This is a genomic window from Winogradskyella sp. SYSU M77433 (assembly GCF_029911945.1).
Taxonomy (GTDB): domain Bacteria; phylum Bacteroidota; class Bacteroidia; order Flavobacteriales; family Flavobacteriaceae; genus Winogradskyella.
The window spans coordinates 533,417-591,087 of sequence record NZ_JARYTG010000003.1 but is presented as its reverse complement, the minus strand read 5'-3'; the positions used below and the strand labels follow the sequence as shown (position 1 = coordinate 591,087).

At 34.0% G+C, this 57,671-nt stretch carries 49 protein-coding genes and 1 CRISPR repeat array (2 of these 50 running past the window's edge); of the genes, 27 read left to right on the top strand and 22 right to left on the bottom strand.

Annotated features, from left to right (window positions below; genetic code table 11):
- The 6 genes from cas9 to QGM60_RS08675 all read left to right on the top strand — a co-directional run.
- Nucleotides 1-475 carry the 3' end of a type II CRISPR RNA-guided endonuclease Cas9 gene (gene cas9 / locus QGM60_RS08700; RefSeq protein WP_281139850.1) on the top strand. It extends 3,842 nt beyond the left edge of the window, so only the last 475 of its 4,317 coding nucleotides appear in the window; its start codon lies beyond the left edge, outside the window; its stop codon occupies nucleotides 473-475.
- A complete protein-coding gene (gene cas1 / locus QGM60_RS08695) occupies nucleotides 472-1,392 on the top strand; it encodes a type II CRISPR-associated endonuclease Cas1 (protein WP_281139849.1) in 921 nt (306 codons plus the stop codon). The genes cas9 and cas1 overlap by 4 nt, the downstream gene beginning before the upstream one ends.
- 53 nt (nucleotides 1,393-1,445) lie before the next feature.
- Nucleotides 1,446-1,751 carry a CRISPR-associated endonuclease Cas2 gene (gene cas2, locus QGM60_RS08690; protein ID WP_281139848.1) on the top strand — a complete coding sequence of 102 codons (306 nt, stop codon included), beginning with the start codon at nucleotides 1,446-1,448 and terminating at the stop codon, nucleotides 1,749-1,751.
- Between the two features lie 96 nt (nucleotides 1,752-1,847).
- Nucleotides 1,848-3,789: a CRISPR direct-repeat array (repeat unit 46 nt; unit sequence CCTGTGAATCATCCATAAAATTAAGGAACTGAAAGCAATTCACAAC).
- 752 nt (nucleotides 3,790-4,541) lie between these two features.
- Nucleotides 4,542-4,871 (top strand): YegP family protein, encoded by a 330-nt coding sequence (locus QGM60_RS08685; protein WP_281139847.1) that lies wholly within the window; start codon nucleotides 4,542-4,544, stop codon nucleotides 4,869-4,871.
- A gap of 281 nt (nucleotides 4,872-5,152) precedes the next feature.
- Complete coding sequence (locus tag QGM60_RS08680) at nucleotides 5,153-5,299, top strand: hypothetical protein (RefSeq protein WP_281139846.1); 147 nt, start codon at nucleotides 5,153-5,155, stop codon at nucleotides 5,297-5,299.
- A 202-nt stretch (nucleotides 5,300-5,501) separates the two neighbouring features.
- Nucleotides 5,502-5,873, top strand: a complete 372-nt coding sequence (locus QGM60_RS08675) for a hypothetical protein (RefSeq protein ID WP_281139845.1) — start codon at nucleotides 5,502-5,504, stop codon at nucleotides 5,871-5,873.
- A gap of 713 nt (nucleotides 5,874-6,586) precedes the next feature.
- Here QGM60_RS08675 and QGM60_RS08670 read toward each other — a convergent pair.
- From QGM60_RS08670 to QGM60_RS08660, 3 genes are read right to left on the bottom strand one after another with little or no spacing between them, the layout of a single operon-like run.
- Nucleotides 6,587-6,763, bottom strand: a complete 177-nt coding sequence (locus QGM60_RS08670) for a hypothetical protein (protein ID WP_281139844.1) — start codon at nucleotides 6,761-6,763, stop codon at nucleotides 6,587-6,589.
- Between the two features lie 59 nt (nucleotides 6,764-6,822).
- Nucleotides 6,823-7,026, bottom strand: coding sequence for a hypothetical protein (locus QGM60_RS08665; RefSeq protein WP_281139843.1), 204 nt, complete (start codon nucleotides 7,024-7,026; stop codon nucleotides 6,823-6,825).
- Between the two features lie 52 nt (nucleotides 7,027-7,078).
- Nucleotides 7,079-7,495, bottom strand: a complete 417-nt coding sequence (locus QGM60_RS08660) for a hypothetical protein (RefSeq protein WP_281139842.1) — start codon at nucleotides 7,493-7,495, stop codon at nucleotides 7,079-7,081.
- Nucleotides 7,496-7,987: 492 nt separating this feature from the next.
- On the opposite strand from QGM60_RS08660, the gene QGM60_RS08655 reads away from it, so the two are divergent.
- Both QGM60_RS08655 and QGM60_RS08650 read left to right on the top strand, forming a co-directional pair.
- On the top strand, nucleotides 7,988-8,788 hold the full coding sequence (locus QGM60_RS08655; protein ID WP_281139841.1) for a hypothetical protein: 801 nt from the start codon (nucleotides 7,988-7,990) through the stop codon (nucleotides 8,786-8,788).
- A gap of 363 nt (nucleotides 8,789-9,151) precedes the next feature.
- Nucleotides 9,152-9,679: a hypothetical protein gene (locus QGM60_RS08650; protein ID WP_281139840.1), complete on the top strand. Its 528-nt coding sequence runs from the start codon at nucleotides 9,152-9,154 to the stop codon at nucleotides 9,677-9,679.
- 3 nt (nucleotides 9,680-9,682) lie between these two features.
- Here QGM60_RS08650 and QGM60_RS08645 read toward each other — a convergent pair whose 3' ends face one another.
- The 4 genes from QGM60_RS08645 to QGM60_RS08630 all read right to left on the bottom strand — a co-directional run bounded on the left by QGM60_RS08645 (nucleotide 9,683) and on the right by QGM60_RS08630 (nucleotide 16,161).
- Nucleotides 9,683-10,414 (bottom strand): hypothetical protein, encoded by a 732-nt coding sequence (locus tag QGM60_RS08645; protein WP_281139839.1) that lies wholly within the window; start codon nucleotides 10,412-10,414, stop codon nucleotides 9,683-9,685.
- Nucleotides 10,415-10,518: 104 nt separating this feature from the next.
- Nucleotides 10,519-13,779, bottom strand: a complete 3,261-nt coding sequence (locus QGM60_RS08640; RefSeq protein ID WP_281139838.1) for a S41 family peptidase — start codon at nucleotides 13,777-13,779, stop codon at nucleotides 10,519-10,521.
- 85 nt (nucleotides 13,780-13,864) lie between these two features.
- Nucleotides 13,865-15,562, bottom strand: coding sequence for a gamma-glutamyltransferase (gene ggt, locus QGM60_RS08635; protein WP_281139837.1), 1,698 nt, complete (start codon nucleotides 15,560-15,562; stop codon nucleotides 13,865-13,867).
- Nucleotides 15,559-16,161 (bottom strand): ACP phosphodiesterase, encoded by a 603-nt coding sequence (locus QGM60_RS08630; RefSeq protein ID WP_281139836.1) that lies wholly within the window; start codon nucleotides 16,159-16,161, stop codon nucleotides 15,559-15,561. The genes ggt and QGM60_RS08630 overlap by 4 nt, the downstream gene beginning before the upstream one ends.
- 74 nt (nucleotides 16,162-16,235) lie before the next feature.
- On the opposite strand from QGM60_RS08630, the gene glmM reads away from it, so the two are divergent.
- Both glmM and QGM60_RS08620 read left to right on the top strand, forming a co-directional pair.
- On the top strand, nucleotides 16,236-17,624 hold the full coding sequence (glmM, locus tag QGM60_RS08625) for a phosphoglucosamine mutase (RefSeq protein ID WP_281139835.1): 1,389 nt from the start codon (nucleotides 16,236-16,238) through the stop codon (nucleotides 17,622-17,624).
- A gap of 29 nt (nucleotides 17,625-17,653) precedes the next feature.
- Nucleotides 17,654-19,162 carry an aminotransferase class V-fold PLP-dependent enzyme gene (locus QGM60_RS08620; protein ID WP_281139861.1) on the top strand — a complete coding sequence of 503 codons (1,509 nt, stop codon included), beginning with the start codon at nucleotides 17,654-17,656 and terminating at the stop codon, nucleotides 19,160-19,162.
- Between the two features lie 12 nt (nucleotides 19,163-19,174).
- Here QGM60_RS08620 and QGM60_RS08615 read toward each other — a convergent pair whose 3' ends face one another.
- The gene (locus QGM60_RS08615; RefSeq protein WP_281139834.1) at nucleotides 19,175-20,065 is read right to left on the bottom strand and encodes a lysophospholipid acyltransferase family protein; all 891 of its coding nucleotides are present in this window, start codon (nucleotides 20,063-20,065) and stop codon (nucleotides 19,175-19,177) included.
- Between the two features lie 62 nt (nucleotides 20,066-20,127).
- Between QGM60_RS08615 and QGM60_RS08610 the strand changes: the two genes are divergently transcribed.
- On the top strand, nucleotides 20,128-20,781 hold the full coding sequence (locus QGM60_RS08610; protein WP_281139833.1) for a rhomboid family intramembrane serine protease: 654 nt from the start codon (nucleotides 20,128-20,130) through the stop codon (nucleotides 20,779-20,781).
- 3 nt (nucleotides 20,782-20,784) lie between these two features.
- Here the strand turns inward: QGM60_RS08610 and QGM60_RS08605 are convergent, their stop codons facing one another.
- The gene (locus tag QGM60_RS08605) at nucleotides 20,785-21,942 is read right to left on the bottom strand and encodes a TlpA disulfide reductase family protein (protein ID WP_281139832.1); all 1,158 of its coding nucleotides are present in this window, start codon (nucleotides 21,940-21,942) and stop codon (nucleotides 20,785-20,787) included.
- 165 nt (nucleotides 21,943-22,107) lie between these two features.
- Between QGM60_RS08605 and mnmE the strand changes: the two genes are divergently transcribed.
- The 9 genes from mnmE to QGM60_RS08560 all read left to right on the top strand — a co-directional run bounded on the left by mnmE (nucleotide 22,108) and on the right by QGM60_RS08560 (nucleotide 30,715).
- Nucleotides 22,108-23,493: a tRNA uridine-5-carboxymethylaminomethyl(34) synthesis GTPase MnmE gene (gene mnmE, locus QGM60_RS08600; protein ID WP_281139831.1), complete on the top strand. Its 1,386-nt coding sequence runs from the start codon at nucleotides 22,108-22,110 to the stop codon at nucleotides 23,491-23,493.
- 163 nt (nucleotides 23,494-23,656) lie between these two features.
- Nucleotides 23,657-24,076, top strand: a complete 420-nt coding sequence (locus QGM60_RS08595; RefSeq protein WP_281139830.1) for a helix-turn-helix domain-containing protein — start codon at nucleotides 23,657-23,659, stop codon at nucleotides 24,074-24,076.
- A gap of 6 nt (nucleotides 24,077-24,082) precedes the next feature.
- Entirely contained in the window at nucleotides 24,083-25,177 is a 1,095-nt protein-coding gene (locus QGM60_RS08590) for a site-specific integrase (RefSeq protein ID WP_281139829.1), read from the top strand.
- Nucleotides 25,177-26,124, top strand: coding sequence for a DUF6617 family protein (locus tag QGM60_RS08585; RefSeq protein ID WP_281139828.1), 948 nt, complete (start codon nucleotides 25,177-25,179; stop codon nucleotides 26,122-26,124). Before QGM60_RS08590 ends, QGM60_RS08585 begins: the two co-directional genes overlap by 1 nt.
- Before the next feature lie 160 nt (nucleotides 26,125-26,284).
- Nucleotides 26,285-26,584: a helix-turn-helix domain-containing protein gene (locus QGM60_RS08580; RefSeq protein WP_281139827.1), complete on the top strand. Its 300-nt coding sequence runs from the start codon at nucleotides 26,285-26,287 to the stop codon at nucleotides 26,582-26,584.
- On the top strand, nucleotides 26,581-26,877 hold the full coding sequence (locus tag QGM60_RS08575; RefSeq protein WP_281139826.1) for a helix-turn-helix domain-containing protein: 297 nt from the start codon (nucleotides 26,581-26,583) through the stop codon (nucleotides 26,875-26,877). Before QGM60_RS08580 ends, QGM60_RS08575 begins: the two co-directional genes overlap by 4 nt.
- Nucleotides 26,864-27,772, top strand: a complete 909-nt coding sequence (locus QGM60_RS08570; protein ID WP_281139825.1) for a BT4734/BF3469 family protein — start codon at nucleotides 26,864-26,866, stop codon at nucleotides 27,770-27,772. Before QGM60_RS08575 ends, QGM60_RS08570 begins: the two co-directional genes overlap by 14 nt.
- An 82-nt stretch (nucleotides 27,773-27,854) precedes the next feature.
- Nucleotides 27,855-29,612: a DUF3987 domain-containing protein gene (locus QGM60_RS08565; RefSeq protein ID WP_281139824.1), complete on the top strand. Its 1,758-nt coding sequence runs from the start codon at nucleotides 27,855-27,857 to the stop codon at nucleotides 29,610-29,612.
- Between the two features lie 335 nt (nucleotides 29,613-29,947).
- Complete coding sequence (locus QGM60_RS08560) at nucleotides 29,948-30,715, top strand: sulfite exporter TauE/SafE family protein (RefSeq protein WP_281139823.1); 768 nt, start codon at nucleotides 29,948-29,950, stop codon at nucleotides 30,713-30,715.
- Here QGM60_RS08560 and QGM60_RS08555 read toward each other — a convergent pair.
- From QGM60_RS08555 to QGM60_RS08495, 13 genes are all read right to left on the bottom strand, one after another.
- Nucleotides 30,710-31,798 (bottom strand): hypothetical protein, encoded by a 1,089-nt coding sequence (locus QGM60_RS08555; RefSeq protein WP_281139822.1) that lies wholly within the window; start codon nucleotides 31,796-31,798, stop codon nucleotides 30,710-30,712. The two genes, QGM60_RS08560 and QGM60_RS08555, sit on opposite strands and share 6 nt — an antisense overlap.
- A 3-nt stretch (nucleotides 31,799-31,801) precedes the next feature.
- Complete coding sequence (hypE, locus tag QGM60_RS08550) at nucleotides 31,802-32,863, bottom strand: hydrogenase expression/formation protein HypE (protein WP_281139821.1); 1,062 nt, start codon at nucleotides 32,861-32,863, stop codon at nucleotides 31,802-31,804.
- Nucleotides 32,864-32,883: 20 nt separating this feature from the next.
- Nucleotides 32,884-33,978, bottom strand: a complete 1,095-nt coding sequence (gene hypD / locus QGM60_RS08545; protein ID WP_281139820.1) for a hydrogenase formation protein HypD — start codon at nucleotides 33,976-33,978, stop codon at nucleotides 32,884-32,886.
- Nucleotides 33,975-34,256, bottom strand: a complete 282-nt coding sequence (locus QGM60_RS08540; RefSeq protein WP_281139819.1) for a HypC/HybG/HupF family hydrogenase formation chaperone — start codon at nucleotides 34,254-34,256, stop codon at nucleotides 33,975-33,977. The genes hypD and QGM60_RS08540 overlap by 4 nt, the downstream gene beginning before the upstream one ends.
- Nucleotides 34,257-34,260: 4 nt before the next feature.
- Entirely contained in the window at nucleotides 34,261-36,519 is a 2,259-nt protein-coding gene (gene hypF, locus QGM60_RS08535) for a carbamoyltransferase HypF (protein WP_281139818.1), read from the bottom strand.
- 13 nt (nucleotides 36,520-36,532) lie between these two features.
- Nucleotides 36,533-37,234 (bottom strand): hydrogenase nickel incorporation protein HypB, encoded by a 702-nt coding sequence (gene hypB / locus QGM60_RS08530; protein WP_281139817.1) that lies wholly within the window; start codon nucleotides 37,232-37,234, stop codon nucleotides 36,533-36,535.
- A gap of 6 nt (nucleotides 37,235-37,240) precedes the next feature.
- The gene (locus QGM60_RS08525) at nucleotides 37,241-37,588 is read right to left on the bottom strand and encodes a hydrogenase maturation nickel metallochaperone HypA (RefSeq protein WP_281139816.1); all 348 of its coding nucleotides are present in this window, start codon (nucleotides 37,586-37,588) and stop codon (nucleotides 37,241-37,243) included.
- A 1-nt stretch (nucleotide 37,589) separates the two neighbouring features.
- Nucleotides 37,590-39,068 (bottom strand): hypothetical protein, encoded by a 1,479-nt coding sequence (locus tag QGM60_RS08520; RefSeq protein ID WP_281139815.1) that lies wholly within the window; start codon nucleotides 39,066-39,068, stop codon nucleotides 37,590-37,592.
- Entirely contained in the window at nucleotides 39,043-39,303 is a 261-nt protein-coding gene (locus QGM60_RS08515; protein ID WP_281139814.1) for a hypothetical protein, read from the bottom strand. The genes QGM60_RS08520 and QGM60_RS08515 overlap by 26 nt, the downstream gene beginning before the upstream one ends.
- On the bottom strand, nucleotides 39,300-39,611 hold the full coding sequence (locus QGM60_RS08510; protein WP_281139813.1) for a hypothetical protein: 312 nt from the start codon (nucleotides 39,609-39,611) through the stop codon (nucleotides 39,300-39,302). Before QGM60_RS08510 ends, QGM60_RS08515 begins: the two co-directional genes overlap by 4 nt.
- Nucleotides 39,611-40,087 carry a hydrogenase maturation protease gene (locus QGM60_RS08505; RefSeq protein ID WP_281139812.1) on the bottom strand — a complete coding sequence of 159 codons (477 nt, stop codon included), beginning with the start codon at nucleotides 40,085-40,087 and terminating at the stop codon, nucleotides 39,611-39,613. Before QGM60_RS08505 ends, QGM60_RS08510 begins: the two co-directional genes overlap by 1 nt.
- 85 nt (nucleotides 40,088-40,172) lie before the next feature.
- Complete coding sequence (locus QGM60_RS08500; protein WP_281139811.1) at nucleotides 40,173-41,768, bottom strand: nickel-dependent hydrogenase large subunit; 1,596 nt, start codon at nucleotides 41,766-41,768, stop codon at nucleotides 40,173-40,175.
- A 15-nt stretch (nucleotides 41,769-41,783) separates the two neighbouring features.
- Nucleotides 41,784-42,743: a hypothetical protein gene (locus tag QGM60_RS08495; protein ID WP_281139810.1), complete on the bottom strand. Its 960-nt coding sequence runs from the start codon at nucleotides 42,741-42,743 to the stop codon at nucleotides 41,784-41,786.
- Between the two features lie 328 nt (nucleotides 42,744-43,071).
- Between QGM60_RS08495 and QGM60_RS08490 the strand changes: the two genes are divergently transcribed.
- The 7 genes in view from QGM60_RS08490 to QGM60_RS08460 are tightly spaced (at most 45 nt apart) and all read left to right on the top strand, a layout consistent with a single transcriptional unit that may run on beyond the window.
- The gene (locus QGM60_RS08490) at nucleotides 43,072-43,779 is read left to right on the top strand and encodes a hypothetical protein (RefSeq protein WP_281139809.1); all 708 of its coding nucleotides are present in this window, start codon (nucleotides 43,072-43,074) and stop codon (nucleotides 43,777-43,779) included.
- 45 nt (nucleotides 43,780-43,824) lie between these two features.
- Nucleotides 43,825-45,936 (top strand): Piwi domain-containing protein, encoded by a 2,112-nt coding sequence (locus tag QGM60_RS08485; RefSeq protein WP_281139808.1) that lies wholly within the window; start codon nucleotides 43,825-43,827, stop codon nucleotides 45,934-45,936.
- Nucleotides 45,937-45,942: 6 nt separating this feature from the next.
- Nucleotides 45,943-48,165, top strand: coding sequence for a hypothetical protein (locus QGM60_RS08480; protein WP_281139807.1), 2,223 nt, complete (start codon nucleotides 45,943-45,945; stop codon nucleotides 48,163-48,165).
- Between the two features lie 24 nt (nucleotides 48,166-48,189).
- On the top strand, nucleotides 48,190-48,336 hold the full coding sequence (locus tag QGM60_RS08475) for a hypothetical protein (protein WP_281139806.1): 147 nt from the start codon (nucleotides 48,190-48,192) through the stop codon (nucleotides 48,334-48,336).
- The gene (locus QGM60_RS08470; protein ID WP_281139805.1) at nucleotides 48,320-52,021 is read left to right on the top strand and encodes a helicase-related protein; all 3,702 of its coding nucleotides are present in this window, start codon (nucleotides 48,320-48,322) and stop codon (nucleotides 52,019-52,021) included. Before QGM60_RS08475 ends, QGM60_RS08470 begins: the two co-directional genes overlap by 17 nt.
- Nucleotides 52,022-54,016, top strand: a complete 1,995-nt coding sequence (locus QGM60_RS08465) for a DUF1998 domain-containing protein (RefSeq protein WP_281139804.1) — start codon at nucleotides 52,022-52,024, stop codon at nucleotides 54,014-54,016.
- 3 nt (nucleotides 54,017-54,019) lie between these two features.
- On the top strand, nucleotides 54,020-57,671 hold the 5' portion of the coding sequence (locus tag QGM60_RS08460; protein ID WP_281139803.1) for an AAA domain-containing protein. It continues 599 nt past the right edge of the window; only the first 3,652 of its 4,251 coding nucleotides appear in the window; it begins with the start codon at nucleotides 54,020-54,022; the stop codon falls past the right edge of the window.

Here is a 57,671-nt window from a genome sequence, read left to right as displayed (position 1 = left end):
ACAAAGGGAAGATGTGGAGTTTCAAAAGAACAGACTCTATCGTATAACCCAATTTGCAAATGATGGAAAAAGGATTATGCTTCAATATCATTTAGAGGCTCAAGCTATAACAGATGTAAGAAAAAATGTTAATGAACAAAAACACAAAATATTAACAAGTGAAGAGGTGAAAATGGGCATATCTAAAATACTGGAAAACACCACTATAACGAATTTAGCTGATAGAAAGAAAGATTTTGAAAAACGAAAATACAATTTTAACGATAGGTTAAATAAGATCGAGAGTGTTTCTGACAAGTTGATAAAAGAGCAAGTAAAAAAGATGATTAATAATTATCAAACAGAATATTCATCATTTCCAGAAAACATAATTCCATCTTTTTTAAAAATCTCAAATAATAATTGGAACTTTCTTTATGAAAATTATGATTTTGAGGTTTCGATATTAGGTAATTTAATTTGGCTTAGTAAATGATAAAACGCACCCTCTTTTTCGGCAATCCCGCCTATCTCAGTACCAAAAATGAACAATTGGTGGTTAATTTTCCTGAAGCGGATAAAAAAGAGGTGATCCTACCTATTGAAGATTTGGGTTATGTGGTATTGGAAGATCCACAAATTACCATTACCAATGGGTTGCTTATGAAGTTGGTACAAAATAAAACAGCCGTTATTACTTGCGATAAGCAGCATTTGCCTTGTGGTTTTTTGCAGCCTTTAGTGGGACATAGTGAGCAGACCGAACGTATGCGTCATCAGCTTAATGCTAGCGTACCTTTAAAAAAGAATCTGTGGCAACAAACTGTTACGGCCAAGATAGATAACCAAGCTCAACATTTTTTGGCACGAGGGAAAAATGCGCTGCGTTTAAAGCGCTATGCTAAAGATGTTAAAACAGGGGATTGGAACAATCAAGAAGCCTTAGCTGCTGCATATTATTTTCAGAATTTATTTGATATTGATGGGTTTAGTCGTAACCAAAAAGGTGTACCACCCAATAACCTGCTCAATTATGGCTATGCCATTTTACGTGCGGTTACGGCAAGGGCATTGGTGAGTAGTGGCTTGCTGCCATCGGTTGGTATTTTTCACCATAATAAATATAATGCGTTTTGTTTGGCAGATGATGTTATGGAGCCTTATAGGCCCTTTGTAGATGTTTTGGTTTACGATATTGTAGAAACAGGGTGTAATTTAGAGGGTCTTAATACCAATATAAAGTCTGATTTGTTGATGATCCCAGCTATGGATGTGGTCATAGATGGTAAGCAAAGTCCATTAATGAATGCCATGAGCCGTACCACAGCGAGCCTTTACGAATGTTTTGAGGGGAGTCGTAGAAAAATACTATATCCAGAACTTAAATCGTCTCTAGAAACTTTTGCCAATTAATATGAATATCAATTATGGATTCTTATTTAACCCGACTCAACCAATATAGATGTATGTGGGTATTGGTGTTTTTTGATTTGCCTACCGAGACCATTACAGAACGTAAGACAGCTACACGTTTTCGCAAAAATTTGCTCAATGATGGGTTTGGAATGTTTCAATTTAGCATCTACACAAGGTTTTGCCCTAGTAGAGAAAATGCAGCAGTACACATTAAGCGCACTAAGAACGCTCTTCCTAAAAAGGGCAAGGTCTGTATAATGCAAATAACCGACAAACAGTTTGGGATGATGGAACTATTTCATGGCCAAAATGAAGCCGATTTAGAACCCCCAAGCCAACAATTAGAATTGTTTTAAACGAGTGACTGTCCCCTCGAGGGGACTTTAGGGGTGTTTTTGCTAATTTCTATAAGCTTCGTAAAAAACAGGATACCAGCTTTTTATAGAAAGTATCCTGTGAATCATCCATAAAATTAAGGAACTGAAAGCAATTCACAACAAGCTAACGTACCATCAGGTGAAGATCATCCTGTGAATCATCCATAAAATTAAGGAACTGAAAGCAATTCACAACTTAAGAACTACTTTCTTAGATAACCCTTTCCTGTGAATCATCCATAAAATTAAGGAACTGAAAGCAATTCACAACGATGGTTCTAGTTTTGTTATAGAACAAGATCCTGTGAATCATCCATAAAATTAAGGAACTGAAAGCAATTCACAACAAAAAAAAGAATTAGACAGAACTAAAGCACCTGTGAATCATCCATAAAATTAAGGAACTGAAAGCAATTCACAACCTTATGTTTCAGACGATGAAGAACAACAAACCTGTGAATCATCCATAAAATTAAGGAACTGAAAGCAATTCACAACTATGTAACAAGCAATCCATTTGCTAAGGTTCCTGTGAATCATCCATAAAATTAAGGAACTGAAAGCAATTCACAACCCTTTACCATCACAAGTAGTACATGTTGCGCCTGTGAATCATCCATAAAATTAAGGAACTGAAAGCAATTCACAACTGTTGTTTAAAGGTTCAGTTGATGGTAGATCCTGTGAATCATCCATAAAATTAAGGAACTGAAAGCAATTCACAACGTTAGTTCTTTTCGTCCGAAACTACCTTCGCCTGTGAATCATCCATAAAATTAAGGAACTGAAAGCAATTCACAACTAGTTTTCAGCATTAACCAAATAACCATTGCCTGTGAATCATCCATAAAATTAAGGAACTGAAAGCAATTCACAACGACTTAGGTACATAAACCTTCTGTTTAAACCTGTGAATCATCCATAAAATTAAGGAACTGAAAGCAATTCACAACTGGTGGGGTGAAGAAGCTAACCAAAAAAAGCCTGTGAATCATCCATAAAATTAAGGAACTGAAAGCAATTCACAACTGTATACAAGTCTTTGGGCTACGTCTAACACCTGTGAATCATCCATAAAATTAAGGAACTGAAAGCAATTCACAACCCGCTTGGTGTTATTGGTGAATTTAAAAGACCTGTGAATCATCCATAAAATTAAGGAACTGAAAGCAATTCACAACCCAGACATAGCAGATGGTGACTATGCTTATCCTGTGAATCATCCATAAAATTAAGGAACTGAAAGCAATTCACAACGACAGCTCAAAGTTAACTACGAGGTTTTCGCCTGTGAATCATCCATAAAATTAAGGAACTGAAAGCAATTCACAACCTAATATATGATTACCTGCTCTCTATGATACCTGTGAATCATCCATAAAATTAAGGAACTGAAAGCAATTCACAACTGTGTCCTTTTTGACATACCCACTTTACGGCCTGTGAATCATCCATAAAATTAAGGAACTGAAAGCAATTCACAACTGAAACTTACAAATCCGCATTGTTGTAATGCCTGTGAATCATCCATAAAATTAAGGAACTGAAAGCAATTCACAACCCAATCTTTGACAATGCTTTTTTAATGATCCCTGTGAATCATCCATAAAATTAAGGAACTGAAAGCAATTCACAACCATTACATCGTGTCTAAATTCATCTACAAACCTGTGAATCATCCATAAAATTAAGGAACTGAAAGCAATTCACAACATGAATGGCGTACAGTTTGAAGTGCCAGTTCCTGTGAATCATCCATAAAATTAAGGAACTGAAAGCAATTCACAACCTATAATCGACCTTTGGCAAGAAACGGCTTCCTGTGAATCATCCATAAAATTAAGGAACTGAAAGCAATTCACAACGAGTTTCAGGAGGTGTGTTGTATTTAGAGTCCTGTGAATCATCCATAAAATTAAGGAACTGAAAGCAATTCACAACGTTAATGCTATCTTTAGATATTTCGGTTTTCCTGTGAATCATCCATAAAATTAAGGAACTGAAAGCAATTCACAACCAACAGTTGCTATAAACTATTATTCGCACCCCTGTGAATCATCCATAAAATTAAGGAACTGAAAGCAATTCACAACGTACCAGAATAACGGAACCGTTTTCCTTTCCTGTGAATCATCCATAAAATTAAGGAACTGAAAGCAATTCACAACAGAGTTTATGCAGCTTCAACACAACATTCACCTGTGAATCATCCATAAAATTAAGGAACTGAAAGCAATTCACAACACCGATGGTGAAGCTCCTAGCGGTGGAGAACCTGTGAATCATCCATAAAATTAAGGAACTGAAAGCAATTCACAACAGCCACAAGCATAATCCAAAGCTCTGCACCCCTGTGAATCATCCATAAAATTAAGGAACTGAAAGGGATAAAAAAAACATAGCAACATCACATAAATAAAATAGATTCCGTGTTAAGCATAGAATGACAAAGGAATAATTTTAAAACAACAGAAAGATTGCCACGCTCGTTCCTCACTCGCAATGACATTAGCCTTGTCATTCTGAACTAGTTTCAGAATCTCATAGTGTATAAAAAAACAGGTTGACACTCTTTTTTCCACACTTTCAATGACTTTATGGTGTGCTCGCCATGACAGTATCGAGAACAAGCAAAACAACTTAGTATACTATTTGTAGTACTAACTATCCTATACTGAATTTGCTTTAGTAAGTTGACATCTCATTTAAGTACAATGATTTACCAATAAAAATAACTATCTTAGGACATCTTATAAAATAATAAACAGCATGGGAAAATTTGAAATGTACACAGACAAAAGAGGGGAATTCCGCTTCCGATTAAAAGCATCAAATGGGCAAAATATTTTAGCTAGTGAAGGTTATAAAGCTAAAAGCAGTTGTGAAAACGGTATCAAATCAGTAAAAACTAATGCTACAGACGATAGTAAATATGAGCGCCTAGTATCAAAATCTGGCGCCCCTTACTTTAACCTTAAAGCATCTAATGGGCAAGTTATAGGTACAAGTGAAACATACTCATCAAACAGCGCTATGGAAAATGGTATTACATCAGTAAAGAACAATGCACCATCTGCCACAATAGACGATTTAACGTAGTCTTGTTGTATTAAAAAAATAGAAAATAAAATACGTCTTCGACAAGCTCAGACTGACAGTAAGGTGAGATGAGATGCTGAAACAAGTTCAGCATGACAGTCGCTAATTTGAGATTGCTTCACTGTGTTCGTAATGACGTTATGGTGTCTCGCAATGCCGGTTAACCACTCCTTAATGTTAACACAATGCTAAATCTTTGATTTTAAGTGAAATTAAACCACAATTAGGCATCCAAACCGATAGGAATTTCGTAACTATAGTATTAACGAAAAAACAAGACTATGAAATTTCCACAATTCTTTCAGAACAGATGGCAAAAGTCCAAGACTAGACCACAACCAGATGCTACAAAAGCAGATCAAAAAAACGCAACGACTAGAATCTCTAAAGGATTTTCTAAAGAAGAGTTAGCATTTTTATTTATCTAGCCGCTGGCTATCAGTATGTATATAAAGCCTATGTGATGTTTACAGAACGCTCTGTAACAAAATAGCATAATAGGCTACCTATAGTTATAAGAACAGTATTATAACTATGGTCTTTATAGAGATTACACATCAAGCAGCGCAAAACCCTAATCCTAAGTTTAAGGACAAGCTTAGTACACTAAAAGCTTTGTTACAAGAACTAGTGCAACGGGACCTGCCAGATACGGCCATAACTTATATAAATACTCAGCTTGAGGAACTGAATGCTAAAGCTACTACAGATCCTAAGCTGTACAAAACGGTTTGGGCTAAACAGAACTGTATCCTTAAATATTTAGAAAAACATTTAAAGCTTGTACCCCAAGGCTATTATCAAAAGCTTTGGACAGTATTGGGCATGTCTACCTTTGGTTTGCCGTTAGGGGTTGTTTTTGGTACGACCATGGGTAACATGGCCTTTTTAGGTATTGGCTTACCTATAGGCATGGCTATTGGTATGGTTGTGGGTTCTAATATGGATAAAAAAGCAGCTAAGGAAGGGCGTCAGTTAGACTTTAAGGGTAATGTGATGTAGTGTTTGGTGTTTGGTGTTTGGTTGTTGGTGTTTAGTATACAGGGTTTCGTTACTTCGAGTGATTTGTGAGTTTCGAGCAAATTGTATCGAGAAGCCTTCCGTGCTTATCGTCATTGCGAGCGAGGCACGACCGAAGCAATCTTTAACTTGCTACTGTCATGCTGAACTTTATTCAGCATCTCACTTTCATTCATGTAACAGATTCTGAAATAAATTCAGAATGACAAATCATCAAAAGCAATATGGCTCAAATTTAATTCCGACACGGTCGGAACCAACGATTTTAAGAAGTAATGAGCACACATCAATCTTAGGAACTCAAATCTAGGATTGAAGAACAGTCACCTATTTTAATACCATATAAGCAGTTATTAGCGAATGGTGCTTTGCAACTTCCTATAAATCGTTTTGATTTTTTGGTTCGTTTTGTATCAAGACAAAATGAACATTAAAGAAGGACTTTGACAGGCTCAGTGTGACAGCGCGAATAAATAATAGTTTAATAAATAAAGAAGTAAAGTTTTATCGAGATCACCTAAAAGATCTCAAACACATAGCCGAGTAGCCAGTACAGGATAAAAAACACTACAATAGTGCCTATGCAGCCGCATTTGCCACCGCCAATTTTCTTGGCACCCCAAGCGGCACCTATGATACGTAATAGTTTTTCCAAAATAATGTATTAAAAAAAATCACGCCTTTTAAGTCTGTAGTTACAAACTTAAGTAGGTGTGATATAATAAACTTGCTCCCAAGTATAGGAAGCCTGCTAATAGGACAAGGCCTGTTATAAAATAAAATTGTTTCTTTTTTTCTTCTTTTGACTTCGCTTTTCTTAAAGTTCTGTCGTTTACTGCTTGTTGGTTAAGACTTGTTGCATGTGTTGCCATTGTAATACATTTTTAAGATTAACACCGATTTGTTGCTTAGTTGTTGTTGTCTATATATATTAATCTAAAATGTTCTTAGGGGGTAATGGGTCAACTTGTGATTCTAATTTTAATACGTGTTTATGGTTTAACGTTTCTATTAATATGGCTCTCTGGTGTTTAAGCGCATATTCCTTAGATACAAATTTATAATAATCTTTGACAATTCCAACATCAGGGGACTCTTTTCTACCCCATTTTACTGTGGTTCCTATAGCAATCATATGTTATTGTTTTTAAAATTTATATCTATTTTACGCGCTCTACCACATGGTGTTACACCGCTTTTTTATTGATTTTTGTTCGCGCTGTACCTAAAAGCCCATTATAGAATTGTAAAACCTCTTCTTCAGACTTAATCTGTTTTACTACAGTACCATCAATTGCAATAGGGTATTGTAGTATATAAGGCTTTTGGTTAATTAGCCTAAGCCAATCGCCTACCGTATTGTGTTCTGTACCTAGGTGTTGTAATGCTGGTGATACCTCAGGGTTTAAAAGCCCTCCTAAATCTACATTCATCATCGTGGTAATCTCTAGCCATATCATATCCGATAGCGTTTCACTATCAATATCTATACACCGTATTGGGGTGTCCATTGATGCTATGAGGGTCTCACAAGCTTTACCTACGTTAGAGCTTTCAGAATAGATGAGAATGGATTGTTTGTTTTCTTTTGATAAAAAAGCCATAATACGATATTGTTTTTTCCAAAACTACTTCCAATACACCTAACCTGTTAACTCTAAAACTTATAAAGTTGACTCATACAAATTTACCTCTAAGTCTTGTGTAAAGTGTAATTTACTGGTTAATAAAGTGTTATTTGCATATAAATTTAGTGTTAAGGCATTTTTATGATATTCTTAACAGGGATTCGGGTTGAAAAGTGAATCTGTTAAAATTGTAAGATAATTAATACTTCAAATTATGTAATTCTCTGAAAACAAGGGGTTTTTGTGATGATGTGACTTTTGGATCGACTTTTCTATTAAAAATTATTTTATATGTTTGACGCACAGTGGTTTAGCAAAACGATCGATTGCTAAGGATAATAACTAGTGTTATCAGCTACTGTATCATCCCCTTAATTTATTAACTGTCCCAAAACGAGTTTGGAACAACTTAACCAGACATGGTATGGCTACAAAATGCCAGCTATACATGTCACAAAACCATTAAACATGGCAAAGAATAATTCCTTTATTCAATTAGAAGGAACGTTAGACGGATTAACGTTCTACAGAAGCAACGGTGAAAACTTGGTAAAAAAGAAAAGTCAAGTTAATCGTAACCGTATGAGAAATGACCCTGCTTACCAACGTACACGAGAAAACAATCAAGAATTTGCTGGTGCCACACAAAGTGGTAAGGCGTTCAGAGAGTGCTTTCCTAATATTATACGTTTGGTAAGCGAACCTAACATCAGTGGTAAAATTGCAGGTGTTATGCGTAGAATTATTAATAATGGTGCTGGTCTACGTGGTCAGCGAACTATTAACCTTGTTGATAACCGTGAGCCTTTTGTTGGTTTTAATTTCAATAAAGCCAAAATGTTTGATAGTCAGTTTATGGCAGCTTCAGCTTTACCTGCTATCAATGCTAACCGTGACACAGTCACGTGGAGTATACCAGACTTTAATACTAGCAATGCGGTAAAAAAGCCCGAAGGAGCTACGCATTTTAAGTTGGCTTTAGCGGCTGGATATGTAAGCAATTATGAATGGGTTTCTGCTGTTCATGCTTATGAGCCTGTTGAAGATACACCAAATGGTGTAGGAAGTATTACATATAGTGATGCTATTGAGATAGGCGGAATGGTTGGTAGTGCTACAGACATTGTAGTAGACCTTACAGCTTACGCACCGATACCTGTAACAACAGCATTGTATGCTGCAACCGCTATTGTGTTTTATCAAATGGTTAACGGTGAGCTTTACGAACTTGCCCAAGGTCATTGCATGAAAATAGCAACAGTAGGGTAGTAGGTATTTAGTGTTTGGCTTTTGGTCAAAGGCTATTGCTAACTACTTTATTGTATTAAGTTTTATATCCCGTATGGTTTTGCTGTACGGGATTTTTTTTTGCTTTTATAAGTCGAACACATTAGCTATTATAAACCGTCTATTAACCAATGATCTTAGCCGAGGCTAAGCCGAGGTTAAGCCGACGTTGTGCCGAGGGAAACCCAAGGGGCTACAGAGGAGAAGTCAAGATAATTTTGAAGGGCTATTGCTCCTCATCACAAAGAAATAATAAAGAGTAACATTGTATAGACCACATTCTAAGCAATAATTATTATAATTGTAATAGAGATTAAACAAACAAATTAAAGCATATATACAACGATGAAATTACTAGGAATAGGCTCTAGAATTGAACATTCAGAATACGGAAAAGGTGTGGTAACAAACGTAACGTCCAAACACTATTGGGTAACCTTTATAGATCAAGGATTAGAAACCATAGATATTGATAGTGAGTACGAGGTTATAGAAGCCACAGAAGATGATGTCGATACAGTAAGTTTTTACGAAGTAGAACGCAGCCTAAAAGCAATACTAAAGCAATGGTCAGATGTGTCTGAGGTAGTTGCCATAGCCGACAAATGGAAAGGTGGAAAAATTATCATGGAACCAGGTGATCCTAACCTACAAAGTAAAGAATTACCTATTGACACTTTCTTTCATAAAATCACTATGGTGCGCGATCGCTTAAGAGTAATGGAACAGAAAATAAACTCTAGCAATAACCTTGACGAGCAAGAAAAAATAGACTTACAGCAATACATCACCAGAAGTTATGGAAGTCTTACAAGCTTCAATGTGTTATTTAAGCTGAAGAGTCAGCAGTTTGTAGGCCAGAAATCTAAATAGTTTTTATAGCTCTGTTCCTTTGATATCCTCAAGTTCTAATCCAAATATCAAGAACTTGTGAAAGGTAGGGAGTAGTGCTCCTGTGTCTGTAGTTGTCCAATTTTCCCATGTGGCCTCAAGGCCGTCAATAGGAAGGATGTCTACCCACATCTGAAAGCTTTTGGGTTTACCATCCTTATCTAAGTGCCACAAATAAGAATCACCAGGTGTTGATCCACCAGTAGTATAAGTCACTAAGAGTGCCTCCTCATTGGAGTCTGTAGTGACTAGGCGTCTTTCAACACCTTTATCAAACACTTTATAAGGGGCAACCAACCAAAAGGAATCATTATTAAAAAAGTTGATGGCTTTGTCTATATACTTTTGTTGTTCCACACCATTGTATTCCTGTTGCGCTACAAATACTTTAGATTGACTATAGTCCTTAAGGTCTAAGATGACTGTGAAATCATCCCAATAGACTTCACATTTTCCGTCACGCTTATACCATTTGTAATGATGCCTCCCTTTGAAAGTCCACTCTAAATAATCTGTATTCAAATAGGCGTCTTCGTTTAAGGCATCGAGCATTTTTGTAGCAAGTGCATCTGCTTTGGCTCCTTGTTGCCCTGTTGGTAAATCTTCATCATATTTTAAGTACATAAAACCAAACAGTAGGAGAGACGGTAGGGTAAAGAAAATGATAATGCCTCCTATTATTTTTAATGCTTTTTTGAATATGCTTTTTTTTGCCAATGCTATGTTGATTAAGCTTTACAGTACTTCAACTAATAAAGCGGTTATTATTTTAAAATTTTATGATCTCTACATGATGTGATATCAAAACTAAAGCGATACTCTTAGTTATCTGATTTATAGCCTTGAGGACGTTTCCATCTTACAGGTGCTTTTGGTTCTGGTTTCAACTCAAATTCATTGTTTTCTAACAATTTCATAGCTTCCTTTACAGCACGCTCCAATTGTGGATCGATGCCTTGTGTTGTCAACTTTGGGTCTTGTATAACTTCAATATCTGGAGCAACTCCTTCACCTTCAACAGCCCAATTACCATCTACATCATAGAATCCACCACGTGGCGCCACCATGTGTCCACCATCAATAAAATAGGGTGTATCCCAGGTACCTACTAAGCCTCCCCAAGTTCTGGTTCCTATTAAAGGGCCAATATTTTTCATCTTGAACATGTATGGTAATAAGTCACCACCAGAGCCAGCACGTTCGTTTATAAGCATTACTTTTGGTCCCCAAATACCAGCAATTGGTGTGGTCCAAGGTCTGTTGTCGTTAGCCTTACTATTAAAATAGCCAAGCAGTTCACGAGACATCACATCTATCATATAATCTGCTGCGGAACCACCACCATTATTTCTTTCGTCAATAATTACACCTTTCTTATCTTGTTGCGAGAAATAGTATCTGTTGAAAGCTGTAAAACCAGGGCCACCAGTATTTGGAACATAGACATAGGCTAGCTTTCCATTAGATAATTCGTCAACTTTTCTGCGATTGCTTTCCATCCAGTCGATAGTTCTTAAGCCTCGCTCGTTATTTACAGGCTTAACTAAAATAGTTCTAGCATCCGTTTCTGAAGGTTTATTATTTACAGTAATGTTTATTTCTCTCCAAGCGGTTTGCTCTAGTAATTTATATGGATTGGTTTCAGATGTCAATTTTTGACCATTAATTTCAAGAATGTAATCCCCTTCTTTAACGTTGATTCCTGGTTGTGCTAATGGTGATACAATATTAGGGTTCCAGCGTTCGCCTGTATAAATTTTCGCAATTCTGTATGTACCGTTTTCCGCTTTTAGGTCACAGCCCAAAAGACCAACTGGCACACGATCAATATCAGGGAAATCACCACCAGAAACATACGAGTGTCCTACGGCAACTTCACCACTCATAATATCTACAACATAATTAAGGTCGGTTCGGTGACGCACATGATCTATCCAAGGCGCATACCATTTGTAAATATCATCCCAAGGTGCTCCGTGCACATTATCTACATATAAGAAGTCTCTCATAAACCTCCAGCCTTCTTTGAAAATTTGATGCGCTTCAGCTTTAGGATCTATTTTTACTTTTATATCGAGCTTTAAATTGTCTTTTCCTGGTTTTGGTGGTGCGGAAGCATCTGTTAACACCCAGCTCCCTTTTTGAAATAGTAAAATTGAGTTTCTATCTTCGGACGCTACCATTTGAAATACTCCATCTGTAAAATCAGATGCTTCATTTTTTTCCACATCATAGGTGTGTACTTTTAGTCCTGTTGCGTTAGGTATAGCTTCAGCAACAAATACTTTGTTTTTTGGACCTTTCAGTAAGCCTACATAGTTTCTGTCTGGCATGTCTAAAGCCACAGCACGGTCAAAAATGCCATCTTCATCTATGGTTACAGTGATACCATTATCTTTTTTCTCTTCTTCTTTTTTGTCTTTGTCTTTTGAATTTTCTTCCTCTTTTTTAACGTCTTCCATATCATTTTTTGGAAGGTTAGGAGCTTTATCATTTTTGCTCAGTACTACAGCATAAAGACTACGTGTTAAGTTAGCTGCAGGATCGTAATTACTCATATCTAACCAACCTGACTGTAAACCGTAATTGGTACTAGCCAAAGTATATAGGTATTTTCCTGAAGCATCCCAAACCGTTGTAATGGCATCGGCAATTGGATCTGTAATCTGAATCGTTTTTTTGGAATCTACATTGCAAGCAAATATAGCTTTGAAGTGACTTTCTAATTGTTTAGGGAATGCAATCCATTTACTGTCTGGTGACCAAACAGGATTCATAGTACGGTTTGGATGTGCATAACGGTCTGTGGCAACGATACTCGTTTTTTTTGTATCTAGATTCAATATCCAAATATTATAATCTGTATCTGAGTAAGCAATATATTTTCCGTCTGGTGACCAATCAGGTTGAAAATAAAATGTAGGGTTGGGTAGCTTAATGGTTTCAACATTTTCACCATTTTGATCTGCTAACATTAATTGATATTCTCCACTTTCATCAGAAAACCAAGCAATTTTATCTCCTTTTGGAGACCAAATAGGGTTTCTGTCAGCTACACCTGGCGAATTGGTAATGTTTATCCAGCTTCCGTTTTCTTTTGGTACCGTAAATATTTCCCCACGATATTCAAACAAGGCACGCTTACCTGTTGGAGAAAGATTAGGATTAGAAAGTTGTCTGGCAGACACATCTTCCCATTTTGTTCTGTAGAAGTTTAAATCTGCTTTTACATCAATATTTAATTGTTCAGTTTTTTCTGTTGAGGGATTGTATACATGCAAATAACCTCCTTGTTCGTATACGATTTTATCATCACTAGCATCAAGACTTTTGACATCAAACTTTTTATGAAACGTAATTTGCTTTTCTTCTTTTGTTGAAGGGTTGAAAGACCAAATATTCATAGTAAAATCACGTTCAGACATGAAATACACTGAACCATTTAACCAAACAGGATCTAAGTGACGTTCTTTAGTTGGTTGAGACGTTCGTACAAGTGCTTTCGTTTTCAAATCTACAACCCAAATTGGCATAGCTTGTCCACCACGATAGTTCCTCCATTCTGCATCCCAGCCTGTGATAGGAGTGTAGGCAACGTATTTTCCATCTTTGGACATTTCACCATAGGCAGCTCTTGGTATTTCTAGGGCTTCTGGTAAACCTCCGTTGGTGGCAACCGTAAAAAACTTATTGGTCATTGTTGGTTGACTTTCTCTATTAGATCGAAAAAGTACTTTACCATCGGGAGTCCAGCCCTGTACATAATCACCACTTGGGTGGTATGTTAATCGTTTAGGTTCTCCACCTTCAGCAGGCATTACAAACACATCAACATTACCATCATATTCTGCAGTAAAAGCAATTTGTTTACCATCATTAGAAAAGTGAGGGCTAGATTCGTAACCATCATCGCTAGTTAAACGTACGGCTGTTCCTCCTTTTGTTGAAGCTTTCCAAAGGTCGTTTGCATAAACGAAAACAACATCATCACCGTGAAGGGTTGGTTGTCTTAGTAATTGTGTGCCTTGAGAAAAAGAAAATAGCGAAAGGCATAACGCCGTAATGGCAGTGAAATTTTTCATTGTGGTTGATTTAATGAGGTAAGTCTTTTGATGATTGGCGAAGTTAAATATACAAAGAAGTACTGTTGAATTTTGTAAAAGGGTGTTAAAAACCTACGGCAATATCATCTCCTCTTGGATCTGCACCTCCTTCAAGCATGCCGTTGTCTAATACCAAAATGCCATCTACAATACCAATAATAGGCGATTTGGTTTCGTTGATGGTATATCCTAATTCCTGAAGTTCTTTTATTAGGGACCTGCTAAATCTGTTGGGTTCCATTCGGATTTCGTCTGGTAACCATTGGTTATGAAAACGTGGAGCTTCAACAGCTTGCTGCATGGTCATCTCAAACTCATGAACGTTAAGGATAGTTTGAAATACAGAAGTAATTATTGTAGAACCTCCAGGTGTTCCGACGGACATATAAAGTTCACCGTTTTTTTCAACTATAGTTGGTGTCATAGCACTTAACATTCGTTTTTCTGGAGCAATGCTATTCGCTTCTGCTCCAATAAGGCCGTAGTAATTTGGTTCGCCTGGTTTACTACTGAAATCGTCCATTTCGTTATTAAGAAAAAAGCCGAGTTCATCAATATATACTTTTGAACCATAACCTCCATTTAGTGTTGTGGTTACCGCAATAGCATTTCCAAATTGATCAACAATAGAGTAGTGGGTCGTTTGATCACTTTCATAACCTGTAATTTTTCCACGTGCTATAGAATCCACAGGAGTTGGCTTTTCAAACGAAAAATTTGCCATACGTTTTGAGAGGTACCTTTTGCTTGTAAGGGTATCAATTGGCATATCCACAAAGTCTGGATCTCCAAGATAATGACTGCGATCTGCATAAGAACGTTTTTCAGCTTCTACCAAAACTTGAGTATATTTTACACTATTATGACCAAGTTCTTTTAAGTCAAAAGGTTCTACCATGGTCATGATTTGGTTGAGGCAAACACCACCAGAAGAAGGAGGTGACATAGATGTAATAGTTAAATCATCATATTGAAATGAAATAGGATCTCGCCATTTGGCTTCATATTTAGCTAAATCTTCCATCGTAATAATGCTTCCTCTAGCTTGGAGTCTTTTAACCAAAATTTCGGCAATCTTTCCTTTGTAAAACTCATCTCTACCATTATCTGCAATACGTTGAAGGGTTTCAGCTAAAGCACTATTTTTTATGGTGTCGCCTGACTTTAGCTTATTGTTGTAAAGAATTTCTTTTCCGTTTACGGCTCTGATTAAACTATCGTAATGAGCAATACGTAATTCTTGCTTTTCTGTAATTACATAACCGTTTTGAGCAAGTTCTATTACAGGTTTTAAGATGATAGAAGGCTCTAGTTTACCAAATCGCTTTTGAGCTTCAAAAACACCAGCAATAGTTCCAGGAATACCAATAGCCATACTACCAACCGTACTTTTATTTGGGATGATATTTTCATCATCATCTAAGTACATGTTTTTTGTTGCTGCTAAAGGTGCTTTTTCTCTGTAGTCCAACGCTCCTTTTGAACCATCAGCCAGTCTGTAAACTAAAAATCCACCACCACCAAGATTCCCAGCATATGGATAAGTTACAGCAAGTGCCATTTCGGTAGCCATCATAGCATCAAAAGCATTACCACCTTGTTTCAAAATTTCAACACCAATTTTAGAAGCCTCTTCTCTTGCACTAACTACCATGGCATTTTTTGAAGTAACACCTCGTAAGTTTTGCTCTTTAGATTCAACATTGCTTTTACAGTTAACAAGACATAGTGCTGCAATGCAAAAGGAAAGAAAGTGCTTCATAAATTATATTGTTTCTCGATTTCTAGACGTTTGTCTTCACTGAATTTTATTAAATCATCAAAGAAAATTGTGAATTCTTTTTCGAATAAATCATAATATTTCTCAAGTTCATAAGTCGCGTTATTCATTTTAGAACGCCCTTTAGTTCGGTGATTCATCCCATTTAAGATTCCCTGAATACCTTCAATAGAAGCATAGCTTAATAGCCAATTGCTTTCAATCATTATAGGTGTCAGTTTTTTGAAACGTTCGGGTAAAACATCTAAATGTCTCACCAACATTTCGTAAAAATCATTCACATATTCAGCTAAAGGAATGTTGCAATAGTTTTTCCAGTTTTTGGCCAAAAAATGATCGTAAAATATATCAACGATTACACCACTGTAATGCCCATAATTTTCATGAAGGCGCTTCTTACTTTGCTTAACCACCAAATGGCTATCCGTAAATGTGTCAATTTCACGATGTAGCTGTATACCAGCTTGCATAGGTACAGGAAATCGGGTATAATCTTTACCTCTAACGCCATCTCCGGCAAAATTTCCGATGGTTAAAAGTTGGTTGTCGCTAGAGAGATAAATGTGGGCCAAGAAGTTCATAATTCGAATTTACAAATTCATAATAACATTATTTACTATAACCCTTATATTTGTTGAAAATCTAAAAACAAACTATGACTTTAATAAAATCTATATCAGGAATACGTGGCACCATTGGTGGTGCTGTTGAAGATAATTTAACGCCAATTGATGCGGTAAAGTTTGCAGCAGCTTATGGGACTTGGATTAAACAACAACGTGATAAGGAAAACTATAGGGTTGTAGTAGGGAGAGATGCACGTATTTCTGGAGAAATGATTCAGAGTTTAGTAATGAATACCTTGGTTGGTCTAGGAATACATGTTATAGATTTAGGATTATCAACAACACCAACCGTTGAGGTGGCTGTGCCAATGGAACATGCCGATGGTGGCATTATTCTTACCGCAAGTCATAACCCAAAACAATGGAATGCTTTAAAATTATTAAATGCTAAAGGGGAATTTTTGAATGGTGAAGAAGGCAAAAAAATTCTTGATATCGCAGCATCAAATGAGATGATATTTTCTGAAGTTGATGATTTAGGAAAAATCACAAAAAATGATGCCTACATCGATTTACATATCGATGAGGTTTTAGCATTGCCTTTAGTCAACAAAAAAGCAATTGAGGCTGCAAATTTTAAAGTTGTTGTCGATGGAGTAAATTCTACAGGAGGTATTGCTATTCCTTTACTATTAGAACGTTTAGGAGTTGAAGCGGTAAAATTATATTGTGATCCTACAGGCCACTTTCCTCATAATCCAGAACCACTTAAAGAGCATTTAGGTGATTTGGCAAAAGCTGTTGTTAACGAACATGCCGATTTTGGTATTGTGGTAGATCCAGATGTAGATCGTTTAGCTTTTATGGATGAAACAGGAGAAATGTTTGGTGAAGAATATACTTTGGTTGCTTGTGCGGATTATGTTTTGAGTAAAAATCCAGGAAATACGGTCAGTAATATGAGTTCTACAAGAGCTTTAAGAGATGTTACAGAGAAACATGGCGGCATGTATGAAGCTAGTGCTGTAGGAGAAGTGAATGTAGTGGAGTTGATGAAAAAGAATAATGTAGTTATTGGAGGAGAAGGTAATGGAGGTATCATTTATCCTGAATTACATTACGGTCGTGATGCTTTGGTTGGTGTGGCTTTGTTTTTAAGTCTTTTAGCCGAAAAGCAAATGAAAGTTAGTGAGTTAAGAGCTACGTATCCTAATTACTTTATGAGTAAGAAAAAGATTGAATTAATTCCAGGATTAGATGTTGATGGTATTTTGAGCACAATGGAAACAAACTACAGTCACGAAAAATTAACCACAATAGATGGTGTAAAAATTGACTTTGCAAATAGTTGGGTACATCTTAGAAAGAGTAATACAGAACCTATTATTAGAATATATACCGAAGCCCAATCTCAAACTGAAGCAGATGAGTTAGCCGATCGTTTTATTGCTGAAATAAAAGCTGTCGCTAATATTTAGTATCTTTATAATTATAGAATATAATGTCGATGATTTCTGAAAACTTAACAAAAAAAGTCAGTGAATTAGAAGTTTACTTTAACCAATTTAGACGACATATTATTGGTGAAGGGCAGACTTTTGAATCTCCTTTTGGAAAGCAAAAAATCATTTATACAGATTGGACAGCCTCTGGACGTTTATACCGACCAATTGAGGAAAAGTTATGCAATGAGTTTGGACCTTTTGTTGCCAATACACATACCGAAACTACAGTTTCAGGCACTGCAATGACCAAGGCTTACCATAAAGCTAAAAAGATTATAAAAGACCACGTTAACAGCAATGACGATGATGTTTTGATAGTTGCTGGAAATGGAATGACAGGTGTCGTTAACAAGTTTCAGCGTATTTTAGGACTTAAAATTCCAGAGAATTTAAAGAGTTTTACGACAGTTCCAGAGGAAATGCGACCTGTGGTTTTTGTATCGCATATGGAGCACCATTCTAACCAAACCTCATGGTTAGAAACGATGGCCAAAGTAGAGGTCGTACCACCAGATGAAGATGGACTATTCAGTATTGAAAACTTAGAAAAGCTTTTAGAAGATTATAAAGACTATACTATAAAAATTGCGTCCATAGTTGGCGGCTCTAATGTTACAGGACTTCAAACACCTTATCATGATGTAGCTAAATTAATGCATCAAAATGGAGGAGTTTGTTTTGTAGACTTTGCGTGCTCTGCACCTTATGTTGATATTGATATGCATCCTGAAGATGAAGAAGCTTACTTGGATGCTATTTTCTTTTCGCCACATAAATTTTTAGGTGGTCCAGGAACTTCTGGAGTTTTAGTTTTTAATAAAAAACTGTACAAAAATATGGTGCCTGATTGTCCTGGAGGTGGAACCGTAAGTTGGACTAATCCTTGGGGCGAACATAAATATATTGATAGTATTGAAGATCGTGAAGATGGTGGTACGCCAGGATTTCTTCAAACCATAAAAACAGCTCTGTCCATTAAGCTCAAAGAGCAAATGGGAGTAAAAAATATGCTTAAGCGTGAACATGAATTACTGGATATTGTTTTTTCTAAATTAGGTTCGGTTTCTAACATTAACATCTTAGCTGGTCAACATAAAGATAGGTTGGGAGTTGTTTCGTTTTACATAGATGATTTGCATTATAATCTTGGTGTAAAATTATTAAATGACCGTTTTGGTATTCAGACCAGAGGAGGTTGTAGTTGCGCAGGAACTTATGGGCACTTTTTACTTCATGTGGATCAACAAATGTCTCATGAACTTACCGATGAGATTTCGATTGGAGAATTAGTAAGAAAGCCAGGTTGGATAAGGATGTCTATTCATCCAACAACAACTAATGACGAAATTAATTATGTGTGCGACAGTATTATAGAATTAGCTAAAAACCATGAAGCATGGTCACTAGACTATGAGTATTCTAAAAGCAATAATGAATTTATACATAAATCTTTAACTGCTGGAGAAAGCTCAAGTAAAGAGGCTGTAGATTCTTGGTTTAGTTTAGATTAAAAGCTATTACTATTACTGAAATTGAGTAGGAACTTTGTTTCTGTGTTTCCAACGTTTATGTGTCCATAAATAATATTGTGGAGCTTCTAAGATTTGTTCTTCAACCAGTCTGAAAAACATATCTGTAATTTCATAGTCTTTATAATCATTCGGATTTTCTGTAATGGTCTTAAATGAGGTTTCGTAATAACCGCGTTTAATTCGTTTCACACCAAAAAATACTACTGCCATATCCAGTTTTTTGGCTAAGGTTTCAGCACCAGTGTACATTGGTACTTTTATGCCCATAAATTCATTCCAATGAAATGCTTTTGTGGCTTTTGGTGATTGATCGGAAGCAAAACCATTTATGGTGAGTTCTCCACGTTTCTTACATTCACTCAGTATATTGAATGTTTCTTTGGTTGTGATAAGATGTGTATCAAACTTTGCTCTTATGCGTTTTACAAGCTTATCGAAGTGTTTGTTTGCTAATCTTTTATAAATAGCATAACCTTTGTAATTTATATACTTTTGCATTATAAAAATCCACTCCCAACTTCCATAATGTCCACACATTAAAATGATGCTACGTTGTTTCTCTTCGAGATTATTTATAAGTTCAATATTTGTAAACTTATAGCGTTTTCTCAATTCTTTTTCAGAAATAGTCATTGATTTTACAGCTTCTAAAATCATATCACATAAGTGATGGTAAAATTGACTTGTAATCTTAGAAATCTCTTTTTCTGACTTTTCAGGGAAAACCAACCTCAAATTTTCTTTCACAGTAGATTTTCGGTATCCAAAGATTTTATAAAGAAATAGCCACAATACATCGGATAAGCCGTAAAGTAATCTGAATGGCAAAATAGAAATCAACCAAAGAATAGGATAAATAAGAATATAGGCAATAAGTTGCATGAAAGTATGTTAATTTTGCAACAGCAAATATATGCTATATTTGATTTATAAGATTAGAGTTTATGTACAATTTAGATATCGTAACAATTGTCATTATTGCAGCAAATGTTATTATTTCCTTTAAAGGTTTTGAAGATCGCTTGTTTTTTGAAAAATATAAGTTTAATGTTGGTAGTATAAGACGAGGCGAACAAATACGTATGTTTAGTTCAGGTTTTTTACATGCCGATGTTACGCATTTATTGTTCAATATGATAACGCTTTACTTTTTTGCTGACGCCGTAATTTTTGAGCTAGGTAGAGTCAATTTTATGATTATTTATTTTGCCAGTTTAGTGTTTGGAAATTTACTATCTCTATATTTTCATAAAGATGAATATTGGTACAGTGCAATAGGAGCAAGTGGTGCCGTTACAGGAATTTTATATTCAGCAATTTTGTTACAGCCAGAAATGAGTTTGTATATGTTTTTTGTTCCTATACCTATTCCTGGTTATGTGTTTGGTATAGGTTATTTACTGTATTCTATTTATGGTATGAAAAATAGGATTGGTAATATTGGTCATGATGCACACTTTGGAGGTGCAATAGGTGGTTACGCGATAACCTTAGTACTTATGCCTAGCCTTTTCAGAACAGACCTTGGTTATGTTGGATTATTAGCTTTACCTATTGTTATATTATTTGTGCTTTATAAAACGGGCAAATTGAATTAAAAGTTATTGATTAAGTGACTCTATCACTTTTTTATTTAAAGCTTCACCTCTTATATTCTTGTCGATTATTTTACCATCTCTATCTAAAAGATAATTTGTTGGAATAGACCTGATGTTATAAAGTAAAGCTATAGGATCATTATAATATTTTAGATTAGAAACATGAATCCATGGTAAGTTGTCTGTGTTTATAGCTGATAACCAGTCCTCTTTTGGATTAGACTGTGATTCTTTGCCATCTAGAGAAATACTAACGATTTCAAATCCTTCGTTTTGAAAGTTTTTATACATTTTTAAAAGTTCAATATTATCTTTTCGGCAGGGTTTACACCATGATGCCCAAAAATTCAAAACAGTTATTTTTCCTTTGGTTTCTGTAATATTAAAGACATTTCCATCTGATTTTATGGCCTCAAAATTAGGAGCAGTTTTACCTATTTCTAAAGGAGCCAGTCTTTTGTAGCGCGAATACAAATGAGTGATTTTCTTATGAACCTCGATACCTTTTGATGAATTTTTTATGCTGTCAGATAAAGTGTTATATATATTATAATATGACTCAATATCAGAAGTCTCTTTGTTAGATTCTAGGTCAATTAAATTTAAACTAAAGAAGCTATTACTATTATTTGCTATAAAATTTAATGGAAATTGATGTATCTCTTTACTGCGAAATTCTAAAATTCTAAAAATTGAGTCAGCTTTTTTAGTTTCCTGTAGTTCTTTAGCTTTCCTGTATGCATTTTCAATATTTTTAATATTTGCATTTAGTTCATTGATGCTATCTCTGAATTTTACAAAAACAGTATTGGATTTAGACCCATTAATATAGGACTGGTTTATGTTTTCAGTATTTATTTCTATGGAAATATCACTATTTTCAAGCATAAAAATTAATTGTCCGTTATAGCCATCAACGATTAATGAGTTAGCTACAGGTGTGTCAACACTACCATTCATTTTAAAAATTTCATTCATAACAATAGCAGAGTCTATCATTATTTGTTTTCCTTGTTCGTCATTGGCTTTTAAATATACTCTTGTACCGTTGTAAATATTTTCAGCCTTACCAATTATGTTGTATTGTGGAATCTGTTTTTCTTTCTCCTTACAGGACGTAAATAGCAGATTTAAAATCAATAATAAAAATAGTATTCTCATAAATTAAAAGTATTTTACTTATCATATTGAAAATAAGATTTAACAAAGATAAATACTGAAATTAAGAATATGTTAGATTTCTAATTTAGTTTGATGTTAAATTTCATTGTTGCTATTAATGAGGTTAAAAGTAATTTACAATACTTTTGTAGTAAAAGAAAGAAAATGAACAACGATACCATAGTAGCATTAGCAACACCATCTGGTGCAGGAGCCATTTCAATCATTAGGTTGTCTGGCACTGAAGCTATTGTTATCGCAGATAAACAATTTAAATCTGTTGTAGGTAAAAAATTATCTCAACAAAAAACGCACACTATTCATTTAGGACATATTGTTGATGAAGAAAAAACGATAGATGAGGTTTTGGTATCGGTATTTAAAAACCCAAATTCGTATACGGGAGAGGATGTTATAGAAATTTCATGCCACGGTTCTAATTATATTCAACAAGAAATTATCCAATTGTTTTTACGTAAAGGTTGTAGAATGGCAACAGCAGGTGAATTTACGCTCCGCGCTTTTTTGAATGGGAAACTAGACTTGAGTCAAGCAGAGGCAGTTGCAGATTTAATAAGTAGTGATAATGAAGCTTCACACCAAATTGCTATGCAACAAATGCGTGGAGGTTTTTCTTCTGAGATAGCCAAGTTAAGAGCAGAGCTTTTAAATTTTGCGTCTCTAATAGAGTTAGAATTAGACTTTGCTGAAGAAGATGTTGAGTTTGCAGACAGAACTCAATTTAAAGAATTAATAGAGCGCATCACTTTTGTATTAAAGCGTTTAATAGATTCTTTTGCTGTTGGTAACGTTATTAAGAATGGAATTCCTGTAGCTATTGTAGGTGAGCCAAATGTTGGTAAATCTACACTTCTCAATGCGCTGTTAAATGAAGAGCGTGCTATAGTTTCTGAAATTGCTGGTACTACAAGAGATACTATTGAAGACGAAATTTCCATTGGAGGCATCGGTTTTCGATTTATTGATACTGCAGGTATAAGAGAGACTAAGGATGTGGTGGAAAGTATTGGTATAAAAAAGACCTTTGAAAAAATAGAGCAATCCCAAGTTACGATTTATCTCTTTGATGCTAGTAAAGCTATAAACACTCTTGAAGACGTAAGAATAGAGATTGAAAAGATTAGAAATAAATATCCGCAAAAACCTTTGTTGGTCATTGCTAACAAAATAGACCGATTGGATGATATTCAATTGGCGAATATTAATACAACTATTGCAGATGTTTTACTACTTTCTGCTAAAACAGGATTTGGTGTTGAGCAATTAACAAATTCATTATTAAATCTTATAAATACTGGTGCTTTACGAAATAATGAAACTATAGTCACCAATACACGACATTATGATGCTCTTTTAAAGGCTTTTGAAGAGATTCAAAAAGTAAAATATGGTCTAGAAACAGGTCTTTCGGGCGATTTATTAGCCATCGATATAAGACAAGCCTTGTATCATTTTGGTGAAATTACTGGTGAGATTACTAACGATGATCTACTTGGAAACATTTTTGCAAATTTCTGTATCGGGAAATAACTTGCTTTCTTTTATTTGTTAATGTATTGATTTTATTGACTTTACAAGTTTTTATCTTCTCTTTTTTGTTGCTTTTTTGCTCTTTTTTAACTAAATTTGTTGTATATCTGTTGCCTTAAATACGGATTTGTTGCCCAAATCTGTTGGCTAAAAGATTGGCGAAATGATGCACCATATTGCCCCACGTTGCACCATAACGCTACATAAAGCACCATTTATGAGCAGTAATTTATACATCCCAAAAACCTGTAAGCATTGCGGTAATGCTTTTACAGCACGCACAACAGTAACTAAATACTGTGGTGATACTTGCGCTAAAAAAGCTTATAAGGCACGTAAGCGTAAAGAGAAAATACAAGCTACTCTTTCAAACGATATGCAGCAGCAAAAAGAAGCTGTCCAAGTTCCAAACCTCAACACGGTAAATAATAAAGATTTTTTAAGCGTTACTGAAGCCTCACAATTGATTGGTGTTAGTAGATGGACCATTCAAAGAATGATTAAACAAGGGCGTTTAAAAGCAGTCCCTTTTGGAAGAAAACGTATTGTAGCCAGATGGCAAATAGAAAACCTCTTTAATTAGCATCCTATGAAAGTAACATTAAGACAACGCAAAAAGAATGATAAAATAAGTCTGTATTTAGATTACTATCATAAAGGAAAACGCAAAACCGAGTATTTGCGATTATACCTTACACCTAATCCTAAAACTAAAACCGAAAGAGAGGTTAACAAGAAAACCAAGCAATTAGCAGAAACCATTTGCGCACAACGTCAAATAGAAATACAAAATGGTATTTATGGCTTTCAGGATATTGAGAAATTAAAAGGAAGCTTTATTGCTTATGTTACGGCTTTAGCAGAAAAGAAAAATACAAGCTCTGGCAACTATGGGAATTGGAACAGTATGCTAAAACATTTGAAAACCTTTTGTCCTACAGATGTTAGTTTTCAAGATTTGGATAAATCATTTGTAGAGCGTTTCAAAGAGTATTTAGATAAGGATGCTATGGCAAGAGCAGGTAAAAAACTGTCTCAAAACTCTAAATATTCATACTATGGTAAGTTTTGTGCAGCTTTAAAGCAAGCGGTAAAGGATGGTATTTTAAAAGTCAATCCTGCTAATGGTGTAGATTATTTCAAACAAGGAGAACCTCAACGAGAATTTTTAACGCTTGATGAATTACAAAAAGCAGTTAACACAGAATGCGAATTACCATTATTAAAAAATGCTTTTATATTTTCAGCCCTTACCGGATTACGTTGGTCAGATATTGAAAAATTGTTGTGGTCAGAAATCCAACACTCTAAAGAAATGGGTTATTACATACGCTTTAGACAAAAGAAAACTAAAGGTGTTGAAACCTTACCAATATCAGACCAAGCAAGAAATCTATTAGGAGAAAAAGGTAATCCAGATGATAAAGTGTTTGATGGCTTACATTATAGTGCCTGGTCTAACTTAAAGCTACAACAATGGATGATGAAAGCAGGTATTACTAAAAATATAACCTTCCATTGCGCGCGCCATACCTACGCTACCTTACAATTAACATTGGGTACAGACATATATACAGTATCAAAATTATTAGGTCATAAAGAATTACGCACTACACAGATATATGCTAAAGTAATTGACGATAAAAAGAAAGAAGCTGCTAACCGTATTCAACTGGATTTATAATGAAAGGAAGTGTATTTTCAAGTTTGGTTTCTATAACCAATGGCTTACATAGAGATAATAGACAAAAAAAGGATTTTAAATACCTACTGTCTGATTTTAAATTGAATCCAAAAGCCAATAATGCAGTTTTTAAAGTAAACTTTAAAAAGCCTTTAAATGCGAAAAAAGAATACTACCAAAAGCTAATCTTTATTGAAACAGAAAATACAGTAGCATCATTTTCAAAAGAATTTCCCGTAAATGCAACTACACCGGAAAATAAATACAGCTATACCATTCTACTTAATAAATTTGATAAGTACTTAAATGACATTGCAGCTTATATCAATAAAAGAGTAATAACAGCAGATTTCAACAATGATGACAATTATATCATAAACTACTTAAAAGTGTCTGCTATAAGGTTGTATGCTGAACTACAAGAGCAATACGGACAATTTTCCGAAAACACAAAATTCTCTATTTCAGAAATTGCAGAAAAATACTTCAATAATGAAACTTTTGATATTAGCCTAATAGAAAAGAGCACCACTAAAAAAGTGGCTACCAAAACAACATCAAAACATAAAAGCAAACCGAAAACCTCATTTACGTTTAAAGGAAAAGATAAATCAAATCTTTTAAAAGTACTTGAACAGCTTCAAATTAAAATAGATTTATTAGAAAATAGAACGACTACAAAACAGCTGTTAGAGATTCTAACAACAGATGATTTTACTTCTTTAAATTTTAATATTTATTTTGAAGCTAATACAACTGCAATAAGATACATCTTTGATAAACTAAAACCTCAATTTAAAAATTTAAAGTTATCCGTAATTGAAAGGTCTAATAAGTTTTATACTAAAAATGATTTTGAGTTAACTGCTCAAAATTTATCTTCAAGCAAGCAATATACTTTTAAAGAAAAAGAAACTATTGATAATATTTTCAAACAAATGCAATAAAAAACATTGAGAACATTGAGATTTCTCAATGTAATCTCAATACTACCTAAAAATCTTCATTTTTTAAAAATCTACATTTTCAACCTTTGTCCTGTTCTTGAAAACCAAGAATGACATTTGGCCAGATGTCCATTTACTATAAACTAAAATTTTATTAGTTATGGACGAAATATTAGAACGTCTCAAAATTATTGAACAGCACGTTTTAGACAGAAACATTATTGTAAAAAACGTATTGAGCTTCAACGAAGCGTGTAAGTTTTTGGAATTATCACAATCCCATTTATACAAACTCACAAGTACGGGAGCCATTCCACACTATAAACCGAATGGTAAAAAGATTTATTTCCAAAGGGAAGAATTAGACCATTGGTTACTTCGTAACCGTATGGACTCACAAGACGAAATCGAACAGCAAGCTGCCGATTACTTAATTAAGAAAGGTGCGGTGAAGTTATGACTGAAATAATCGATTTACTGTTGACGCTCTCTCAAGAAATAAAGGACATTAAAGCACGTATCGAGTTGTTACGACATACGAGAGCAGAAGTATTAAAAGATGCGTGGATAGACAATCAGGACGTATTGCAGACCTTACATATCAGCAAACGAACTTTACAAACCTTGAGAGATAACGGAACAGTGCCTTATAGCAAAGTAAAGGGTAAGTTTTATTACAAGGTGTCTGATATAGAGCAATTGCTTCAAGACAACTACTACAACCATAATTTTAAAAGAGATGGAAATAAGTAGAGAGGCAATTTTAAACAAAACACATTACGGCATAAAAATTTATGCCTATGTATTAAGACAATATTATCCTGATACAACAGTCCTTTTTGTAAAAGGAAGGGACTGCGGGATAACCCGAAACCCTTTTAATGGTGGTAAAGAAACCTTACGGATTCATATTGATGGTGTAATAGCAACACATAAAGACACAGAGCTAAAGACCTTTAACGGTGATGTATTCGATTTTGCACAATACCATTTCAGAATAACCGATGAAGAAGAATTGTTACTCAAGATTAACCAAGAGTTGCATCTCAATTTAGAAGTCAAGGAAAAAAACGAATTAGATTGGTTGAATAATCCAGACTATACCTGGTATGGGTATTGTAGCTTTTTCAAAGCCCCAGTTCGCAATGTGTTTCCTACGGAAACTATGCGATTACATCAAGTATTTGCATTAATCACAAGTGATAAATACAAAAAGATCACTGAAGATTTAAGAGCAATAACCGATGTGAAAGAAGCACGTAAATTCAAAGCGAATCGCTTTGATTACGTCACTTTTTCAGGAACGTTTGAAAAGCGAAACGATAACAATTTATTACAGCATTCCAATCTATTAACTATTGATTTCGACCATTTGGATAATCTTCAAGAGTTAAAAGCACAATTACTAAACGATGAATATTTTGAAACCGAAATGCTATTTACATCACCATCTGGTGATGGCCTAAAATGGATTATCAGAATAGATGTTTCAGAAGTAACACATTCAGAGTATTTCACGGCTGTAGCCAATTACATTAAGTATACTTATAACATAGTGGTTGACCAGTCAGGTAAAGACGTTTCCAGAGCGTGTTTTTTACCATACGACCCAACAACCTTTTTACATAAAAGACACCAAGCATTATGAAATGAGCTTCTAAAAGTTTTTCAGTTTTGAGAAACTTGAAGGCGAATTGCATATGACCTTTTTAATAAAATATTAAATACATATGACCAAAATATTTAATCCAAAAGAATGGTTGGAAGTTCTAGAAGAACAACCGCAACCAATAAGCAACAACGCAACAACTAATGTTGTTGCTGATAATGACATTGAAACCTACGTTTCAGCAATTGAGCAATCAGGGATAGACATAACAGGAAATTATGCCACTTGGAGAGATTTAGGATTTGCTTTAGCTGAAGAATATGGTGAAACAGGAAGAGACTATTTCCACCGAATAAGCAAAAACTTTATAGGCTATGATTCAAAAGAATGTGACGAACAGTTTAACAAATGCCTTAATGCCAAAGGGGATGGAATTACTATTGCAACATTTTACCATTATACGCATCAAGCAGGTATAAAACCATTAAAGCAACAAAACAACAACGATGTTGCAACAAGTGTTGCAACGGTTGTTGATGCACCAGAACAATCTATGCCAACAATACCTAAAAAGGTATTTGAAACACTACCGCAGTTTTTACAACAAGTTGTAAATCCTGCAAGCAGTCAAGAAGAAAAGGACATTTTATTATTAGGAGCATTAACAGCATTTAGTGCTTGTTTTCCGAAACTCTTTGGTATCTACGACCAACGCAAAGTATTTAGTAATCTATACCTATTTGTAACCGCACCTGCTTCTGCAGGTAAAGGCAGACTCAACCAAATTAAAAATTTGGTAGACCCTGTTCATAAATCAAAACGAGAGCAAGCTAAAGTATTAAAACAACAATTTAATACAGAAATGGCAACGTATAATATGAATAAGGGTAAGGATGAAAATTTAGAAAAACCTAGTAAACCACCTGAAAGGATGTTGTTTATCCCTGCCAATAATAGTGTAACAGGAGTATATCAACTAATATCAGATAATGAGGGTAAAGGATTAATTTTTGAAACCGAAGGAGATACATTAGCGCAAGCCTTTAAAAGCGATTACGGTAACTATAGCGATGGTTTTCGTAAAGCATTTCATCACGAAACAATAAGCTATTACCGTAGAACAGATAGAGAATATGTAGATATTGAAAAACCGTGTTTATCAACGGTATTATCTGGTACACCAAAACAGGTGGCAACATTAGTACCTAATGCAGAAAATGGATTGTTCAGTCGCTTTATGTTCTATTATATGAATATAAAACCCACTTGGAAAAATGTATTTCAAAATAACAACAATGTAAGTTTAGATGATTATTATAACCAACTTGGAGATGAATTTTTGGGCTTATATAAAACACTAAAGAATAACCCAGAGATTGAAATACGTTTATCCGAAACGCAACAGCAACAATTCAATAGATTTTTTGAATCCTTACAAACCAAATATATCAATCTACAACCCGAAGAATACATTGCAACAATTAGGCGTTTAGGCTTAATTGCTTTTAGATTAATGATGTTATTTACAGCATTTCGCATTATGGAGGATGGTGATGTAAATACTATTAAAGAATGTGAGGATATTGATTTTCAAAATGCATTAGCAATCATTTCAATTTTAGTAAAGCATAGTAGTAAAGTGTTTAATGATTTACCAATAGAACAAAAAGCTGTAAAACGTCTAAATCGTAAAGAAAGATTTTTAGAGAGCTTACCAAAACAGTTTAATAGACAAGACTATTTGGAATTAGCAACCAAACAAAATATTCCGCATAAAACGGCAGAAGGGTATATTACCAAGTTTGTTGAAGCAGGTTTATTACATAGAGAAGCCCATAATACCTATACAAATCCCTCAAAATCACAACAGGGAAATTGAGGAAACAAAGGATTTAAAGTAGATTTTTCCTTAAATCCTAAACTTCCTTAAATGTCACATTGAGCACAGTCGAAATGCTGTTAACAACTGTTTATATATATTATATTGGTTAAATTCTAATAGTCTAATTAATGTTATTACTTTAGAATTAAGAGAATATATCCACTCATTCACTAAAATAATATAATTTACTATTAAGGAAATAGCAATATGGATGTTGCTTTTAAAGAAAGATTTGATGAGTGGCAATTGTTTTATGTAATATATAAAAAAAACTTATTTTAATGATTTTATACAAATAATTATTCATTAATTTAACTTATAAAAATTTTTTAATGATAAAAATTCCAATTATTATAGAAACTTTTGCATTTTTGGTGCATGATATTTCTCAACATAACATAACTATTCCAATCATTGCTGGAATTCTTGCTTCAATGCTTCATGTTATTTCTGGGCCAGACCACTTGGCAGCCGTTACGCCATTGGTGATTGAAACTAAAAGAAGAGCATGGAAAATAGGCTTATTTTGGGGACTTGGGCATTTACTGGGTATGTTGCTTATAGGTGTGTTATTTCTATTATTTAAAGATGTTATTCCAGTTGATGCTATTTCTGCTTATAGTGAACAATTGGTGGCTTTAGTGTTAATTGGTGTAGGGCTCTGGGCCTTTTATCGCATTTTTAATAAGAAAAAGAAGCACCTACATCCACATGTGCATAGAGAAAAAGAAACCTATGCTCACATACACGAACATGTACACAATCATAATGAAGGTCATGGGCATACTCATGATAAAATTGTAAAGCAAAATATATTATCTTCTTTGGGAATAGGTTTTTTACACGGATTGGCTGGCGTTTCACATTTTTTACTATTGCTGCCTGTATTGGGTTTTGAAGATAATTCTGAAGGCTTTCAATACATTTTAGGCTTTGCTATCGGAACGGTTTTAGCAATGTCTGCTTATGCTTTAATTCTTGGAAAGTTAACATCGTATTCAAAGCATCAACATAATGATAGCTTTTTTAAGGGTATTCGGTTCGCAGGTGGATTGTTTGCTATTGTAATTGGAATATATTGGTTGTATTTAAGTTTATAAATTACAAATTATTATTCTGTGATTTCCAGTATCCGCAATAAATAATTGATTGTTTTGCGTAGTTATGGAAAAAGGCCAATAAATAGCACTTTGTGTTCCTGTTAAATTGCCTTTGTATTCACTACTGGTTTGAAAATCTGGGCGACCAATAAGCCAATCGGCTGATGCGTTATTAGATTTAGGAATACTATCAAAGCCTAATACGCGACTGTTTCCAGTATCATTCACCAAAATACCATCCTTATAGAAACAAGCATCGTAAGTCCAATTTAGTGTATTTGCTTCGGGAGATAATCTAAATTGATTTTGCCCACAAGCATCAAAATTATCCTGTCCAATAATGATATTTGCTGGCTTACTAAAAGCATTATTTTTATCGTTCCAAACTAAAATCCTGTAAAATTGGGTATCTGCAATGGCCAAAACCCCATTTTCACTTATTTTAATTGAATACGGCCAAATAGGGTCGTTGTTTTCATAATCTCTTGTATTAAAATTGGGCTTACCAATAACTTTATTAGCCGCCGCAAAATTTACTGTTGGAATGTCATTAAAAAACAAAACTCGCCTGTTTCCAGTATCAGCAATCCAAAGACTTTTTCCATCCGAAAACACACCGTAAGGCCAATTTAATGTGTTGGCTTTGGGATTAGCTGCTTGTCCTTCTACATTAGGTTGATTGGTTTCAAAGTTAGGTTGCCCCAAAACAACATCTGCGGGTTGCGCATTTTTTGTTGGTAAAGTGTGCCAAATTAATGCACGATGATTCCAAGCATCAGCAACTATTAATTTTTCACCATTACTCCATAAACCAGAAGGGTAATGCAATGTTTTTGAACTCACTGAAGCATTGGAATTTCTACCAGAATCTTTAATAAGTTCCTGACCTAAAATCACATCGGGTTCGGCAAATTCTGTTGTTGGAATCGTATTCCAAATAAACACTCTATTTTGTCCTGTGTCAGAAACAAACAGCATATTATTAGCTACAAACACACCTCTTGGTGCTAAAAAGGGTTTATGCTTTGAGCCTTTAAATGTGTATGCTTTAGCAACTTTATTACCTAAAGTAGAATAATCCATAGATTAACAAATTCTGGGCAATTGCTCGCCAGGTAACATACTAACCACACGTTTTCCACCAATGGCACTTTCTAAAATGACTTGTTTTGGATGTGCTTCAACAACAGTTCCAATGACTTTCGCATTTTTTCCGTTTTCATCTTTTTGAAGTGTTTGAAGAAAATCATCTTCAATAGAAGCATCTACAAATGCTATAAATAGCCCTTCATTGGCAACATAAAGTGGGTCTAAACCTAATAGCTCGCAGGCACTGGCCACGTGATCATCTATAGGCAAATCCTTTTGGAAAATGTCTATTCCAATATTTGTCGATAATGCAATTTCTTTTAATACCGTAGCTACACCTCCACGTGTTGGATCTGTTAAAAGGTGAACGTCTTTTCCGAACTTTTCGATGAGGTGAATGATAGTGTGATTAAGATTAGTGGTATCGCTTTCAATAGTTGAATCAAATTCCAAGCCTTCACGAACTGACATGATAGCCATACCATGAGTTGCAATATTGCCACTAACAATTATCTTATCACCTATTTTAATATTCTCTTTACTAATGTTTGCGTTAGGATGAATAGCACCTATTCCAGATGTATTAATAAACACTTTATCACCTTTACCTTTTTCTACAACTTTAGTATCTCCCGTAACAACTTTTACATTAGCTTTTTCACAAGCTTGTTTAATAGCAACTAAAATTTCCCAAAATTCAGTCATTTTTAAACCTTCTTCAAGAATAAAACTTAATGATAGATACTTTGGTATTGCTCCACACATAGCTATATCATTAACAGTACCATTAACAGCCAATTCACCAATATTACCTCCAGGAAAAAAAATAGGGGATACTAAAAAGCTGTCTGTTGAGAATGCCATTTTTCCATTCAATTCTAAAAAAGCACCATCATGTCTTTTATCTAAAACATCATTGCTTAATAGGTCAAAAACACCACTATCTAATAATTTATTGGTTAAAGAACCTCCACTGCCGTGACCCAATGTAATTACATCAAAATCTAACTTTGGCATTGGGCATTGCAATTGCATTCGTATTTTTTTTGAATCCGACATTGATAATTATTTAAGATGTATTAAGCTTCTATTAAACCTGAAAAATGGTAGTAGGCGGCACAAGCTCCTTCGCTACTTACCATCGGTGCTCCAAGAGGGAACGAAGGTTTGCATTTTTTTCCAAACTGGGCACATTCGAAAGGCTTTTTTATCCCTTTCATAATTTGACCCGAAATACAATCTGGGTGTTCCGGTGCTTCCTCAATGGTTATACTAAACTTTTTATTGGCATCAAAGGCAGCATACTCTTTTCTAACGGCATATCCACTTTCTGGAATTTCTCCTATACCACGCCACATTTGGTTTTTAATTTCAAAAACTTTAAAAATCATTTTTTGTGCTTCCGTATTTCCTTCTTCTCTAACAATTCTTGAATATTGGTTCTCAACTTTGGCCTTATTAGCTTCTAACTGTCTAATTACCATTAAGATACCTTGTAGCACATCCAAAGGTTCGAAACCTGTTACCACAATAGGCACTTTATAATGTTCTGACAATGGATGATATTCAGAATTTCCCATAATGGTACATACGTGACCAGCTGCCAAAAAACCATCTATTTTACTTTCCTCGTCATCTATGACTGCTTTAATGGCAGGTGGCACTAGTACGTGTGATGCGAGAATAGCGTAGTTTTTCAAGCCTTTTCTATGCGCGTGAATAACCGATAAGGCATTGGCAGGCGCTGTTGTTTCAAACCCAACGGCAAAAAACACAACTTCTTTATCTGGATTGTCTTCTGCAATTTTTACTGCTTCTAATGGCGAGTATAGAATACGGATATCTCCACCTTTTGCCTTGGCTTCCAAAAGGTTTATTTTAGAACCTGGGACACGTAGCATATCGCCAAAAGAACAAAGAATAACATTTTCGTTTAATGCTAAATGAATGGCTTTATCAATTAAATTGAGAGGTGTTACACATACAGGACAACCTGGTCCGTGAATCATTGTGACCTCTTTTGGTAACATATCTATGATTCCGTTTTTTACTAAACTATGGGTTTGTCCGCCACAAACTTCCATTATAGACCAAGGTTGTGTTACGGTTTTCTTTATTTCTTCGAGATACTGCTTTGCTAATTCAGGGTCTCTGTATTCGCTTAAATATTTCATTGTTCATCTTTTTCAGGAAGATAATCTTCTACATCTTCAAGTTCTCCTAATTCTCCAATTTCTTCTAAATATTTGAAGGTTTTTTTTGCTTCTTCCTCATTAACTTTACTAATGGCCACACCTACGTGTACCAACACATAATCATCGATTTTTGCATCTGGCAACATTTCTAAACTGGCTTCTTTTGTAATACCACCAAAGGAAACTTTTGCCATTCGGACCAAACCATTATGTTGTAATTCTATACTTTTTATTTTTCCAGGAATTGCTAAACACATTGTTCTAATTTTTTATATGTTGATGATACATTAATTGCCCAAAAGAGATATTCTCATCGTTAGCAGACAATTTACAATTTAATTTTAAATTAATATTTTCTTTTTTTGTCATTTGATTGAGCATAAAAACCAATAGTGAATTTTGAAATACACCTCCACTGCAAGCAACGGTTTTGATTTCATTGGTTTTAGCAACATTTAATATACATTTTGCCAATGTGTATATAAAACTATATGCCAACCGCTCTTTACAAAATCCTTCATTATAGGCTTTTACAATTGATTGAACAATATGATTCGATGGGATTTTGCCATAATTCTTTTTATACAAAAAATCAATATAATAACTTTTGGAATAGCTTTTTGCACAGGTTTCAAGTTGCATAGCAGCTTCTGCTTCAAACGTATTTAGGTCAACTAAATCCAACGCTGAAGCTACCGCATCAAACAATCTACCTACTGATGATGTTTTAAGAGTGTTCGTTTTTATCATACTTGAATAAATATTCCACTCGGTTTCAGAAAACTTATCTTTTATAAAACTTCTATGTTCAGAATCTAAAAGGCTAAACAGGGCTAAACGTGGTTCTTTTGCCATTTTATCATTGGCTAACCAATCGTAGTATTCAAAATGCGTTAAACGCTCTATCTTATTGCCTTGATAAGTGAAAAATTCACCTCCCCAAATATGGTTATCATCACCTAAACCTGTACCATCCCAAACAATGCCCAGTATTTTTTCTTCGGAAGCAAATAAGTTGTTTTCGCCTAAAACACTTGCAAAATGGGCCTTATGATGTTGTATTTCTTGAATATCAGCATTCCATTCTAAAGCTAATTCCTTGCCCAAAATGCTACTTTGATACTGTGTATGTTTATCAATTAAAATGGTTTTAGGCTTTGTTTCAAACAATGCAACATAGTCTTCTATGGTAGCTTGATAACGTTTTAAAACCTCATAATTATCTAAATTTCCAAAGTACTGACTCACATACGTTTGTGCGTTTGGAACAAACGTGAAAGTGCTTTTTAAATGGCCTCCCATTGCTAAAATGGGCTTTTTAGAGTTGATTGTAGTGTTAATATAATTTGGAGCCAATCCTCTTGAACGCCTTAAAATAAGTTGACTACTTTCTGCAAAGGTTACTACTGAATCGTCTTGAGGAAACTGGATGTCAAGATTATGATGCAGAAAATAATCGGCAACTTCATTTAACTGCTTATGTGCATCATTATCGTTAGAAATAATAGGTGAGCCGTGGATATTTCCACTTGTGGCAACAATAGGGATTCCTAATTTTTTAATGATTAACTCCAATAATGCCGAAGATGGAAGCATAACACCTGTTTGACGGAATTTGGGGGCAATGGTATCGACAGAAATTCGAGTGTGTTTGGTGTTTTGAAGAATAACAATAGGTGCTACTCTGGATTTTAAGGCATTTGCTTCATAATTAGAAACATTAAAATCTTTTTTTATAGACTCCATAGAAGGGTAGAGCACCGCAAAAGGCTTATTAGGTCTTTTTTTTCGTTTTCGTAATTTTTTAATGGCTTCAGGGTTTGAGGCATCGCAACATAATACATAACCATTTGTGTTCTTTATGGCGAGTATATTTCCTTCGATTAAACGTTTAGCAGATTTTTCAATACATTCTAATTGATTGATAGCAATGGTTTCTCCCAAATTGGTTACTAATTGTAATTGAATACCGCACGACTTACAAGAATTGGTTTGAGAATGAAAACGTCTGTTTGTTGGATTGGTATATTCTTCAAGACAAGTGGAACACATATCAAATTCAGTTAATGAGGTGTGTGCTCTTTCAAAAGGGAATTTTTGGGTTATGGCATAGCGTGGGCCACAATGCACACAAGTGGTAAATGCATAGTTATAACGCCTGTTTCCTGAATCTGAAATTTCTGCTTTACAGTTTTCGCAGATAGCAAAATCTGGTGTTAAGGGTAGATTGATTTGCGCACTTGTTTTTGTGATAACAATTGAAAAATCATCAAACTTTATTAGTGGAACTTCGTCTGTACTATGCGCTGTAATTACAGCAATTTCTGGTTTATTTAGTAGAATCTGTTCTAAAAATTGTGTTGCTTTCTCTTCGGAAGTATTGCAATAAATAATGACCCCTTCTTCATTATTTGAAACAGACCCGTTAAGCTGATGTTCTTTGGCTAGATTAAAAACAAAAGGGCGAAAACCTACTCCTTGAACTCGCCCTTTAATTTGTATTTTAAATGTTTTACTCACCAAATTACGCACATTATGCCTGTTGCTTTTGTTTTACTTTTTCAATCAACCAATTGCACCAAGCATCAATACCTTCTTCTGTTAAAGATGAAATTTGTATGACCTCTAACTCGTGATTGACTTCTCGTGCATCTTTGGTTACTGCTTCTACTGAAAATGGTAAATAGGGTAATAAATCGGCTTTGGAAACCAACATCATATCGCTCGTTAGAAACATACGCGGGTATTTTTTTGGCTTATCGTCTCCTTCAGTAGTTGCCATTAAGGTAACGCGATAGTCTTCGCCTAAATCAAAAGATGCCGGACAAACTAAATTACCCACATTTTCAATAAACAGTAAATCGATATTTTCTAAATCGAACCTGTCCAATACCTGATGCACCATTTGAGCTTCTAAATGACAAATGCCTCCAGTTACAATTTGTAAAGCAAAAATTCCTGTTTCACGAATACGATCAGCGTCACGTTCAGTTTCCAAATCGCCCACCATAACAGCCATAGTGAATTTGTCTTTTAGCTTTTCGGCTGTTTTTTGCATCAATGTCGTTTTTCCACTACCAGCGGAAGAGGTAATATTAACTAACAGCGTTTTGGTTTTTGCCATTTCTTTTTTAATGATATCTGCTACAAAATCATTTGCTTTAAGCAAATTGATATTGGTGTTCTCGCACTGTACTGTTCCGCGAGCTGCTTTTGTTGATTTTTCTATGCTCATTATTTTTTAGTCTTCAAATTCTACTTTATGTATTAACATTTCTTCGCCCTGTATTATGTTTTTACTGGGGCGCGCACAGTTTTCGCATAAAAACCGATAGTTTTCTACTTTGGTAATATGGTTACAAGTTTCACACTGAATTTTTATATCGGTAGATTCTATATGTAATGCCACATTATGATATTTTGAACCGCAATAGTTGTAAGCCCCATAGGCATTATGCAATAAACGAGGTTCTATGTTGGACAGCACCCCAACTTTTAAATGAATGGATTTCATTTTATTGAGTTTCTCTTCTTCAAATTCCATTTCCAAGGTGCGCATAATACTATTTACAATAGAGGTTTCGTGCATATTATAATAGTGTTTTTAATGATTGTAGTTTGGTTTCGTGAAATGCTACTTTTTCAAGCATATCAGCATCATTTACCAAAGTTTTTATTTCGTTTAATTTGGCGTTCATTTCTTCTAATCTTTTCATTTCATGACCTGTTTCATTGTGCAATAACCAATACAATTCCAATTGGTTAATTAACGTCGAAGCACGCTCAAAGGGATATTGTTCTGCAGTTCGTATTTGCAATGCCTCTTCAAATAAGCCAAACGATTTTTCGAGATTGTTGTGTAATTTCGCCTCTGGAAAATTTATTAATGCGGTAGCGTAATTGTGGGATACCATTGCATATTCATAAGGATATTCGTCTTTAGTGTAAAACGCTAATGCTTCTTTAAAAGACGAAGCACAAAAGGCTGTCCACATTGGTTTTTCATCTGGCGATACTGGAATTTCAGAATAAATCAAAGCCATTTTATGATGGATGTCTGCAAATTTCTGTGGGTGCGTGTCGCGCTTAAAGACTTTTAATGTGTCTTGAAACGCATTAATTGCTGGTTTATAATATTGGGGTTGTCCATTTTTACTCCAAGTATAGAGTAGGGTGGCTTTCCGTAGTCCAGCCTCACCAAGAAATTCGTGAATATTTTCTTCTTTAAAGTATTGTATGGCTTTATTGATGTAATCTTTGGATGCGACAAAATCTTGCTGGTAATTTGCAATTTCTGAAGCATCAATTAATAATAATCCAGCATTAACCTTTAAATGGTGTTTTTCATAAAACGTTATACCATTTTGAAATAGGTTTTGAATGGTTATTAACTTTTCATTGTCAAAAGGCATTTCCAGCTGCTGCATCATTACGGTTGCCAATTGTACGTTTAGTGCGTTTTTGGCTTCTTCTGAAATTGCACTGTTCTCTAATGAATGAATTAAGGCTTCTGCCTTTGAAAATTGCTGAACATCTATGAGCAAATTGATGTACTGTTTTGCCGTAAATATTTTTAATTCGTCATTTTCGGAAGTCTCTACAGCATCTTCATATTTTTGTGCTAATTGCTCCAAAGTAACACGATTGGCATAATTTCCGTAGTGGTTTATAATGCACTGGTTGTGTTTCATTATGGAAGCATCTTCATATTCCTCCTCGCTTATTTCGTATCCAAATTGGATGTTTGTTGCGGTGAGCAAATTGTTGTAGAGTGAACTTCCTTCTGAAGTATATTCAAAAACTTTTTGATGGTTCCCTAAACTATAAAAAACAAAGGCTAATAAATTGTTATCTGTATAGTTTTCTGAAGCAATTATATAGGGTGGCTCTGTATCGTGCCAATCTAAAGGTTTTGAAATTATGTTGTTGTCAACAATAATCCATTTTGACGATGGTTGCACATCGTCAGCATTGGTAACAATAGAGACTAACTCATCTAAACGGTCTACCGATGCTATTGCATTCTTGACGTCTTGCCAATGACTAATTGTTGTTAAAATTGTAAGCATCTTTATCTACTTTTTGCGTTCCACGAACATCTTTTGCGGCGGTGTTTTTCATATTTAAAGCAGCTATTTCTGCCAATCTTTCAGAACGAAAATCTCCAATTTCTCTAATGAGTATATGATTTGGGTCTTTGGTATCAATAAAAATTAACGATACCTGCCAACATCCGTTAACATATTCTATTTTACTTTGCACTTCTGCATCCAATAGCCATTTGTCGTCTTTAGATTTCGTCACACCTTAATTTTTAATAGGTTCGTTTTTTCTATAACCTCATAGTCTAATTCTCTGTCATAAATCTCCAAATCGTTATCAATTAAAATTTCACGAATAGCCAATGTTTTATCGCCTTTTAAATTACGATCTTTTAACAAAAACTGCGCTGGTTTTTCATTCATTTTTACAAACCACTGACTTGAAACAGGAGTAATCAACAACCTTTTTTGTTCCCTATTATAAACAGCATATGCGTAATGTATATTGCCAAATACTTTTTTAACTAACTCATTATCAATATAGATATGTGAAGATTTTAATGATATCATCAATTAACCGAAATTTGCAAATCCTCTAAAATGTGTTGCACTACTTTATCGCCTGCCTCTTGTACTTCTTTGCTTAATTCCACCTCTAATCGCGTGTTTTCAACAGCAATTAAATACACCTGAATATCATCTGGATATCCGTCTTGTAGAATTTTTTTAGCGTATGACAACGCTTGATCCCATTTCATTCCGTGTAAAAATACCAAAGGGTCATCTTGTGGAGCTCGCATCACTTCTTCAGCAGGTACTTTAAATAAAGTTCCTACGGGTTCGTTAGAATTAATGACAGCATCTACTAAAATAATTTTTTGATGTCCTTTTAAACCGAAGAGTACTTCAAAAGCAGCCGTACCCATATCAAGGATACTTATAATGTCATTATCTCCAATAATTTTTTTGAGCTCCTCAATTACATATATCCCAATAGCATCATCACTTCGTACTGGATTACCAAAACCCATTATAGCTGTTTTCATATCGATTTGCCTAATTTAAATTAAAAAAACTTTCTTGAGATTGAGTCCTCAAGAAAGTTTTTTTAATAATTTGATTTTTAATAATCTATAGTTTGAATTTCGAAAGCTCAACACCGCTTTGTTCGTCATGTGCGTGAACGGTACATACCAAACAGGAGTCAAATGAACGAGCTACCATACCAACTTCTACTGGGTCTTGAGGGTCCTCAATATCAGTACCTTCAAGTGCTGCTTCAATTGGTCCTGGATTGCCATTGGCATCGTTTGGTCCAACATTCCAAGTAGTTGGAGCCATTACTTGATAGTTTTCTATAACGCCATTTTTAATTTCAATCCAATGTGCCAAAGCACCTCGAGCCGCCTCGGTTGCACCAAAGCCTTTGCCGTCTTTTTCTACTGGTTTGATATAAAATTCTCCGTCTAAATCTATTTCAGACAACCATTGATCTATAAGCTTGTATAGTCTTGGTGCTTCGTGAACACGTGCTAGCACACGTGTAAATACACTTGCACCACCCAATTTACGATAGGCATCGATAAAGAATGGGTCTTTTATTTGATGGTCTAAATTATTTGGATTTCCATTCATAATACAACGTGCCATAGGACCAGCTTCAACAGAGTGACCGTCATAACGTGGTGCTTTTGCCCAACTATATTGTCCATCAAAATCAGAATCGTGTAATGTTTGCGATTTTGCTGGAGTTGGTAGCGGTTCGTCCCAAGGATGCAAACCATCTTCCTGATTGTTATACCAGGAATGCTTTACATGTTCACTTACTTTTAAGTGGTCAAATTCGTGCCAGTTCTCCCCATCAAAAAATCCACTTGAACTGATTAAAGCTTTGTTTCTTCCTTCAATGGTTGGGTTGTTATATAAATCTTTATGTAAATAGGTTCCAAAGGCGAGGAATTTTCCAACTCCTTTACCAAAAGTGTCTAAACCAAATTCCAATCCAGCTCTTATTAAAAGTCCCAAGTCACTATTCTTATGTGATTCGCTTTCTTCCATCCAAGCCAACATATCGTCCCAAGATTTTATTTCGAGGTAACGTTCTATAGTACAACCTAACCACACTGGCTCTAACCAGTCGTTTTTAAATTGTGTCATAATAGCATGCGCTCTGGTAATATCTTTAAGTGTTGGTGCACACATTACACCTCCCGGAACCATATAACTGGAATGAGGCCATTGTCCGCCAAATAAAGCATAAACTTGAACTGGTAATCCACTGGCTGTTAAGCCTATTTGAAATGTTTCGCCTACATAAGCCGCCCAACGTTTTACTACCTCTTTATAAAGCGGTTTGTCTGCAAACTTTTTATTTGCCATATCTGTGGCAAAAATGGCATAAAACCAACGCGGAATACTTTGAATAGTTTCTGTGGCTTGACCAATAGCTCTCAATAAAAGAGCATTTGGAGATAGTTTTGTTCCCCAAGCAGTATCGAGTGCAGAAGAAGCACAATATAAATGTGAACCTCCACAAATACCACAGATGCGAGGCGTAACAATTAAACCTGATTGTGGGTCTTTACCTGCCATAATTTTCTCGAAACCTCTAAACATGGCTGCTTGAGTATGTGCACGGGTTACTTTTCCGTTATCTATGTAAACTTTCACGTCTAAATCGCCTTCAACACGACCTACCGGTGATATATTTAATTCTTTTACTGACATCTTTAGTTGTTTTAATTATTTAGAGGTTTCCATTACTCGTTTATTCGTAGGCATTACTTTTTGGAAGCCAGCTTCTAAATAGTATGCAACTTTATTTCTCCCTGTAGGAACTTCTTTAGGGAATACACCCATATATTTCATTGTATTAAACACACTTCCCTTCTTTAAATCGTGATGCGGAAAGCCAGGTTCCGTACATCCTAAACAAGGATGATTAGATCGTGTTTTACTCGATTGTCTATTCCATAGTATATTATTACAACTTGCTCTTGTCATTGGACCTCTACAGCCAACTTCGTAGAATAAGCAACCACCGCGCTTACCAAAATTACCGTCAACTTTTTGAGCAAAATTTGTAACGTTCGTACATCCATCCTGTACAAAGTCGGTAAAGAATGTTTTTGGTCGGTGGTAATCATCAATAACAACATCGCCAATACGTCCAACGGCTATTGCTACTAAAATTTGTGTTATCCAGTCTGGATGTGCGGGGCAACCAGGAATATTTATTACAGGCAAACCTCCTTTAGAAACATAATCAGCACCTAAAAAGCCTCCTTTGTTTTTTTTGTGGAATTGTAAACCAGTTGATTCACTTGGGTTTGGTGGTACAGCAGGAATTCCTCCCCAAGTAGCACAATCTCCTATGGCAACAACATAACCAGCTACTTCAGAAAGTTCTTTAATCCAATCTTTCATTGGACGATCTGCAAAATAGTTCATTGTTCCAGTGCCATTAGGTCCTTCAATGAGCGAACCTTCATAAACCAAAATATCCATTTGGGTTTTTCCAGCAATTATATCCTTTAACAAATCCTGTACTTGGTCGCCAATTTGCAATCCTGTTGTAGGATGCCAAAGAATATTAAGACCAAAATCTGTTATGAGTTCTACAACGGTTGGTTCTTCCGCGTTAAGAAAAGACATGGTGTTACCACTACATGCACCTCCTTGTAACCATAAAACGTTTGCCATATATGATTGGTATTTAGTTAGTATAAAGTGTCCAAGATAATATAAAATTTTAATTCTAACAAATCAAAAATGAGAATTAGTTAATAAAAGAGTTAATTTATTAAGTATTTATTATTTTGGAGTTAAAAAGAATTCTTTATTGTATACTTATTTTTTATTTATTGAATTTTTATTGAATTGTAAACTAATTTTAACAATACAAAACTATGAAGTAATAATAAATATCATTTGCCAAAGATTTATAAGACGATAAAAACGAAAAAGACAATACGGAAATCCTTAAAATGACTGAAGAAAAAATCAGTAAGACTGAAAAGAATAATAAATAATGTCAAGAATAAACGCACTTTCAAATTTCAGAAAAGATAACAATATTTTCTTTTTAGACTTGGAGTTACAAACCTTTCGCAATTATGCAAAGTTTGTCGAAGACCATTTTGATAGTTCCTTGACTAATCACGAAAAGGAATATACTGAAATAATGAAGAAAATTGAAGCTGAACCTAAAAAGTATGCGGATGAATATTTAAATCGTTTACAAGATACATTGGTTGAAAAGGTTATCGAGATTGATAGGGATTTTGTACAAAGTTTTAGGGCTTCAATGATTACACAATTGTTTTCTTTGATAGAACGGACTATTCAAGACGTGTGTAATTCTTATTGTTTAATGCATAATAAAGAGTTTGGTTTGGATGATTTACGTGGTAATAGTGAATTTGAAAAAGCAAAGTTGTTTTTAACAAGAGCTGCTAAAGTTGATATTAAAGAATTAGAACCTCATTGGTCATATATAAATAATTTAAGGAGAGTGAGAAATTGTATTGTACACAATAACAGTACAGTATTTGGTGATGAAATTAGAAAATATAATACTCTAAAATCCTTTTCTAAAGGAAGATATATTTTATTGGAGAAAGATAGGGATATTGTTTATTACAACTTGATATTTGACAACAAGAATTTTATTAATGAAATCATTGAAAATATATTAGGTCTATTTGAAAAACTTGAAAAGTACAATGTCTATTTATAACCTATAATCACTCATATATGTAAATACAAAAACACCTCATTATTTATGCAAGAACACTTAAAGACGAACATACTCAATTTTAAATGGCCAAGTAGTACACCTGTCATATATCTATCGTTAGAAGATATAGAAGGTAGCCATCCAATCCATAGATCAAAGTTTTCAAAGCAGGTAAAAGAGGCGTTTCCAGATACAGATTTATCAAGTTTAGAACATATTTTCACCACATTTACCCAAGAAATACCCAATGCCCCAAGTATCAAAATAAATTTAATAAAGGATAAAGAACTACGCATATACAAACAATTCCTTAAACACCAATTAAAAACCTACTTTTTAGAAAAGGGTTACATCGTGGTCAAAAACTTTGTACGTGATGTACAGGTTTGGATGCCTTCAAAAAAAGGAAATACAGCAGACTATAATTTATACTATAAATTCTCATTCAAAATACTGTTTGCAACACTAACAGACTTACCAGAACTTGTGGTATCGTATGATGGTACGTCAAAAGTCCTCACAAAATCAGTTAAGGATATTGAGGAAACAGAGTACATTAAGCGTTGTGTGTATGGTCAAAAAACGTTTAATTATCAAATGAACCTCGATACAGAGGACAAAGAAGAGTTTTACAATAGCATAGAATTTGGTAAAGCCTTTCCAATATTCAATTTACAATTGGCAAGAGCCTTAAACATCCCTATTGAAGAACCAGACAGGCCAAAGAACAGATACCAAAAGTATGTAGCACTCATCACTACTTTTGCTAAAAACTACTTGTTTACAGAAGAATTTAAAGCCTTGTTTCCTTTTAAGCAAGATGCCTTTATAGATGTTCCTGGCAATCGCATCAATCACATTAACCCCAACTTGGGCTTATTAGAATTTGGTAAAGACCAATATGGTAACAAAAGAACCCATTTAGTGCCTAAAAAGGCAATGAACATTCTAAACCCTTACAGACGCCCAAGCAATCAAAATATCAAGATATTTTTCATTTGCCATACCTCACATAAAGATTATGTGTTGTCTTTCTATCAAAATTTAAAAGAAGGTGTAAATACTGAAAAGAAATATTATAAAGGATTGGAAGCCTATGTAAATATTAAGGCAACAGCTTCAAAAGAACATTTTATTGAGTTCACTAATGAAAATGACCCAATACCCGAAATAGTTGAACAGCTTGAAAGTTTAACTTTTGACCACGAAAATGTAAAGTATGCAGCATTTTATATAAGTCCTTTCGATAAGTTTACACCAGATCCTGACGATAGGGAAATTTACATCCGGATTAAAGAACTGTTTTTAAATGAAGGCATTGTAACCCAAGTGGTCGATTACGAAAAGATGATTACAAACATCCAAGACCAATACAATTTTCAGTTTTCATTACAAAATATGGCATTAGCTATTCACGCCAAATTAGGTGGCGCACCTTGGAAGCTGGCAGTAACCGATAAAAAAGAATTGGTAATTGGTGTAGGAGCATTTACCAATCAAGGCGAAAACAGAAGGTATATAGCAAGTGCATTTAGTTTTCAAAATAATGGATTGTTTAGAAATTTTGAATATTTCAACCAAAACGAAACAGAACTATTAGCAGGCAGCATATTAAAGGCAATTAGAGATTTTACATCAGTAGCTCAAGCAGATAAAGTAGTTATTCATTTTTATAAAGAAATGAGTTACGAAGAACTACAGCCAATTATTGATGGGATGAATAAACTAAAATTAGGAGTGCCTTTATATATTTTGAATATCAATAAAACTGAAGCAGAAGATATGATTGCTTACGATGTAAATTGGGGAGATAAATTGATGCCTGTAAGCGGTACATACATTCGTATAGGAGTAAATAAATTTTTGCTCTTTAATAATGCACGCTATCCAAGCGACCGTTTTTATTCAGATACAGATGGGTTTCCATTCCCAATTAAAATAAAAATAAGCAGTTCGGATGATGATGCTTTTGAGGATGTTGAGGTAATTGAAGAATTGTTAACCCAAGTCTATCAGTTTAGCAGATTGTATTGGAAATCATTACGCCAACAAAATGTGCCAATTACCATAAAATATCCTGAAATGGTAGCCCAAATAGCACCTCGTTTTAATAATGGCATCCCTGAAGATGCTAAAGATAAATTATGGTTTTTATAACAGGTTATGGAAGAGATTAGGACTTACACAGAAGAATTAGTAACTAAAGCTAAAAAGTACTTATTAAAAGAGTATAAATTAGAAGCTTTAAATCTTTCGGATTTCCAAGCTATTAATTTCTATTTAATAGATGAAGCAGTAAACAAAGAAAGTAACTTATTTATAGAGTCGTTTGATAAAGAGTTACCAGCACTATCACAGTTTCCGGCTGTGCTTTCAGTTGCTATTTCCCTATTCTTCAAAAACTTCTGTGATGATGTAACGTCTTTTAAACCTGGTGTAATATTACAACATCCTTCAGGAGAGCGTTATGTATATGTAGGTTACAATGGAAAACACCATACAGTTAAAAATAGAGCGTCAATTAAATACCCAAGTTCGAAACAATTAAGTAAGTATGCTATTGTTGAGGCCAAATTGTCAAATAGAAAAGTAAAAACTCGTCTAACGGCCTATAGAAAACTTTACGATTTAGTATTTGATATAAAAAACGTGCCTTCACAATTTAAGTATAAGTCTGCGATAATAATGTCTAAAAAAGAGTTTGATGAGGAAATTAAATCTCAAAAATATATGGACTTGGACATTAAAAAAGCCATACCAATGAGATGGATTTCAAGAAAAGGAACAGAAAGTTGGAATCATATACCTATTGAGCCAATGATATATTGTGTTCCTGATTTTGAAACATTGGAAGAATATATACTGGACAAAGGGATAGAGATTGAAACATTAGTGGTAATTGGTAAAAATAAATACAAAGAAGAACATGGAACTAACATAAAAAGAGCAGTTAGGGAAGGAGTTATCAAGAATTGTATCATTTTAGGTAGCGAAGAATTACAAGATAAATCAGGCCAGTTTTTAAAATGGAATTGGACCTATCCTGAATTTGCTTATTTAATGAAACACCCTTATGGGGAAATTACGGTAGCCAACATACAAGACCAACCTTTTGAGCAAGCCTTAAAGAGTTTTATTGACTACTTGTCTAAATTGGAAAAACAACACGGTATTTCGCTTAAAAATATTAAAGGTCTTCGTAAATTCTTATATGCTTTAGTTTTAGCTAAACAAGAAAACAGTAGAAACCTTACGCAGTTGGAATATGTAAAACATCTTATTGGTAAAGTTACTAACGAAACAATCTATGAAGAGTTTTATAACCAAAATTTAGAACCATATGAGGTTTTGGAATATGTAAATCCATTAATTCAAAACATCTTTAATTGTTTCAATAATGAGAAACTCAAATTCTTGGAACAACTCAACTTTTTGAAAGTATTGATAGTGCCAGAAAAACTCGTCGATAATTGGAAAGAAGAGCTTCAAACTACATTCGGTACAATCTGTTCATTTAAGGAGTTTATGACCTTTCAGCATAAGTTTGAAGAAAGTAAAAACGTTTTTGTATTGAGTTTGTTTGGTAATGGAATGAATCAAGGAGAACTTATTGAAACAGCAGCTAATACAAAGCATAATTTCAACTTTTTGGCATATCCTGAAGAAGCAGAGATAATTGAGTTATTCAAAACGAATAGGAAGAACAATCTAATAAATGAATACAAATCTAAAGACAGAAAAAAATTATCAGGAATTAAATTTGAGATTCCTGTGAATAAGATTGAAATACCTAAATCTCTTGAAGAAATAATGGATGAGTTATACGATAGGCAGGATAGAAAATCGTATGATTATGAATATGAGTCTCAAGGTCAGGTAAACTATCAGGTGTGTTTTGAAGACCAAGCGACCCATATTGTAATAGATGGTTCAAAAACTGTTTTAATGCTAAAAGGAGAAAATTGGATTAAAACAAAAACTTACAATTTAGTAGTTGGAGACACAGTTAGAATTTACAACAACCTTTCAAAAGAAAAATTATTTGAAATAGCAGCAGGAGAAGATAGTATTGGGCGTTTTGCTGAAATTATTGAACTCTCTCAACTCTGGAAAACAGAGCTTCGAAGTTATTTTTCTTCTAAAGTAATGAGTAATAAATTTTATGACACTTCAGATTTATTAGAGGATTTAAGAACCAAAGGAGCTACTATATCAAATCCAATTACTGTAAATAAATGGTTGGATGAATGGGATAAGGAGCGGTTTCCTAACGATTCAAAAAACATAATGGCAATTAAAACTTTAATAAATAGTAAAGTGTTAAATCAAAACTTTGACCAAGTTCTTAAAGTAAGGAGTTTTTACAGAGGTGTAATGATTTCTTAGGGAAGAGATTTGAGTGATGATGTTATGGACTATGTAAAATCAAGAGGCCTATATAAAGGTCGAATTTTATCTAAATTCAATGAAGATGAAATTCAATCCTTTATTCATAATGCAGCACCAATTAAAAAGATACAAAGCATAAAAATCACAGACGATGAAGAATCCAACTGATGAAATAGATTATAAAGCAAGACAAATTTTTCAAAATCGGATTAACCGAGGAATGATTGGTCCAGGTTCAGATACATGGGGCTTGCCTGATGATGAAGAAATAATTTCCGATTATCCGCTTCCACGATATTTTAGTGGTGTTTTGTTTCCAAATAAGTCAGTATGCCCTACTCAAAGCGCGCAAGATGATGCAGATGGAAATAGTGAAGGATTAGAAGATGATGTAGATGTAAATGAAGAAAACCCTGAAGTTGAAGAAGTTGACATTGAAGAAAAAGACGTCACCGATAAAACAGTTACAACTAAAGAGGAGTTCAATTTAGGTACAAACAGTTTTTTTCCTACCAACATAGGAGTAACAGTAGCAGTTGAAAAATCGGTTAAAGAAATTGATGTAGAATTTTCATTTGGTTTATATCACCAACCTAAAAATGAAGAACTAAAAATTAAAATACCAAAAGCAGGTTACGATTCATTTTTTGAGGAAGGTATTCCATATCCTTTACCTTTTAGAAATATTCTAAAATATAGTGAGGATGGGTTTATGTATTTAGAAAGAGAACTAAAAGGAGAACAAAGAAGGCCTCAACGTGCTAATGGAGAATATGGACAGTATGATGAATTTAAGAGGACACAAAATTTAACAAGGCAAACAGAAGAGGGCGGTTATTTTTCAGCCTACTATTATATAGGGTATTTAGACAAGTTGTTAAGCCGCTCTTGGAAAAGGAAACAATACAATTTTAAATTGAAAGTTCCTGTTGTAAAATCAACACCTATACCAGAATATTTTCAGTTTGAAGATGAAATTTTTAAACAAACAAGGGCAGGATATAATATTAAGATATTTGAGGATAGTAGGGCGAAATATATAAAGGTTCAATTAGTAAACTTATCAGATGACCATCCTGCTAATAGGTTTTCCAATAGGTCTGAAAATTTAAACTTGAAATCGTTATTTCAAGGAAAAATAAAAGTACATTCAGATAAGCTTATTGAGTATAAGGATAATACGCTTTCAACATATACAGCTGGTGATGATATTAGAGATTTTGAAGCAGAAGAAATTGAGTTTATCTACAGAAATATTAAGAGTTATAGCATTGGACACAATTGCTCTGTGAGTTGGGATATTGAGAACAAAACAGTTGAAACAACATTCTTTCCACAGCAAGACATTAAAGACGTTATTAATGAGTTTGAAGATTCTTCATTAGATGATTGTTTAGATATGCGAAACCTCTCAATCTGGGGTGTTTCCAAAGAGCAATTAAAATCCAATTTAAGACGCTTTGTAGTCAGTTATAAAGAATGGATAGAGAAACAACTGGACCAAAAAAGTAAATTATCTAAAAACGAACAGGAAATAGCTGTACGTATTATAGACCGTCAGCAGGCCAATTACAACCGCTTAAATAACAACATAGATTTATTAGATAATGAGGATATTTATGAAGCGTTTAAACTGGCTAATACGGCAATGCTTGTTCAGTTTATTATTGCCAATGATAGTAAGTTGGGGAAATATGAAAAAGAGCTGCACGAAGTAGATAAAAGTATCAATGCAAATCACTTGGAGTTCTTTAAAAATTATGATGCAATAAAAGGATTGGGTTTCATTCCAAAGTATAGACCTTTTCAATTAGCATTTTTGTTGTTAAGTATTGAAGAAATTGCCATACCCGAAAAAAGACAAGAAAATAGTACAGTAGACTTAATTTGGTTCCCTACTGGTGGAGGAAAAACCGAAGCCTATTTAGCAGTAGCAGCGTTTACAATTGCTTACCGTAGAATAAGTAAAAGCAAAGATTATGGTGGAACAACGGTTATGATGCGTTATACCTTGCGATTACTAACAGCACAGCAATTTGAAAGAGCTTCACGATTAATAGCGACATTAGAATTTTTAAGAGAACAAAAGGAGTTTAAAGACCAATTAAAAGATGAGCCAATAACTATTGGTTTGTGGGTAGGTCAAGCCTCAACACCAAATAAAATTAGTGATGCTAAAAAGCTTTTGGACGACAAGTATGGTATGGAAGCTGAAGCCTTAAAGGGAAAAGATGGAGACCCTTCAAAGAAAAATGAATTTCAAATAAGTAGTTGTCCTTGGTGTGGCACAAAATTAGTGTCTCAAGAGAAAAATGCAAAGGGTGAGCTAAATTGGAAATATGGCTTTAGGGTAAGAAGTAGTGTTTTGAATATTCATTGTATAAACAGTAAATGCCATTTTCATAATAGCTTACCAATTCAGGTAGTTGATGAAAACTTATATAAAAATCCACCTACATTATTATTCGGTACAGTAGATAAGTTTGCAATGTTAGCATGGCAGGAGGATGCACACAACTTTTTTAAGGCAAATATTGATGAAGGATACCCACCTGATTTAATTATTCAGGATGAGCTGCACTTACTTAATGGACCATTAGGTTCAATAACTGGCTTATTCGAATCTACAATAGAATTATTATGTAGTAAAAATGGTATTGGTCCTAAAATTATATCCTCAACGGCAACAACACGTAATACGCAATACCAGATTGAAAAATTATATGGTAATCGGACAGTGAACGTATTTCCGCCTTCAGGTATTAATCACGATGATAGTTTCTTTTCAAGAGAAAGTAAAACCAGTAAAAGGCGATATATAGGTTTTATGCCTACTGGTAAAACATCTATCGATACACAATTACAATTACTGGCACATTTATTCGTAGCGAGATTAGAAGTGCATAGGGATAAGGAAACGGAGACAAGAACAGACCCGTATTGGACAATTGTGTCTTATTACAATAGTTTAAAAGATGTTGGTAAAATCTATAACAAAATAGGTGATGAAATAACAACGTTTACATCAACTTTACAATATAGATTAGCACAACTTTTTAACCCTTACGACGATTTTAAATTCAATTATTTAGGCATAACCAATAGAACAGAAGAGTTAACAAGTAGGGTGGAAAGTGCCAGAATTAAATCTGTTTTAAAAGAATTGGAAAAAGAGTTTGATACTAAAAACATTATAACAAGTGAGCGAGGTCATAAATACCTTAACGATGTAGTCGATTTTGTATTAGCTACAAATATGATTTCTGTAGGTATTGATATTAGCCGTTTAAATGTGATGCTTATCAACGGTATGCCAAAAAATATAGCAGAATACATTCAGGCATCCAGTCGTGTAGGACGAAAAAATAAAGGATTAGCAATTGCTTTATTAGACCCAAATAGGGCAAGAGAAAAATCATACTTTGAACATTTTGCTAATTTTCACCAAGCATTTTATAAATGTGTTGAACCATTAAGTATTACACCATTTACAGAAAGTACAATTGATAAAATGCTAACAACTGCTTTAGTAGCTTACATAAGAAATAAGTTAACCAAAATGAACGAGGATAAAGACGCATCAAAATTCGTAAAGGAAAACGCAAGGGAATTTAAAGAATTTGTAATGAGAAGATTCAATGAAGACGTTCAGATGTTGGCATATTTTGATAACAAGTTAAACGATGTGGTAGATGATTGGTATAGAAGGGCAAATACAGAGGGAGATTTGAAATACAAAGCTTTATTAAAAAAGCCTTCCCAAAAATCTGAAGGTGATGTAGATTGGACAGTGATGCAATCCATGAGGGAAATAGATACAGATACATTCATTCAAATAAAATCAAATTTTTAAATGGCAGTAAGAAGGAATAATACGTTTAATGACAATAAATATGTCAAGCTTCAAACTCGTAAAGTGTTGAGCGCATATGGAGGTTCTGGTTCAATTATAGAAACACCATTTGGAGCTTTAATGATTGAGGATTTTGATAAATGGCCATTTTTTAAACCTGAATATAAAGATGGAGAATTGGTAGTCAATATTAGTAATGTTTTTCATGTAATGGACGAAAGATTATTGCAAAGAATATCACATAAGGATGGTTTTGAGCAATTAGAAGCTTTTGTCTATGTTCCTGATAACGTGTCTTCATCAAGTCGAGCAGATATTCCTGAAACACCTGAAAATACAGTGAGTGCAGAATTTTTTCCAACTTGGTTTTATTGTAATAAATGCAATAGGTTAAAGAAAATTAAAGAGTGGTGGGATATTTGGCAAAATGAAAAAGCAGGAGCAACTAAAAAAGATTTTGCACCCCCTAAATGTGGTGTGTGTTATAAAAGTAATGGTAAGAAATATGCACCGGAATTAGAACAAGTAAGATTTATTATGACTTCCCCTTTAGGATGTGCGAGGGAAATACCTTGGGAAAGGTGGAATATGGCAGAGAAGGAATCCAATGAAGAAGATGCATTAAGTGGTTCTATTAGGCTTGACTATGAAAACCTCTGTTGTGATAATCAAGATTTACGTTACATAAAATCCAAGAAGTTTTCTGATATGGCTGGTATCAATATTAAGTGCATGAATGATTCTTGTGAACATAGAGGACATCAAGTTACATTGGCAGGTATGTTTGGTTTAAGAGAACGAGTATGGTTTTCAGAGGAAGAGATTTTAGAACGCCAAACGGAAAACAAAGAAATAAAAGTTTATCGAAAACCAGTAATTAGGAGTAGTAACAGTGTGTATTACCCAATTTTGGTAACCAGTATATTTTTGCCTACGGACAAAGGTATTCGAACCAAAGATTTAGAAAAAATTGAAAAATGGAAAGAAAAAGGTAAAGATGCCGAATTTATTTTCGATGCGCTATTAGAGGAGTACTCTTTAGAAGTAATACAAAAGTTATTGGGTAAGGAAGACACAAACGATTACATTCCAGAATTGGAATACCGCCTATATGAGTATAATTTTTTAGTTAATCATAAAGAAGATAAGTTTGAAGATGAAAGTCAGAATCTGATTTTTCAGAAAGAAAAATTAAAAACATTAATAGATTATGGTTTTGAGAAGCTTATTGGTTTAAGAAGAATAAAAATGACTTCTGTGCAAATTGGTTATACAAGACAGGAACCTTTGAGTAGTGATGATTTTTTTACGGAAATGGATGCGACACAAGGCTTGATTGAGAAAAAATATACTTCAAAATGGGGCAGAATGACAAAGTACTTGCCAGCTGTGGAAAGCTTTGGTGAAGGTATTTTTATTAGCCTATCTCATGATAAAATACAAGAATGGATAGAGGCAAGTGAATCAAATGGTAGATTTAAAAATAAAATAGACCGTTTACAAAATAATATCTTAAATCATTCTTATCGTTCTGTAAATCAAAAATTTGACACAGAAAATAGTAGGGAGCATTTAATTAGATTTTTATTACTTCATACATTATCCCATTTATTAATTAAGGAGTTAGAGTTTCTTTGTGGATACCCTTCAACTTCATTAAATGAAAGACTATTTGTAGATGACACAAGAATGCAAGGAGTTTTGTTATATACAATCGCAGGGGCAGAAGGTAGTTATGGCGGCCTGGTTTCTCAAGCGACCGAAGAAAGAACGTTGAGATTATTAAAATCTGCAATCCATAGAGCTACCGATTGTGCTTCAGACCCAATATGCTATAATACGGAAGATGGTCAAGGAATAGGTGGTTTAAATATGGCAGCTTGCTATAGTTGCACATTGATACCTGAAAACGCTTGTGAAGAGTTTAATTCATTCTTGGACCGTTCATTACTAATTGATGAAGAATATGGATTTTTTAAGATGATACTAAAATAATCTATGAAAGGTAAAATAGTTAAAATAAATTCCAGATTTGGTTTCATAACAAATGAAGATGGTGTAAACGCATTCTATCTTCATAAAAACTACACACAATTTAAAATAGGTGATAATGTCAATTTTGAAATAAAAGAGGAGAAAGTAAAAGGAGCTGATCAAACCTTTAATAGGGCAATTAATTTGAAATTAATTGACGCGCCTAAACCTAATCTTATTAGGTTAAATAAAATATTGAGGGAATTAGATATTTCATTAAATACAGCTGTTGATTTTTTTTCAGAAAAAGGAATAATTATTGAAAAAAGACCCACTACGAAAATATCAATGGCAAATGCTGAAAAGATTGTTGAACATTTCATAAAGAAAAGGCTTTCAAATAATTCTAAAAGTAATGAAGATCACTTCATTATTGAATTAGGTAAAGAAATTGAAGTCAATATAATTAATATAGTTTACCCATCATTAATTATTGTTGATTTCTTTAATAATCAAAAAGCAATTCTTCCTCTTCAGAATTTATCTTGGAATATTTTTCAGTCTCAAAAGATTTTTTCTACCCTCAAAGTTGGATCTAGATTAAAGGTTGTTGTTCTTGAAAATGAACTGGGTAAGAATGTAATAGTAAGTAAAAAGCATCTTTATAACCGACCTAGTGAAAAAAATAACTGGAATAAATATAAAGTTGGAGAAAAGTTAAATGGAACCATTGAGGAAATATTGGTTAACAAGCTTGTAGTTTCAATTAACTCACACCTTTATGGTATTATAAATATTTCAAATGATCAAAAGTCTCTCTATAAAATTGGAGATTCATTAAACCTTATTTTAAATGGTAGAGATGAATTAAATCAGTTTTTAAAATTAGGGATTCAAGAAGATGTAGATTTAGATGATGAAGTAGAAACTGTTCAAGAGGATTATCAAACCCAAGATGAAGATTTAAAGTCATCACAAGCGTTCAAAAAATCAATTTATTATACTGTTGCAAACAAAGAAGATAGAGAAAGTGTTTTAAGATGGTTTGAAGAAGACAATAAGTTATTTTCAAGTGCTATTACACTTGAAACAATGTTGTTTTTAAATTTTGGGATAAATACAAAAGCATGGGATAATGATTTTAAGAATGCGTTATTACCCTATTTAGGTACTAATAAAACAGAAAAAGATGGTCTAGAGTTTTTAAGTAATCAAAAATATTGGGTTCGCACAAATACAAGGGTTGACAATAACGAAGGTGAAATAATACATGATTGGGTTTTATTTAACGAGAAAATATATGTTTCTGGGCGTGTTTTTGTCGAGGAACAAGATTATAATTTTGTGATTTTTAGCCTATCATTAGAAAGAACAAAAAAGTGGCATTCATTAGATAAAACAAATAATCTAAATGCAGGAACATTTCTGTTAAATAGTAAAGTTCGATTCTTATCTGCGACAAGCTCAAGACCTTTAGAATCAAATCAAAAAAATAATTTTTTAAAGATTCAAAGTAAAGTAATGGCATTTCAAACTTTGAATAAATTAAAAAAGGAATCAGGTGCTATTTTAAGAGATGAAGGGCTTTCCATTTCTATTTTTGATAAGTTTTTAGAATATCAGGAAGATAATGAAAGAAAGGGGAACGAAAAGTCTCGAATCCCTGTAAATAGTTATGAGGTTATACCAAATACAATTACTGAAACTGCTATTGAAATAAAGCTGGATTTAGATGATTTGTTTGGTGGTAACGGTGATGAAAACCAGATGGTGGCAATTAGAACGGAAGAATTGTCTCATAAAGAAAACAAGGATAAAGAATTTGTTATTTTCTGTGATGCGATAGTTGAAGCCACCAATGAAAAAACTAAACTACACTTAAAAAACTTAAATAAACCTTTAGATATTTTAGATGATGGCTTCTTTATAGAACCAAAGGTTTCACTTCGTCAATATCAAGTGCAAAGAGAAGTTATCAAAGACTTTTTTGACAAAAAATTAAAGTTAGACCATATTGAATCATTATTGGTTAGACCAGAAAAAATAAAGCCACCTGAAGAAACCAATTTGACCTATATTAATAAACTTCTAGAGGAAACAGAGAAGAAACAACCTAATAATAATCAAGTCAGGGCAGTTAAGAAGGCAGTAGGAAATAATAATGTGTTTTTAATTCAGGGACCACCAGGAACGGGAAAAACTACTGTAATAGCAGAGGTGGTAGAGCAATTAATTACCAAGGGAGAAAAAATACTTGTTGCAAGTCAAACTCATATAGCGGTTGATAATGTCCTTGAAAAAGTAGCACGAAATAAATCGCTAACATGTGTGAGACTTGGGAATGCACAAAGAATTAAAGAGGATTTAAGACAATATCAAATTGATAATCTAATTGAAGCTTATTCTGAAGATTTTGAAAAATTAATTACCACTAACATTAATCAATTAGATTATGTATTATCTAACGAAAAAGATGTTGACTTTAGTACATTAAGGCCTGCCCTTAAAGGTATTATAATTGAAAACAGTGCAGATTATAGAGAAAATTTTAAGGAGGTATTAATCAATAAAAATTATGAATTTTTAGAGATGCTGTCGAAAACATCATTCTCAAATGTAAATAAGTTGAAAGACTTATTAATTGAATGGAAGAATAACTTATCTCATGAAAAAGAGATATTAATTAAGCCTCTTTTATATAAATCCATTGACGTAGCATTTGCCACTTGTATTGGTGTTAGAACAGACAGAGAGTTGAATGAATACAATTTAAAATTTGATACTGTTATAATTGATGAAGCAGGTAAAGCTAATATTTCAGAAACATTAGCAGCTATATCGATGGCTAAAAAAGTAATTCTTGTAGGAGACCAAATGCAATTGCCACCATATATAGACGGAAGTTTACTTGATGAGAATGAAGCAACAAGTTTTCCCAAATCTAAATACGGCAAGAATTTTTTAAAAGAAGATATTCAGCATGCATTAAAAACTTCTTTTTTCGAATTTCTCGTAAAGAGAATTGCAAACAAACAGTTTCCGGAAGAAAATAAAGAGCTATTAAACTATCAACATAGAATGCATCCACACATTGGAGAATTTATCTCGGATTCTTTTTATGAAGGAAAGGTCAAAATGGGAGAACATACGTATAAAAATCGTTTACAACTGTCAAGTCCTTTCGAAAAAGAAGTGGTATTCATTAATACATCAAGTGCGCAAAACCCTTATGAAAGTTCTGACGACTATTCCACTAAAAACAATTCTGAAGCCTATTGCATAAGTAAATTGGTTATACCTAAACTTATTGAATCAGGTCTCGCACCAAATGACTTCGCGGTAGTAGCCCCATACAAATCACAAGTAAAACATATTAAAAAATCTCTTCAAGGCCATAATAATTCTCATTTAATTGAAGTGTCCACATTAGACTCTTTTCAAGGTATGGAGTTTGATGTAATTGTTTTCAGTTTTACGAGAGCGGCATCACCAGATCAAAGAAACAAAAAGGTTGGCTTTTTAGATGATGCAAGAAGATTAAATGTCGCATTTTCAAGAGCGAAAAAGAAATTAATTCTAGTAGGTAATTCAGAGACGCTAACTGACCCTCGTAGCCACTACGACACGTTATTTAATTATACAGGCCTTTTCTCAAGATTAGTGGATTTAAGTAAAA

Bases quoted from the DNA above. Each gene is read 5' to 3' on its own strand.
- cas1 (WP_281139849.1), top strand. From the start codon at position 472: ATGATAAAACGCACCCTCTTTTTCGGCAATCCCGCCTATCTCAGTACC.
- cas2 (WP_281139848.1), top strand. From the start codon at position 1,446: ATGTGGGTATTGGTGTTTTTTGATTTGCCTACCGAGACCATTACAGAA.
- QGM60_RS08685 (WP_281139847.1), top strand. From the start codon at position 4,542: ATGGGAAAATTTGAAATGTACACAGACAAAAGAGGGGAATTCCGCTTC.
- QGM60_RS08680 (WP_281139846.1), top strand. From the start codon at position 5,153: ATGAAATTTCCACAATTCTTTCAGAACAGATGGCAAAAGTCCAAGACT.
- QGM60_RS08670 (WP_281139844.1), bottom strand. From the start codon at position 6,763: ATGGCAACACATGCAACAAGTCTTAACCAACAAGCAGTAAACGACAGA.
- QGM60_RS08665 (WP_281139843.1), bottom strand. From the start codon at position 7,026: ATGATTGCTATAGGAACCACAGTAAAATGGGGTAGAAAAGAGTCCCCT.
- QGM60_RS08660 (WP_281139842.1), bottom strand. From the start codon at position 7,495: ATGGCTTTTTTATCAAAAGAAAACAAACAATCCATTCTCATCTATTCT.
- QGM60_RS08655 (WP_281139841.1), top strand. From the start codon at position 7,988: ATGGCAAAGAATAATTCCTTTATTCAATTAGAAGGAACGTTAGACGGA.
- QGM60_RS08650 (WP_281139840.1), top strand. From the start codon at position 9,152: ATGAAATTACTAGGAATAGGCTCTAGAATTGAACATTCAGAATACGGA.
- QGM60_RS08640 (WP_281139838.1), bottom strand. From the start codon at position 13,779: ATGAAAAATTTCACTGCCATTACGGCGTTATGCCTTTCGCTATTTTCT.
- ggt (WP_281139837.1), bottom strand. From the start codon at position 15,562: ATGAAGCACTTTCTTTCCTTTTGCATTGCAGCACTATGTCTTGTTAAC.
- QGM60_RS08630 (WP_281139836.1), bottom strand. From the start codon at position 16,161: ATGAACTTCTTGGCCCACATTTATCTCTCTAGCGACAACCAACTTTTA.
- glmM (WP_281139835.1), top strand. From the start codon at position 16,236: ATGACTTTAATAAAATCTATATCAGGAATACGTGGCACCATTGGTGGT.
- QGM60_RS08620 (WP_281139861.1), top strand. From the start codon at position 17,654: ATGATTTCTGAAAACTTAACAAAAAAAGTCAGTGAATTAGAAGTTTAC.
- QGM60_RS08615 (WP_281139834.1), bottom strand. From the start codon at position 20,065: ATGCAACTTATTGCCTATATTCTTATTTATCCTATTCTTTGGTTGATT.
- QGM60_RS08610 (WP_281139833.1), top strand. From the start codon at position 20,128: ATGTACAATTTAGATATCGTAACAATTGTCATTATTGCAGCAAATGTT.
- QGM60_RS08605 (WP_281139832.1), bottom strand. From the start codon at position 21,942: ATGAGAATACTATTTTTATTATTGATTTTAAATCTGCTATTTACGTCC.
- mnmE (WP_281139831.1), top strand. From the start codon at position 22,108: ATGAACAACGATACCATAGTAGCATTAGCAACACCATCTGGTGCAGGA.
- QGM60_RS08595 (WP_281139830.1), top strand. From the start codon at position 23,657: ATGATGCACCATATTGCCCCACGTTGCACCATAACGCTACATAAAGCA.
- QGM60_RS08590 (WP_281139829.1), top strand. From the start codon at position 24,083: ATGAAAGTAACATTAAGACAACGCAAAAAGAATGATAAAATAAGTCTG.
- QGM60_RS08585 (WP_281139828.1), top strand. From the start codon at position 25,177: ATGAAAGGAAGTGTATTTTCAAGTTTGGTTTCTATAACCAATGGCTTA.
- QGM60_RS08580 (WP_281139827.1), top strand. From the start codon at position 26,285: ATGGACGAAATATTAGAACGTCTCAAAATTATTGAACAGCACGTTTTA.
- QGM60_RS08575 (WP_281139826.1), top strand. From the start codon at position 26,581: ATGACTGAAATAATCGATTTACTGTTGACGCTCTCTCAAGAAATAAAG.
- QGM60_RS08570 (WP_281139825.1), top strand. From the start codon at position 26,864: ATGGAAATAAGTAGAGAGGCAATTTTAAACAAAACACATTACGGCATA.
- QGM60_RS08565 (WP_281139824.1), top strand. From the start codon at position 27,855: ATGACCAAAATATTTAATCCAAAAGAATGGTTGGAAGTTCTAGAAGAA.
- QGM60_RS08560 (WP_281139823.1), top strand. From the start codon at position 29,948: ATGATAAAAATTCCAATTATTATAGAAACTTTTGCATTTTTGGTGCAT.
- QGM60_RS08555 (WP_281139822.1), bottom strand. From the start codon at position 31,798: ATGGATTATTCTACTTTAGGTAATAAAGTTGCTAAAGCATACACATTT.
- hypE (WP_281139821.1), bottom strand. From the start codon at position 32,863: ATGTCGGATTCAAAAAAAATACGAATGCAATTGCAATGCCCAATGCCA.
- hypD (WP_281139820.1), bottom strand. From the start codon at position 33,978: ATGAAATATTTAAGCGAATACAGAGACCCTGAATTAGCAAAGCAGTAT.
- QGM60_RS08540 (WP_281139819.1), bottom strand. From the start codon at position 34,256: ATGTGTTTAGCAATTCCTGGAAAAATAAAAAGTATAGAATTACAACAT.
- hypB (WP_281139817.1), bottom strand. From the start codon at position 37,234: ATGAGCATAGAAAAATCAACAAAAGCAGCTCGCGGAACAGTACAGTGC.
- QGM60_RS08525 (WP_281139816.1), bottom strand. From the start codon at position 37,588: ATGCACGAAACCTCTATTGTAAATAGTATTATGCGCACCTTGGAAATG.
- QGM60_RS08520 (WP_281139815.1), bottom strand. From the start codon at position 39,068: ATGCTTACAATTTTAACAACAATTAGTCATTGGCAAGACGTCAAGAAT.
- QGM60_RS08510 (WP_281139813.1), bottom strand. From the start codon at position 39,611: ATGATATCATTAAAATCTTCACATATCTATATTGATAATGAGTTAGTT.
- QGM60_RS08505 (WP_281139812.1), bottom strand. From the start codon at position 40,087: ATGAAAACAGCTATAATGGGTTTTGGTAATCCAGTACGAAGTGATGAT.
- QGM60_RS08500 (WP_281139811.1), bottom strand. From the start codon at position 41,768: ATGTCAGTAAAAGAATTAAATATATCACCGGTAGGTCGTGTTGAAGGC.
- QGM60_RS08495 (WP_281139810.1), bottom strand. From the start codon at position 42,743: ATGGCAAACGTTTTATGGTTACAAGGAGGTGCATGTAGTGGTAACACC.
- QGM60_RS08490 (WP_281139809.1), top strand. From the start codon at position 43,072: ATGTCAAGAATAAACGCACTTTCAAATTTCAGAAAAGATAACAATATT.
- QGM60_RS08485 (WP_281139808.1), top strand. From the start codon at position 43,825: ATGCAAGAACACTTAAAGACGAACATACTCAATTTTAAATGGCCAAGT.
- QGM60_RS08480 (WP_281139807.1), top strand. From the start codon at position 45,943: ATGGAAGAGATTAGGACTTACACAGAAGAATTAGTAACTAAAGCTAAA.
- QGM60_RS08475 (WP_281139806.1), top strand. From the start codon at position 48,190: ATGGACTATGTAAAATCAAGAGGCCTATATAAAGGTCGAATTTTATCT.
- QGM60_RS08470 (WP_281139805.1), top strand. From the start codon at position 48,320: ATGAAGAATCCAACTGATGAAATAGATTATAAAGCAAGACAAATTTTT.
- QGM60_RS08465 (WP_281139804.1), top strand. From the start codon at position 52,022: ATGGCAGTAAGAAGGAATAATACGTTTAATGACAATAAATATGTCAAG.